Origin of the sequence: Streptomyces sp. NPDC058579 (genome assembly GCF_042718575.1) — a bacterium.
Lineage (GTDB): Bacteria > Actinomycetota > Actinomycetes > Streptomycetales > Streptomycetaceae > Streptomyces.
Window position 1 is genome coordinate 168,759 of the sequence record NZ_JBHXPI010000001.1, and the last position, 55,588, is coordinate 224,346.

53 protein-coding genes, 1 tRNA gene and 1 pseudogene (2 of these 55 only partly in view) are annotated in these 55,588 nt (G+C 71.1%); 16 read left to right on the forward strand and 39 right to left on the reverse strand.

Features of this window, described 5'->3' with window-relative positions; translation table 11 throughout:
- The 3 genes from ACFWRO_RS00800 to ACFWRO_RS00810 all read right to left on the reverse strand — a co-directional run.
- On the reverse strand, positions 1–67 hold the 5' portion of the coding sequence (locus tag ACFWRO_RS00800) for a DUF4157 domain-containing protein (protein WP_384503025.1). 1,631 nt of this gene lie to the left of the window's left edge; only the first 67 of its 1,698 coding nucleotides appear in the window; its start codon is at positions 65–67; the stop codon falls past the left edge of the window.
- 217 nt (positions 68–284) lie between these two features.
- Positions 285–1,193 carry a glycoside hydrolase family 19 protein gene (locus ACFWRO_RS00805; RefSeq protein ID WP_384503027.1) on the reverse strand — a complete coding sequence of 303 codons (909 nt, stop codon included), beginning with the start codon at positions 1,191–1,193 and terminating at the stop codon, positions 285–287.
- Positions 1,194–1,365: 172 nt separating this feature from the next.
- A complete protein-coding gene (locus tag ACFWRO_RS00810; RefSeq protein WP_384503029.1) occupies positions 1,366–2,307 on the reverse strand; it encodes an NADP-dependent oxidoreductase in 942 nt (313 codons plus the stop codon).
- A gap of 181 nt (positions 2,308–2,488) precedes the next feature.
- Here ACFWRO_RS00810 and ACFWRO_RS00815 point away from each other — a divergent pair, with 181 nt between their 5' ends.
- Together ACFWRO_RS00815 and ACFWRO_RS00820 are read left to right on the forward strand one after the other, a co-directional pair.
- Positions 2,489–4,012 carry a substrate-binding domain-containing protein gene (locus ACFWRO_RS00815; protein WP_384503030.1) on the forward strand — a complete coding sequence of 508 codons (1,524 nt, stop codon included), beginning with the start codon at positions 2,489–2,491 and terminating at the stop codon, positions 4,010–4,012.
- A gap of 38 nt (positions 4,013–4,050) precedes the next feature.
- Positions 4,051–5,907 (forward strand): serine/threonine-protein kinase, encoded by a 1,857-nt coding sequence (locus tag ACFWRO_RS00820; RefSeq protein ID WP_384503032.1) that lies wholly within the window; start codon positions 4,051–4,053, stop codon positions 5,905–5,907.
- A 16-nt stretch (positions 5,908–5,923) separates the two neighbouring features.
- Here ACFWRO_RS00820 and ACFWRO_RS00825 read toward each other — a convergent pair whose 3' ends face one another.
- The 3 genes from ACFWRO_RS00825 to ACFWRO_RS00835 all read right to left on the reverse strand — a co-directional run bounded on the left by ACFWRO_RS00825 (position 5,924) and on the right by ACFWRO_RS00835 (position 7,887).
- Positions 5,924–6,256: a hypothetical protein gene (locus tag ACFWRO_RS00825; protein ID WP_384503033.1), complete on the reverse strand. Its 333-nt coding sequence runs from the start codon at positions 6,254–6,256 to the stop codon at positions 5,924–5,926.
- A complete protein-coding gene (locus ACFWRO_RS00830; RefSeq protein ID WP_384503035.1) occupies positions 6,253–6,918 on the reverse strand; it encodes a DUF6232 family protein in 666 nt (221 codons plus the stop codon). Before ACFWRO_RS00830 ends, ACFWRO_RS00825 begins: the two co-directional genes overlap by 4 nt.
- A gap of 69 nt (positions 6,919–6,987) precedes the next feature.
- Positions 6,988–7,887 (reverse strand): LysR substrate-binding domain-containing protein, encoded by a 900-nt coding sequence (locus tag ACFWRO_RS00835; RefSeq protein ID WP_384503037.1) that lies wholly within the window; start codon positions 7,885–7,887, stop codon positions 6,988–6,990.
- 95 nt (positions 7,888–7,982) lie between these two features.
- Here ACFWRO_RS00835 and ACFWRO_RS00840 point away from each other — a divergent pair, with 95 nt between their 5' ends.
- Positions 7,983–8,822: an oxidoreductase gene (locus ACFWRO_RS00840; protein WP_384503039.1), complete on the forward strand. Its 840-nt coding sequence runs from the start codon at positions 7,983–7,985 to the stop codon at positions 8,820–8,822.
- Between the two features lie 59 nt (positions 8,823–8,881).
- Here the strand turns inward: ACFWRO_RS00840 and ACFWRO_RS00845 are convergent, their stop codons facing one another.
- Complete coding sequence (locus tag ACFWRO_RS00845; RefSeq protein ID WP_384503040.1) at positions 8,882–10,165, reverse strand: adenylosuccinate synthase; 1,284 nt, start codon at positions 10,163–10,165, stop codon at positions 8,882–8,884.
- Between the two features lie 142 nt (positions 10,166–10,307).
- Here ACFWRO_RS00845 and ACFWRO_RS00850 point away from each other — a divergent pair, with 142 nt between their 5' ends.
- Positions 10,308–11,120, forward strand: coding sequence for a diacylglycerol kinase (locus ACFWRO_RS00850; RefSeq protein WP_384503042.1), 813 nt, complete (start codon positions 10,308–10,310; stop codon positions 11,118–11,120).
- A 69-nt stretch (positions 11,121–11,189) separates the two neighbouring features.
- On the opposite strand, the gene ACFWRO_RS00855 is transcribed toward ACFWRO_RS00850, so the two are convergent.
- A complete protein-coding gene (locus ACFWRO_RS00855) occupies positions 11,190–11,693 on the reverse strand; it encodes a GbsR/MarR family transcriptional regulator (protein ID WP_384503043.1) in 504 nt (167 codons plus the stop codon).
- Between the two features lie 62 nt (positions 11,694–11,755).
- On the opposite strand from ACFWRO_RS00855, the gene ACFWRO_RS00860 reads away from it, so the two are divergent.
- Both ACFWRO_RS00860 and ACFWRO_RS00865 read left to right on the forward strand, forming a co-directional pair.
- The gene (locus ACFWRO_RS00860; RefSeq protein ID WP_384503044.1) at positions 11,756–12,655 is read left to right on the forward strand and encodes an ATP-binding cassette domain-containing protein; all 900 of its coding nucleotides are present in this window, start codon (positions 11,756–11,758) and stop codon (positions 12,653–12,655) included.
- Positions 12,652–14,229, forward strand: coding sequence for an ABC transporter permease (locus tag ACFWRO_RS00865; protein ID WP_384503045.1), 1,578 nt, complete (start codon positions 12,652–12,654; stop codon positions 14,227–14,229). Before ACFWRO_RS00860 ends, ACFWRO_RS00865 begins: the two co-directional genes overlap by 4 nt.
- A gap of 39 nt (positions 14,230–14,268) precedes the next feature.
- On the opposite strand, the gene ACFWRO_RS00870 is transcribed toward ACFWRO_RS00865, so the two are convergent.
- The 18 genes from ACFWRO_RS00870 to ACFWRO_RS00955 all read right to left on the reverse strand — a co-directional run bounded on the left by ACFWRO_RS00870 (position 14,269) and on the right by ACFWRO_RS00955 (position 33,940).
- Positions 14,269–15,471, reverse strand: coding sequence for a cytochrome P450 (locus ACFWRO_RS00870; protein ID WP_384503047.1), 1,203 nt, complete (start codon positions 15,469–15,471; stop codon positions 14,269–14,271).
- 77 nt (positions 15,472–15,548) lie between these two features.
- The gene (locus ACFWRO_RS00875) at positions 15,549–16,208 is read right to left on the reverse strand and encodes a response regulator (protein WP_384503049.1); all 660 of its coding nucleotides are present in this window, start codon (positions 16,206–16,208) and stop codon (positions 15,549–15,551) included.
- Positions 16,205–17,551, reverse strand: coding sequence for a sensor histidine kinase (locus ACFWRO_RS00880; protein WP_384503050.1), 1,347 nt, complete (start codon positions 17,549–17,551; stop codon positions 16,205–16,207). The genes ACFWRO_RS00875 and ACFWRO_RS00880 overlap by 4 nt, the downstream gene beginning before the upstream one ends.
- 134 nt (positions 17,552–17,685) lie before the next feature.
- Entirely contained in the window at positions 17,686–18,555 is an 870-nt protein-coding gene (locus tag ACFWRO_RS00885) for an alpha/beta hydrolase (protein ID WP_384503052.1), read from the reverse strand.
- 103 nt (positions 18,556–18,658) lie between these two features.
- On the reverse strand, positions 18,659–19,921 hold the full coding sequence (kynU, locus tag ACFWRO_RS00890; RefSeq protein WP_384503054.1) for a kynureninase: 1,263 nt from the start codon (positions 19,919–19,921) through the stop codon (positions 18,659–18,661).
- A complete protein-coding gene (locus ACFWRO_RS00895; protein WP_384503055.1) occupies positions 19,914–20,762 on the reverse strand; it encodes a tryptophan 2,3-dioxygenase family protein in 849 nt (282 codons plus the stop codon). The genes kynU and ACFWRO_RS00895 overlap by 8 nt, the downstream gene beginning before the upstream one ends.
- Positions 20,763–20,873: 111 nt before the next feature.
- Positions 20,874–21,755, reverse strand: coding sequence for a DUF3152 domain-containing protein (locus ACFWRO_RS00900; protein ID WP_384503057.1), 882 nt, complete (start codon positions 21,753–21,755; stop codon positions 20,874–20,876).
- Between the two features lie 205 nt (positions 21,756–21,960).
- A complete protein-coding gene (locus tag ACFWRO_RS00905) occupies positions 21,961–22,374 on the reverse strand; it encodes a DUF3151 domain-containing protein (protein ID WP_384503059.1) in 414 nt (137 codons plus the stop codon).
- 25 nt (positions 22,375–22,399) lie between these two features.
- Positions 22,400–23,851, reverse strand: a complete 1,452-nt coding sequence (locus tag ACFWRO_RS00910) for an MFS transporter (RefSeq protein ID WP_384503060.1) — start codon at positions 23,849–23,851, stop codon at positions 22,400–22,402.
- A 75-nt stretch (positions 23,852–23,926) separates the two neighbouring features.
- On the reverse strand, positions 23,927–25,933 hold the full coding sequence (locus ACFWRO_RS00915; RefSeq protein WP_384503062.1) for an Ig-like domain repeat protein: 2,007 nt from the start codon (positions 25,931–25,933) through the stop codon (positions 23,927–23,929).
- 123 nt (positions 25,934–26,056) lie between these two features.
- A complete protein-coding gene (locus ACFWRO_RS00920) occupies positions 26,057–27,229 on the reverse strand; it encodes a MalY/PatB family protein (protein ID WP_384503064.1) in 1,173 nt (390 codons plus the stop codon).
- A gap of 92 nt (positions 27,230–27,321) precedes the next feature.
- A complete protein-coding gene (gene fbaA / locus ACFWRO_RS00925; RefSeq protein ID WP_384503066.1) occupies positions 27,322–28,344 on the reverse strand; it encodes a class II fructose-bisphosphate aldolase in 1,023 nt (340 codons plus the stop codon).
- A gap of 259 nt (positions 28,345–28,603) precedes the next feature.
- The gene (gene pyrE / locus ACFWRO_RS00930; protein ID WP_384503068.1) at positions 28,604–29,152 is read right to left on the reverse strand and encodes an orotate phosphoribosyltransferase; all 549 of its coding nucleotides are present in this window, start codon (positions 29,150–29,152) and stop codon (positions 28,604–28,606) included.
- Positions 29,153–29,190: 38 nt separating this feature from the next.
- On the reverse strand, positions 29,191–29,991 hold the full coding sequence (locus tag ACFWRO_RS00935; RefSeq protein ID WP_384503070.1) for an aldose 1-epimerase: 801 nt from the start codon (positions 29,989–29,991) through the stop codon (positions 29,191–29,193).
- A 20-nt stretch (positions 29,992–30,011) separates the two neighbouring features.
- A complete protein-coding gene (locus ACFWRO_RS00940) occupies positions 30,012–30,959 on the reverse strand; it encodes an SRPBCC family protein (protein WP_384503072.1) in 948 nt (315 codons plus the stop codon).
- Positions 30,960–31,010: 51 nt separating this feature from the next.
- Positions 31,011–32,810 carry a spermidine synthase gene (locus ACFWRO_RS00945; RefSeq protein ID WP_384503074.1) on the reverse strand — a complete coding sequence of 600 codons (1,800 nt, stop codon included), beginning with the start codon at positions 32,808–32,810 and terminating at the stop codon, positions 31,011–31,013.
- 75 nt (positions 32,811–32,885) lie between these two features.
- Positions 32,886–33,404: a DUF2617 family protein gene (locus tag ACFWRO_RS00950; protein WP_384503076.1), complete on the reverse strand. Its 519-nt coding sequence runs from the start codon at positions 33,402–33,404 to the stop codon at positions 32,886–32,888.
- A gap of 338 nt (positions 33,405–33,742) precedes the next feature.
- Positions 33,743–33,940, reverse strand: a complete 198-nt coding sequence (locus tag ACFWRO_RS00955; RefSeq protein ID WP_384503078.1) for a hypothetical protein — start codon at positions 33,938–33,940, stop codon at positions 33,743–33,745.
- Between the two features lie 93 nt (positions 33,941–34,033).
- On the opposite strand from ACFWRO_RS00955, the gene ACFWRO_RS00960 reads away from it, so the two are divergent.
- Together ACFWRO_RS00960 and ACFWRO_RS00965 are read left to right on the forward strand one after the other, a co-directional pair.
- The gene (locus ACFWRO_RS00960; protein ID WP_384503079.1) at positions 34,034–35,215 is read left to right on the forward strand and encodes a pyridoxal phosphate-dependent aminotransferase; all 1,182 of its coding nucleotides are present in this window, start codon (positions 34,034–34,036) and stop codon (positions 35,213–35,215) included.
- Positions 35,216–35,489: 274 nt separating this feature from the next.
- Complete coding sequence (locus tag ACFWRO_RS00965; protein WP_384503701.1) at positions 35,490–36,665, forward strand: glycosyltransferase family 39 protein; 1,176 nt, start codon at positions 35,490–35,492, stop codon at positions 36,663–36,665.
- Between the two features lie 24 nt (positions 36,666–36,689).
- Here ACFWRO_RS00965 and ACFWRO_RS00970 read toward each other — a convergent pair whose 3' ends face one another.
- Positions 36,690–37,226, reverse strand: coding sequence for a YbjN domain-containing protein (locus tag ACFWRO_RS00970; RefSeq protein WP_384503080.1), 537 nt, complete (start codon positions 37,224–37,226; stop codon positions 36,690–36,692).
- A complete protein-coding gene (locus tag ACFWRO_RS00975; protein ID WP_384503082.1) occupies positions 37,223–37,420 on the reverse strand; it encodes a hypothetical protein in 198 nt (65 codons plus the stop codon). Before ACFWRO_RS00975 ends, ACFWRO_RS00970 begins: the two co-directional genes overlap by 4 nt.
- Here ACFWRO_RS00975 and ACFWRO_RS00980 point away from each other — a divergent pair.
- A complete protein-coding gene (locus ACFWRO_RS00980; protein WP_384503084.1) occupies positions 37,419–37,802 on the forward strand; it encodes a hypothetical protein in 384 nt (127 codons plus the stop codon). The two genes, ACFWRO_RS00975 and ACFWRO_RS00980, sit on opposite strands and share 2 nt — an antisense overlap.
- Before the next feature lie 10 nt (positions 37,803–37,812).
- Here the strand turns inward: ACFWRO_RS00980 and clpB are convergent, their stop codons facing one another.
- Entirely contained in the window at positions 37,813–40,398 is a 2,586-nt protein-coding gene (gene clpB / locus ACFWRO_RS00985) for an ATP-dependent chaperone ClpB (protein WP_384503085.1), read from the reverse strand.
- A 140-nt stretch (positions 40,399–40,538) separates the two neighbouring features.
- On the opposite strand from clpB, the gene ACFWRO_RS00990 reads away from it, so the two are divergent.
- A complete protein-coding gene (locus ACFWRO_RS00990) occupies positions 40,539–40,952 on the forward strand; it encodes a pyridoxamine 5'-phosphate oxidase family protein (RefSeq protein ID WP_362005807.1) in 414 nt (137 codons plus the stop codon).
- A 138-nt stretch (positions 40,953–41,090) separates the two neighbouring features.
- On the opposite strand, the gene ACFWRO_RS00995 is transcribed toward ACFWRO_RS00990, so the two are convergent.
- Together ACFWRO_RS00995 and ACFWRO_RS01000 are read right to left on the reverse strand one after the other, a co-directional pair.
- Complete coding sequence (locus ACFWRO_RS00995) at positions 41,091–41,408, reverse strand: (2Fe-2S)-binding protein (protein ID WP_362005805.1); 318 nt, start codon at positions 41,406–41,408, stop codon at positions 41,091–41,093.
- Positions 41,405–41,602 (reverse strand): hypothetical protein, encoded by a 198-nt coding sequence (locus ACFWRO_RS01000; protein ID WP_362005803.1) that lies wholly within the window; start codon positions 41,600–41,602, stop codon positions 41,405–41,407. Before ACFWRO_RS01000 ends, ACFWRO_RS00995 begins: the two co-directional genes overlap by 4 nt.
- A gap of 131 nt (positions 41,603–41,733) precedes the next feature.
- On the opposite strand from ACFWRO_RS01000, the gene ACFWRO_RS01005 reads away from it, so the two are divergent.
- Positions 41,734–42,714 carry a helix-turn-helix transcriptional regulator gene (locus tag ACFWRO_RS01005; RefSeq protein WP_384503086.1) on the forward strand — a complete coding sequence of 327 codons (981 nt, stop codon included), beginning with the start codon at positions 41,734–41,736 and terminating at the stop codon, positions 42,712–42,714.
- 77 nt (positions 42,715–42,791) lie between these two features.
- Here ACFWRO_RS01005 and ACFWRO_RS01010 read toward each other — a convergent pair whose 3' ends face one another.
- From ACFWRO_RS01010 to dnaK, 4 genes are read right to left on the reverse strand one after another with little or no spacing between them, the layout of a single operon-like run.
- Positions 42,792–43,244, reverse strand: coding sequence for a heat shock protein transcriptional repressor HspR (locus tag ACFWRO_RS01010; protein WP_384503087.1), 453 nt, complete (start codon positions 43,242–43,244; stop codon positions 42,792–42,794).
- Between the two features lie 4 nt (positions 43,245–43,248).
- Positions 43,249–44,448, reverse strand: coding sequence for a molecular chaperone DnaJ (dnaJ, locus tag ACFWRO_RS01015; RefSeq protein WP_384503088.1), 1,200 nt, complete (start codon positions 44,446–44,448; stop codon positions 43,249–43,251).
- A 39-nt stretch (positions 44,449–44,487) separates the two neighbouring features.
- Positions 44,488–45,132 carry a nucleotide exchange factor GrpE gene (gene grpE, locus ACFWRO_RS01020; RefSeq protein WP_384503089.1) on the reverse strand — a complete coding sequence of 215 codons (645 nt, stop codon included), beginning with the start codon at positions 45,130–45,132 and terminating at the stop codon, positions 44,488–44,490.
- Complete coding sequence (gene dnaK, locus ACFWRO_RS01025; protein ID WP_384503090.1) at positions 45,132–46,985, reverse strand: molecular chaperone DnaK; 1,854 nt, start codon at positions 46,983–46,985, stop codon at positions 45,132–45,134. The genes grpE and dnaK overlap by 1 nt, the downstream gene beginning before the upstream one ends.
- A gap of 262 nt (positions 46,986–47,247) precedes the next feature.
- Here dnaK and ACFWRO_RS01030 point away from each other — a divergent pair, with 262 nt between their 5' ends.
- Both ACFWRO_RS01030 and ACFWRO_RS01035 read left to right on the forward strand, forming a co-directional pair.
- On the forward strand, positions 47,248–47,766 hold the full coding sequence (locus ACFWRO_RS01030; protein ID WP_384503091.1) for a sugar transferase: 519 nt from the start codon (positions 47,248–47,250) through the stop codon (positions 47,764–47,766).
- A 166-nt stretch (positions 47,767–47,932) separates the two neighbouring features.
- Entirely contained in the window at positions 47,933–50,197 is a 2,265-nt protein-coding gene (locus ACFWRO_RS01035) for a heterodisulfide reductase-related iron-sulfur binding cluster (protein ID WP_384503092.1), read from the forward strand.
- Between the two features lie 94 nt (positions 50,198–50,291).
- Here the strand turns inward: ACFWRO_RS01035 and ACFWRO_RS01040 are convergent, their stop codons facing one another.
- Positions 50,292–51,206: a hypothetical protein gene (locus ACFWRO_RS01040; protein WP_384503094.1), complete on the reverse strand. Its 915-nt coding sequence runs from the start codon at positions 51,204–51,206 to the stop codon at positions 50,292–50,294.
- Between the two features lie 206 nt (positions 51,207–51,412).
- On the opposite strand from ACFWRO_RS01040, the gene ACFWRO_RS01045 reads away from it, so the two are divergent.
- Positions 51,413–52,273, forward strand: coding sequence for a Yip1 family protein (locus ACFWRO_RS01045; RefSeq protein WP_384503096.1), 861 nt, complete (start codon positions 51,413–51,415; stop codon positions 52,271–52,273).
- An 85-nt stretch (positions 52,274–52,358) separates the two neighbouring features.
- Here ACFWRO_RS01045 and ACFWRO_RS01050 read toward each other — a convergent pair whose 3' ends face one another.
- Positions 52,359–52,856, reverse strand: a complete 498-nt coding sequence (locus tag ACFWRO_RS01050) for a phosphoribosyltransferase (protein ID WP_384503098.1) — start codon at positions 52,854–52,856, stop codon at positions 52,359–52,361.
- A gap of 6 nt (positions 52,857–52,862) precedes the next feature.
- The gene (gene dcd, locus ACFWRO_RS01055) at positions 52,863–53,438 is read right to left on the reverse strand and encodes a dCTP deaminase (protein ID WP_384503099.1); all 576 of its coding nucleotides are present in this window, start codon (positions 53,436–53,438) and stop codon (positions 52,863–52,865) included.
- 411 nt (positions 53,439–53,849) lie between these two features.
- Between dcd and ACFWRO_RS01060 the strand changes: the two genes are divergently transcribed.
- Together ACFWRO_RS01060 and ACFWRO_RS01065 are read left to right on the forward strand one after the other, a co-directional pair.
- Positions 53,850–53,920, forward strand: a tRNA-Gly gene (locus ACFWRO_RS01060).
- Positions 53,921–54,156: 236 nt separating this feature from the next.
- Positions 54,157–54,573 (forward strand): annotated as a pseudogene (locus ACFWRO_RS01065) (DUF3631 domain-containing protein); the annotation flags it as partial.
- Positions 54,574–55,404: 831 nt separating this feature from the next.
- Here ACFWRO_RS01065 and ACFWRO_RS01070 read toward each other — a convergent pair.
- Positions 55,405–55,588: the end of an NUDIX domain-containing protein gene (locus tag ACFWRO_RS01070; RefSeq protein WP_384503100.1), read on the reverse strand. The gene runs 254 nt beyond the window's last position; 184 of the gene's 438 nt are visible here — the last part of the coding sequence; its start codon lies off the right edge, out of view; it ends in the stop codon at positions 55,405–55,407.

The following is a 55,588-nucleotide window of genomic DNA, read 5'->3' on the forward strand; positions in this document are numbered from 1 at the left end:
CGGGCGCCTGCCTCGCCCCCCGGCCGTGCTTGGCCCCGGTGGCTTCCTCGTTCTCCCGCTCGCGCATCGGGCTCCGCCCCTCCTGGGATCGTCGGCAACCTCCCACTCAACCCGACGGCCACACCGTCGCGAAAGGTACTTGAGGGCAGACGTCGGGGGCCCGACGACGGTGCCCCGCAGCACTTCCGTGCAGGCACTCCGTCCACAGGTACGGACGGATGACAACGATTCCCGGGGCCCTCCGCCGAGGGTCCCGGGAATCGTCATGGCTGTGGAGCGGTGGGTCAGCAGTACAGGTTCGCGCCCGTCGGTACGCCCAGGATCTGGGCGAACTGCTGGTACTTGGTGACCCGGCTCTGGACCTGCGCCGGGTTCTTGCCGTCGCACTCCAGGGCGCCGTTGATCGAGCGGATCGTCTGGCCGAAGCCCGCTCCGTTGACCATGGCGTTGTGGCCGGTCATCGTGCCGGGGCCGTTCTGGGTGTTCCAGTACCAGAGGCCGGTCTTCCAGGCGACGGCCGCGTCGCGCTCGACGCGGTACGGGTCGTTGAGGAGGTTGATGCCGAGGGCGTCACCCGCGGCCTTGTAGTTGAAGTTCCACGAGAGCTGGATCGGGCCGCGGCCGTAGTACGCGGCCTGGCCTGCGGGGCAGCCGTAGGGCTGGCCGCTGTCGCAGTAGTGCGGGTAGTTGGCCGTGTTCTGCTCCACGATGTGGACCAGGCCGCCGGTCTCGTGGTGGACGTTGGCGAGGAAGGCGGCCGCCTCCTGCCTCTTGGTCGTGTCGCCGCCCGTGTTGGCGAACGCGGGGTAGGCGCTCAGGGCGGCGGTGAGGCCGCTGTACGTGTAGAAGGAGTTCCGGCTCGGGAACATCTGGTTGAACTGGGCCTCGGTGACGACGAATCCGGACGACGGCGGCGGGGTCGTGGGCGGGGTGGTGGGCCCGCCTGCGCAAGTGCCCTGGTCGGCCCAGACGCCCCACTCGCCGGTCGTGCCGGGAGTCTCGTTCTGGGTCCACCACTTGGCCTGCCAGTTGCGGCCGTTGTGCGAGGCGGCCATCCCGCCCGTATAGACGCTGGATGAGTTCCACGCGGCCGCGCAGGCGGCGGACGCGCCGGCCGAGGCGGCCGTGGGGATGAGGATGGCAAGCCCAACTGCCGTACAGAAGCCGACGATCAGAGATATGAGACGGCGCATGCTCGTCCTTCCGGGTGGGGGAAGGCCAGCGAAGCGGCTTTGGTCTGGACCTGTCAAGGTCTAGACCAACACTCATCACAGTGACAGTTCGGGGTGTCAGCTCCCGTGCGCCGCACACGTCGAAGGCGCCGGACACCACTCGGTGCCCGGCGCCTCGCGCGTACCGCCTCTGTCAGATCATGAGGATGATGCGGCCCGGGCGGTGGCCCGCCTCCGCCCTGCGGTGGGCCTCCGCGACCTCCTCCAGCGGCATCACGTCCGAGACCCGGGTGATCATCTCCCGGGCCGCCACCTTCTCCAGGGTCTCCTTGAGCCGGGCGGGGTCCGGCCTGCCGAGGACGGTCTCCACCTTGATGTTCCGCTCGGACCTGGGCATGCGGTCGGGGACGAGGGCGATGAAGGCGCCGCCGTCCTTCACGGCCGGGAGCAGCGGGGCGCCGAGGAAGGCGCCGTCGAAGACCGCGTCCACCCGCTCAGGGACCGCGTCGACGACCCGCTCGACGATCTCGTCCGGGGTGCCCCGCACGACGCTGTGCTCGGCGCCGAGGACCTTCAGCTCGTGCTGGTCGCCCTCGTGCGCGATGGCCACCACGCGCAGCCCGGCGGCCGCGGCGTACTGCACCGCCAATCGGCCCACCACCCCGCTCGCCCCTGAGACGAGCAGCGTGGCGCCCTGCGGAAGGTTCAGCTCGTCCAGGCCGCGCTGGGCGGTGGCCGCGGCCAGCGGGACGGAGGCCGCCACGGTGTAGTCCACGTCGTCCGGGATCGGGGCCAGCCACTCCGGGGCCGCCCAGATGACCTCGGCGTACGTGCCCTCGCCGGTCAGCTCCTCGAACCAGGGGACGAAACCGGCCACGCGGGTGTTCTTCGGCATGCCGGGCACGGGGTCGATCAGCTTGCCCGCGAAGTCCGTCCCGAGGACGAACGGGGGCCGCAGGGGACCGACGACGTCGGCGTACCGGCCCGCGCGGATCCGCAGGTCGGCCTGGTTGACCCCGGCCGACTTCAGCCGCACCCGGACCATTCCGGGCCGCTCACCGGCCTCGGGCTCCGGCCGGCGGGCCATTCTCAGGACCTCAGGGCCGCCGTAGGCGGTCACTTCGACGACACGCATGGGGTTCCTCTCCGCCTGGCCCCCTGGTGGCCATTACACCCACGGTCACCACCCCCGGCAACCGTTGTTCGGCCAACCACCCCGCAGCCGGTCGACCCGGCGGCTGAACGAAGGGAGAACTCCTGGTGGCGAAAAGCGACCTCTCGCACGGGACCGCACACGCGTCCGTACCGTCACGTCCGTGGACTGGGTTACCGCCGAGAACGTCATCGCCGTGGTCACCGCGCTCCTCGGTGTCCTCGTCTCCGCCGGTGTGGTCGCGTACGAGCGCTTACAGCAGCGGGGCAAGCGGCTCGGGTACCGCGTACAGCTGAACACGCCCCTGCGCGAGGGCGTCGCCGAGACCGCCGGCACCCTGACCCTGCGGGACGGCGACATCACGGAGAACGGCTCCACCCTGGTCCTGCTCCGGATCGAGAACGACGGGCAGCGCGACATCGACCACGGGGACTACCTGCCCTCCACCGACTCCGAGGGGCTGAAGATCACCTTCAGCGACAAGGACGTCAAGGCCGTGGTCGCCACCATCCCGCAGGAAGCCGAGGACGTACGGGACGAGATGCGGGCGGGTGACGGGCTGCGCAAGCGGGGCACGTCCGTCCTGCTGCCCAAGGTGTCGCTGGAGCGCAAGCAGTACTTCAAGCTGCTCGTGATGCTCTCCGGCAGCGTGACCGAGCGCGCGATCCAGATCACCGGGATCCGCGACGGGGTGGACGTGCACCGCAACGAATCCATGAGCGTCGACGACAGGACGCCGACCTTCAGCCCCGCCGCCCGGAACATCACGCTCGTCCTCGCCGCCTGCGTGGTCACTCTCGCCGCCATCATCGTCGCCCGCGACGCCCCGCCGCCCATCGGCTGCGCCCGGGGCACCCTCAAGGTCACCGGCTCCACCGCGTTCGCCCCGGCGGTGCGGGAGCTGGCGGACAAGTACCAGAAGGACTGCGAGGGCTCCACGATCGTCGTGGACGCGCACGGCTCGACCGCGGGGATACGGGCGCTCGACGCGGCGGGCAAGGCGAACGGCAAGGGCGCCCCCGCGGTCGTCGCGCTCTCCGACGGCCGCAAGCCCGGCGGCTACCCGGAGCTGCGCGAGAACATGGTCGCGGTCTCCCTCTTCACCCTCGTCCTCAACGACAGGATCCCGGTCGAGAACCTCACCCTCGACCAGGTCCGCGCCATCTACCGGGGCGAGATCGACAACTGGAAGCAGATCCCCGGCGGCCCGGACCGCCGCATCCTCCTCGTCAGCCGGGACGCCAACTCCGGTACCCGGGAGGTCTTCCAGCGCCGGGTCCTGGACCGCAACGAGCCCGCGAACTCCTCCCGGGACTGCGAGAACCGCGACGACCGCGAGGCCCTGGTGACCCGCTGCGAACTGGACTCCACCGCCCAGGTGCTGTCGACGGTCGCCAAGCTGCCGGGCGCGATCGGGTACACCGAACTGCGCGCCGTGAGCGGGCAGAAGGGCCTGCACAAGGTGGCCATCGACGGCCGCGTCCCGAACGTGGACGAGATCGGCGCGTCGACGTACCCGTACCGGGAGATCGAGTACGCCTACACCTGGGGCGAGCCGCCGGCCGACTCGCTGACCTCCAGTTTCCTCACCTATCTGCGGCAGGGGCGCGGCCAGGACGTCATCCGTACGCATGGTCATCTGCCCTGCGCGACGCCCAAGGGTCTGCGGATCTGCGGCGAAGGATGACAGCGCCCTCGTCGGAGGGTCTGGCATTCTCTTCGATCGTGGACCCTTTGAACGCGGAAGACCCGGTCAGCATCGGTCCGTTCCGTCTGCTCGGGCGGCTTGGCGCCGGCGGGATGGGCCGGGTGTTCCTGGCGCGCTCGTCGGGCGGCCGGACGGTCGCGGTGAAGGTGGTGCACGCGGAGCTGGCGGCGCAGGACGAGTTCCGGCGCCGGTTCGCCCGTGAGGTCGCCGCCCTCGAGCGGGTCGGCGGCACGGGTACGACCCCGGTCCTCGGCTCGGACACGGGGGCGGAGGCGCCCTGGGTGGCCGTCGGCTACGTCCCGGGGCCTTCGCTGCGGACCGTGGTGGGCGACGAGTTCGGGCCGCTGCCGCCCGCGACGGTACGCACGCTGGCGGCCGGGGTCGCCCGCGCGCTCACCCATGTGCACACCGCCGGGCTCGTCCACCGCGACCTCAAGCCCGGGAACGTGCTGCTGACCGTCGACGGGCCGCGCCTCATCGACTTCGGCATCGCGCGGGCCGTGGAGACCGTCACGGACGGCGGGCTCACCAGCACCGGCGCGCTGGTCGGCTCGCCCGGCTTCATGTCGCCCGAGCAGGTACGGGGCGAGAAGCTGACGCCCGCGTCCGACATCTTCTGCCTGGGCTCGGTCCTCGTCTACGCGGCGACCGGCCACTCCCCGTTCGGTACGGCGGACAGCGGCGTCCACGCCACGATGTTCCGCATCGCGCACGACGAGCCGGACCTGACGGACCTGCCGGCCGAGCTGAGCGGCCTGGTCCGGGCCTGCCTCGCCAAGGACCCGGCGCGCCGCCCCTCGGCCGCCGAGCTGGTCGAGACGATCACGGTCGCCGACCCCTGGCTCCCGGCGGACGTCCTGACCCGGCTCGGCCGGCACGCGGCGCGGATCCTGGAGGCGGAGGCGACACCGACGGCCTCGGGGGCGGGCCCGGGCGACGACACTCCCGTACCGGCGCCGGCTCCGAAGAAGCCGTCTCGCCGCCGCCGTACCGGCCTGGTCGCCGCCGCCACCGCCCTCGTCGTGGCGGCGGCGGCCGGTCTCACGTACACCCTCTGGCCCGACGCGGGCGCCGGGGAGGACGGCGGGAAGAACGGGGCCGGGGGCCAGACCGTGAGCGGGACGCCTCGCCCGGCGGGGATCGTGCCCGCCGCGTTCCTGGGCGCCTGGGAGGGCGTGCTGCGCGGCTCGGTGGACAGCCCGAGGGACGCGGCGCGGATCGAGATCAGCCAGGGCGCGGCGGGCGCGAAGGCCGCCGTCTACACGCGGGCGTCGGAGGAGCAGATGTGCATGGGCCGCTCGCGGCTCGTCTCCGCGGACGAGGACAAGGTGGTCCTCGGCGAGTCCGACGTCACCACCAGCGTCCCGTCCCAGCGGTGCACCCCGCTCGCCCACCAGACCCTGACCCTGCGCTCCCCCGACGTCCTGGAGTGGTCCTCGGGCGCGGCGAAGGCCACCTTCCGCAAGGCGCGCACGGGCACGGCGATCGTCCCGGCGTCGTACGTCGGCTCCTGGAAGATGGAGAACGACCCGCTGATCTACGGCGAGAACGTCGACCGCTACTCCGACGAGGTCACGATCACCCAGGGCCCCATCGGCGCGCCCGTCCTGCGCATGCAGCGCGGCTTCCCCCGCCTGGACGACGAGGGCGGCCTGACCGCGGACACGGTGACCTGCACCTTCACCTCCCTCCTCGCCGCCGCGGGCCCGCCGCTGGTCATCGCCCCGGGCACCGCGGACGTGGACGCGTCGGACCGCGACTGCGAACGCGTCGGCACGGGCGGCTATGTGACGGTCGACCGCTTCAAGGGGCGGGAGCGGCTGCTGGTCTATCCGATGCTGGACGGGGAGCCGGGAGAGTACTACCGGCGGTAGAGGGAGCCCCTATCCGCTATCCGCCCAGGAGTTGGAGGGCGGCGCGGGTGGCGTCGAGCAGCGGCTGACCGACGTTTCCGGCCATCCCGGCGACGGCCTCCAGGATCTGGAGGGCGCTGCGCCGGGCCTGCGGCTCGGCGTCGGAGCCCGGCGCGAGGGCCGGGAGCGCGCCGTCGAGGGAGCGCTGCGCCTCCGCCGGGATGCCGGCCCGCACCTCGGCGACGCGGTCGAGCACCCGCAGCAGCGCCTGCTCCAGCGCCGGGGAGGCGTGATGGTGGTGGACGATGCCCTGGTTGTGGTCGCCGTACTGGTTCACGGCGTCGCCGAAGTAGTAGCTGTCGCCGCTCATTCGTGGAACACCCCCACATTGCCGCTGCCGTACATGTTCACGGCGTCGCCAAAGTAGTAGTTGCTCGGCTTGCTGATCATCACGCGCTCCACCTGCACGCGGAACTCGTTGTCCGGGTTCTCCAGGGCGTCCGTGATGGTGTGGACGAGCTGGGTCAGGTAGGCGCGGTCCCGGCTGGTGACGACCGCCTGCGACGGGCCGGAGGTCTCGACGGCCAGCACGAAGTGGGACTTGGCCAGCACCACGCTGAGCATGTCGCCGATGAAGTAGACGACGGCGCACACGACGACGAACCAGAGGAGCGGGGCGATGCCGTCCGAGTCGCTGCTGTACGAGTCGTACGAGTCGTAGGACGGCTGGTCCGTGACCATGGCGAGCAGCAGCGCCAACAGGAGCGTGACGGAGATCCGCTTCATGAAGCGCCAGAACGCCTGGCCTCGGCGCGGGACGAGCGTGAAGGTGTGCACGCGGGCGACGTTCTGCAGCGGATACGCCGCCCGCCCCACCCACAGCAGCCGCTTGCTGACCTTGAGCTCGACGGCGTCCGAGGGCATCGGCGGCCTGGCGGGTTGCGGTGGCGCGGGCGCGGGCTTCGCCGACTTCGGCGGTACGGACGGCGGCGGTGGTGCCTCTGGTGTCCCTGATGCCTCTGACGCGTCCATGGGTCCCCCTGTCCCCGGCATGACAATGCGTCAAGTGTGGCGTGAGACATGGGAGTTGGCGAGAGGGAATCACGACAGGGTGCGGGGCGCCGCCGCCCGGGCGTAGTCCTGGACCACGCGGCGGTCGTCGTCCGCGCGCCAGGCGAGGGCGAAGCTCGTCGGGGCGAGCCCTTCGACCGGGCGGACCACGACCCCGCCCCGGGTCAGCAGCGGCGCGTTCCCGGCGGCCACCAGGCAGATGCCGATGCCGCCGACGAGTGACTCGTACGTCTCGTCCGCGCTGGCGATCTCGCCGCCGATCACCGGGGGCCGGCTGCCCCGGGCGTCCAGGGCCAGCCAGTGGTCGCGGAGTTCGGGGGTGGCGGCGGGCAGGGCGAGGAACGGTTCGTCGAGGAGGTCGGCGAAGTCGAGGCGCTCGCGGGCGGCCAGCGGGTGGGTCTCGGGCAGGGCGGCCAGGCGGGGCTCGGTGGCCACGACGACCCAGCGGTAGCGCTCGGCGTCCGCCAGGGGGAGCCAGACGAAGGCGACGTCGCTCGTCCCGTCCGCGAGGCCCGCCGAGGGGTCCTCCCAACCCACTTGGCGCAGCTTCAGCCGGACCTCCGGGTGGGCGGAAGTGAACCGGGAGCGGATCGCGGGCAGCAGGCCGCCCCGGCCGGGGCTCGTGGACATGCCGACGACGAGCGTGGCGTTCCCGGCCTCCCGTGCGCCCCGCACCGCCGCCTCGGCCCGCTCCCACGCGGCGAGGACCTCCCGGGCGTGCGGCAGCAGCGCCGTACCGACGGGGGTGAGGCGGACGCCCTGCCGGTCGCGGTCGAAGAGCGGGGCGCCGAGCTGCCGCTCCAGGGCCCGGATCTGCTTGCTGAGCGCGGGCTGGGAGACGTACAGGGTCTCGGCGGCGCGGGTGAAGTGGAGCTGATCGGCGACGGCGACGAAGTAGCGGAGATCCCGACCATGAACGTCCATAACCATGGGTTATCACGATAGGTCTTGGACCGGCAACGGGCGCCCGGCGCAGGCTGGTCCTGTCGACGGACGAGGGCAAGCGGGAACGAGGGAGTACGGACATGAGCAAGGTCTGGCTGATCACGGGCGCCAACAGCGGCTTCGGGCGCGCCTTCACCGAGGCGGCCGTCGCCGCCGGCGATGTCGTCGTCGCCGCCGCACGCCGCGTCGCGACCCTGGACGACCTGGTCGCCGCCCACCCCGACCAGATCGACGCCGTCGCCCTGGACGTCACGGACCCGGCCGCGATCGAGGCCGTCGTGGGGGACGTCGTCGAGCGCCACGGCCGCGTCGACGTGCTCGTCAACAACGCGGGCCGCACCCACGTCGGCTCGGTCGAGGAGACCGGCGACGCGGAGCTGCGCTCGCTCTTCGACGTCCACGTCTTCGGCCCCGCCGCGCTGACGCGCGCGGTCCTGCCGCACATGCGGGCCCGCCGCTCGGGGGCGATCGTGCAGCTCAGCAGCGTGGGCGGGCAGATGTCGATGGCCGGCTTCGGTGCGTACAGCGCGACGAAGTTCGCCCTGGAGGGCCTGTCGGAGGCGCTCGCCGCCGAGGTGCGCCCGCTGGGCATCGACGTCCTGATCGTGGAGCCGGGGGCGTTCCGCACGGAGCTCTTCGGCAACCACAGCCTGAGCGCGGACGGGATCGCGGACTACGCGGACACGGTCGGTGGGACGCGTGCGTACGTGGAGACGGGCGGCGGCACGCAGCCGGGCGACCCGGCGAAGGCCGCGGCGGCCGTCCTTGCGGCGCTCGACGCGGAGGAGACCCCGATGCGGCTCGCGCTCGGCGACGACTCGATCGACACGATCGACACGATCCTGGGGCACGTGGAGCAGGTCCGGGGGGACCTGGTGGCGTGGGAGAAGGTGGGCAGGGACACGAAGCTGGACGCGTAGCGCATACGTGTGGGCCCGCTCCCCGTACCCCGGAGAGCGGGCCCACACGTGCGTCGTGCCTACAGGAACGAGTTGATCTCGATCGTCTCGGTCCGGCCCGGGCCCACGCCGATCGCGGAGATCGGAGCGCCGGACATCTCCTCCAGGGCCTTCACGTAGGCCTGCGCGTTCTTCGGCAGGTCGGCGAAGGTCTTGGCCTTGGTGATGTCCTCGGACCAGCCCGGCAGCATCTCGTAGATCGGCTTCGCGTGGTGGAAGTCGGTCTGCGAGTACGGCAGCTCCTCGACGCGCTTGCCGTCGATCTCGTACGCGACGCAGACCGGGATCTGCTCCCAGCCCGTCAGCACGTCGAGCTTGGTGAGGAAGAAGTCCGTCAGGCCGTTGACCCGGGTCGCGTACCGCGCGATGACCGCGTCGAACCAGCCGCAGCGACGGTCACGGCCGGTGGTGACTCCGCGCTCGCCGCCGATGCGGCGCAGCGCCTCGCCGTCCGCGTCGAACAGCTCCGTCGGGAACGGGCCGGCGCCGACACGGGTCGTGTACGCCTTGAGGATGCCGATGACCCGGCTGATCTTCGTCGGGCCCACGCCGGCGCCGGTGCAGGCGCCGCCCGCGGTCGGGTTCGAGGAGGTGACGAAGGGGTACGTGCCGTGGTCGACGTCCAGGAGCGTGCCCTGGCCGCCCTCGAAGAGCACGACCTTGTCCTCGTCCAGCGCGTTGTTGAGGATCAGGGTGGTGTCCGCGACGAACGGCTTGATCTGCTCCGCGTACTGGAGCATCTCCTCGACGATCTGGGCGGCGTCGATCGAGCGGCGGTTGTAGAGCTTGGCGAGCAGCTGGTTCTTGCCCTCCAGCGCCGCCTCCACCTTCTGGGTGAGGATCGACTCGTCGTACAGGTCCTGGACCCGGATGCCGACGCGGTTGATCTTGTCGGCGTAGGTCGGGCCGATGCCACGGCCCGTCGTGCCGATCTTGCGCTTGCCGAGGAACCGTTCCGTCACCTTGTCGAGGGTGACGTTGTACGGGGTGATCAGATGCGCGTTGCCGCTGATCAGGAGCTTCGACGTGTCGACGCCTCGCTCGTTCAGTCCGCTCAGCTCGGAGAGCAGGACAGCCGGGTCGACGACGACTCCGTTACCGATCACCGGGGTGCACCCCGGGGAGAGGATTCCGGAAGGGAGAAGATGCAGCGCGTACTTCTGGTCGCCGACGACGACGGTGTGGCCGGCGTTGTTGCCGCCCTGGTAGCGCACTACATAGTCAACGGATCCACCGAGGAGGTCGGTGGCCTTTCCCTTGCCCTCGTCACCCCACTGAGCACCGAGCAGCACAAGTGCGGGCACAGGCGTACACCCCTTCCGGGTGGGGCATGTCCAAGGTCAGGGGCCGAGGCCGCCTCACCGGTGTGCCCCGGAATAGACGAAGCCCCTGGCGCAATAGCGCAAGGGGCTCTTGCACAAAGATGCTACCCGAGGAAGGACCGAGGTGTCGGCTCACGACCAGCTGCTGGTGGTCATCGACCCGGTCGCCCGCCGGAATGACGGCGAGTCCGTACGGATCGCGAAAGATGTGTTGTGTGCGGGGGCAGAGGCGAAAATCTGCCTTCCGGACAGCCCGGAGGAGTTCTCCCGGGCCCTTGCCCGGCGCGGCTCACGGCGCCCGGTGGTGGTCGGCGACGACCGCACGCTGCTACGCACGGTGACGCTGCTGCACCGCGAGCGTGAGCTCGCGGGCGCGGCGCTGTCGCTCGTGCCGATCGGCGCGCCGGGCTCGCTGGAAGTGGCGTACGCCCTCGGCGTGCCGCCCGGCACGGTCGCGGCGGCGCGGGCGGTGCTCGACGGGGTGCCGCGCCGGCTCGACCTGCTCGTCGACGACAGCGACGGCGTCGTGCTCGGCGACCTGAGCATCCCGGCCGGGCGTGGCCCGACCGTGCCGGCGCCCGCCCCGCCGACCGTCTGGGACACCTGCCGTTCCCTGGTCCGCACGCTGGTCCGCCCGGACCCGACGCACATCGCGCCGCGCGTCCACCGGCTGCGGGTGGAGGCGGACGGGGTGCTGCTCAGCGATGTGGGCGCGCCGGTGGAGGGCGTGAGCGTACGGTCCCTCGCGGGCCTGGCCTCGATCACGATCCAGCCGCCGTCCGCGCCGCCCGTCCACGCCGACGCCCACACCCTGACGGTCTCGGGCCCGGACTTCCGCTACCGCGCGGACACCGTGATCTCGGGCCCGGTCCGCAGGCGGACATGGACGGTACGGGAGGGGGCGTGGGGGCTGACGCTGCCGAACGCAAAGGCCTGAGTCGTCAGCGCCCGAAGGCCTGAGTCGTCAGGCGCCAGGCGTCGGGCGTCGGGCGTCGGGCGTCAGCCGTCAGGCCTCCTGGCCGCCCTTCGCCGCCTTCCGCACCCGCCAGCGGTCCAGCATGCTCAGCATCTCGCTCTGGAGGAACTCGAAGAACTCCGCCGTCTCCGCCGTCCTGCGGCCCGCCGCCGTGTCCGTGCCGAGGATCTCCGAGCCGTCCCTGAGGACCTTCTCCCAGCGGGTCAGGATGGCGTCGCGGCGGGTCATGGTCTCGTACCAGACCTCGTTGTGGAGGACGTAGCGGTCGCGGCGCGAGCCGGGTTCGCGTTCGCGGCTGACCATGCCGACCTGGCTGAGGTAGCGGATCGCGCCGGAGACGGCCGCCGGGCTGATCTGGAGCTGGTCGGCGAGTTCCGCGGAGGTCATCGACGCGGTGTCGGAGGCGAGCAGGGCCGCGAAGACCCTGGCCGCCATGCGCTGCATGCCCGCTTCGGTGAGTTCGGCGGCGAAGCGCTCCACGAATCGGGACACGGCCGCATCGTCGCCCGCGCTGGTCGTCGTCATCTCGCTCATCCCCCAACTTTATACGCTTCGTTAACTTCACAAGTTTGTGAAAGTAACGTACGTTCTGAAGCATGACGAAGGCAATCACGGTGGCCGGACTGCACAAGTCCTTCGGCCGTACCCACGCGCTGGACGGCCTCGACCTCACGGTCGAGACCGGTGAGGTCCACGGCTTCCTCGGCCCGAACGGCTCCGGGAAGTCCACGACCATCCGGGTCCTCCTCGGGCTGCTGCGCGCCGACTCCGGCGCCGCCCAGCTCCTCGGCAAGGACCCGTGGCGCGACGCCGTCGAGCTGCACCGCAGGATCGCGTACGTCCCCGGTGACGTGACGCTCTGGCGCAACCTCTCCGGCGGCGAGGTCATCGACCTCTACGGACGGCTGCGCGGAGGACTCGACAAGGCTCGGCGGGCCGATCTGACCGAGCGGTTCGAGCTCGACCCGACGAAGAAGGGCCGGACCTACTCCAAGGGCAACCGCCAGAAGGTCGCCCTCGTCGCCGCCTTCGCCTCCGACGTCGACCTGCTCATCCTCGACGAGCCCACCAGCGGCCTCGACCCCCTGATGGAGGAGGTCTTCCAGCGCTGCGTGGCCGAGGAGCGGGAGCGCGGCCGCACGATCCTGCTCTCCTCGCACATCCTCAGCGAGGTCGAGACCCTCTGCGACCGGGTCAGCATCATCCGCAAGGGGCAGACGGTGGAGAGCGGTTCGCTCGCCGAGCTGCGCCACCTCACCCGTACGAGCGTCACCGCCGAGCTCGCCGGCGCGCCCAACGGGCTCGCCCACCTCCCCGGCGTCCACGACCTCGACGTCCAAGGCCTCCGCGTCCGGCTCCAGGTCGACACCGACAAGCTCGACGCGGTGCTGCGCTCGCTGACCCAGTCCGGTGTGCGCTCGCTGACCAGCACCCCGCCCACCCTGGAGGAGCTCTTCCTCCGGCACTACGCCACCGATGAGGCGACCGCGCGATGAGCACCCTGACTCTCGCGGGCACCCGCCCGCTCACCCGGCTCGCGCTGCGCCGCGACCGGCTGATGATGCCGATCTGGGTCCTCGTCACGGGCGGCATGGTCGCCAGCGGCGTCGGCTCCCTGAAGGGCCTCTACGGGACCCAGGAGGCCCGCTCCGAGCTGGCCGCGTCGATGACCGCCAACAGCTCGATGCGCTCGCTGTACGGGCCGGTCTTCGACGACTCCCTCGGCGGGCTCGTGGCCTGGCGCTTCGGCACCTTCGCGGCCGTGCTCGCCGCCGTGATGAGCCTGATCATCGTCGTACGGCACACCAGGGAAGAGGAGGAGACGGGGCGTCAGGAGATGCTCTCCTCCGCCGTGGTGGGCCGCCGCGCCCCGCTGACCGCCGCGCTGCTCGCGGCGCTGCTCGCCAACGCGGGCGTCGCGCTCGTGATCACGGCCGGGCTCGCGGGGCAGGGGGCGGGCGGGGCGCTCGCGCTCGGTCTCGCGGTGGGCGGCACGGGCATGCTCTTCGCCACGATGGCCGCGATCGTCGCCCAGCTGACGGAGAGCGCGCGGCTCGCGAAGGGCCTGACCTCCGCCGTCCTCGGTCTCGCCTTCGTGCTGCGCGCGGCGGGCGACTCGGGTACGGCCGACGGTTCGTCGGTCCTGACGTGGCTCTCCCCGATCGGCTGGGCGGAGAACGTCCGCGCCTTCGCCGGCGAGCGCTGGTGGGTGCTGCTCCTGATCGCCGTGGCCGTGCTCGTCCAGACGGCGGTGGCGTACGAGCTGGCGAGCAGGCGCGATGTGGGCATGAGCTTCCTGCCGACCCGGCCGGGCCCGGCGGAGGGGCGCCTCGCCACGGCCGGGGCGCTGGCCTGGCGGCTTCAGCGCGGCACCGTGCTCGGCTGGTCGCTCGGCTTCCTGCTCGGCGGCCTGATCTTCGGCGGGATGGTCTCGGGGGCGGCCGACATCGTCGGCGACAACGAGCAGGCGCGGGAGATCTTCGAGCGGATGGGCGGTCAGAGCGGTCTGACCGACGCCTTCCTCGCGACGATGATCGGCATGTTCGGGATGATCGCCGCGCTGTACGCGGTCGGTTCGGTGCTGCGGCCGCACGGCGAGGAGACCTCGGGGCGGGCGGAGCCGATCCTGGCCAACGCCGTGGGCCGGGTCGCCTGGGCGGCCGGCCACCTGGTGATCGCCTTCGCGGGGGCGGCCCTGATCATGCTCCTGAGCGGCCTCGGCCTGTACCTCTCGTACGGCCGGGACCTCGGCCCGATCCTGGGCGCCTCGCTGGCCCAGCTCCCCGCGATCTGGACCCTGGCGGGTCTCGCGGTCCTGCTGTGGGGCGCCTTCCCGAAGGCGGCCGTGGCGGGGTGGGGCGTGGCGGGCCTGTCCCTGGCGCTCGGCTGGATCGGCCCGGCGCTGGACCTGCCCCAGGCGGTGCTGAACCTGTCGCCCTTCGGCCACCTGCCGAAGCTGCCGGGCCAGGAGATGGCCTGGGGGCCCGTCCTGACCCTGACGGTCGTGGCGGCGGCCCTGACGGCGACGGGCCTGTGGCGCCTGCGGCAGCGGGACCTGATCACCGCGTGAAACCAAGGAGGGCCCCGGAAACGGGGCCCTCCCTGCTTCCTACAGCTCCACCAGAAGCTCCGGTACGCCCCTGATGACGTACCCCGGGTTCCACTCGGGTTCCGCCGCCAGGCGGAGGGTCGGGGCCTGCTCGAGGAGCTCCGCGAAGAGGGTCGTCAGCTCCAGGCGGGCCAGCGGGGCGCCCAGGCAGTAGTGGATCCCCGCCCCGAACGTGATGTGCGGGTTGTCCGTACGGGAGAGGTCGAGGACGTCCGGGTCGGCGAAGCGGGCCGGGTCGCGGTTGGCGGAGCCGAAGAGGAGCGCGACCTCCGAGCCGCGCGGGATCCTGACGTCACCGACCTCGATGTCGTCGAGGACCCAGCGCTCGAACATCTGCAGAGGCGTGTCGTAGCGGAGGATCTCCTCCACAGCTGTGGACAACAGTCCGGCCGGGTCCGCGCGCAGCGCGGCCAGCTGCTCCGGGTGGCGCAGGAGCGTCCACCAGCCGTTCACGGTCGTGTTGACCGTCGCCTCGTGCCCCGCGTTCAGGAGCAGCACGCACGTGGAGACCATCTCCTGCTCGGTGAGCTCCTCGACCCCCACGAGGGCCGAGATCAGGTCCTCGCCCGGGTCCTTCCGGCGCCGCGCGATCAGCTCCCGCAGGTACGCCGAGAAGTCGAGCGAGGCCCGCACCGCCCGCCGGGCCGTCTCCTCCGAGGGGTTCAGCTCGAACATCCCGCAGATGTCGGCCGACCACGGCCGCAGCATCCGCCGCTCCTCGTCCTCCTCCGGAATCCCGAGCATCTCCGCGATCACGGCGACGGGCAGGGGTTCGGCGACATCGGCGAGGAGGTCGCCGCCGCCCCGCGCCACCAGGCCGCCGACCTGCTCCGCCGCGAGCCTCCGTACCGTCGGCGCCAGGTTCTCCACGGTGCGCGGGGTGAACGCCTTCGACACGAGACGGCGGATCCGCGTGTGGTCCGCCGCCTCCAGGTCGAGCAGCCCGTGGTCGTTGAGCGTGTGGAACGGCTCGTGCGCGGCCGACGGGGCCGTACGCCCGAACTCCTCGTGCGTGAAGCGGTGCGTGTACGTGCGGCCGAGGCGCCGGTCGCGCAGCAGCGCCGAGACGTCCTCGTAGTGCGGGATCAGCCACTGCCGGGTCGGGCCGTACCAGTGCGCCCGGCCGGCCGCCCGCAGCTCGGCGTAGGCGGGGTACGGGTCCGCGATGAACCCCGGCGACCAGGGGTCGAAGGAAGCGTCCATGGCCGGAACCTACCCGCCCACCTGCACCGTTCCTACCCCTCGACCCGCACAGGTCCTGGCCTGCGAGCTGCCCGGGCCTAGCCGCCGACCTGCACCAGTCTCGCCTCGTACGCGAAGACCGCCGCCTGCGTCCGGTCGCGCAGCCCCAGCTTCACCAGGATCCGGCTCACATGCGTCTTGATCGTCGACTCGGCGACCACCAGATGGTCGGCGATCTCCGCGTTCGACAGGCCCTGCGCGATCAGCACCAGGACCTCCGTCTCCCGCTCGGTCAGCTCGCCGATCTGCGCCATCGCCGGCACCTTCGGTGCCTCCGCCGCCCGCGCGAACTCGGTGATCAGCCGCTTCGTCACGGTCGGCGCGAGCAGCGCCTCGCCGGCCGCCACGACCCGTACGCCGTCGGCCAGTTGCCGGGCCGAGGCGTCCTTCAGGAGGAAGCCGGAGGCCCCGGCGCGCAGCGCCTGGTACACGTACTCGTCGAGGTCGAAGGTCGTCAGGACGAGCACCTTCGCGTCGGCGTCCGCCGCGACGATCTCGCGGGTCGCCTCGATGCCGTTCAGCTCCGGCATACGGATGTCCATCAGGACGACGTCCGGGCGCAGCGCCGCGACCTGGGCGATCGCCTCGCGTCCGTTGACGGCCTCGCCGACGACCTCGATGTCCGGCATCGCGCCGAGCAGCACCGAGAAGCCCTCGCGGACCATCATCTGGTCGTCGACGATCAGTACCCGGATCACTGGTCCGTCTCCTCACGCGTCACGGGGACGAACGCCGTGACCTCGAAACCGCCGTCCTCGGTCGGTTCGGCCGTCATCTCACCGTTCAGCATCGTCACCCGCTCGCGCATCCCGGTGAGGCCGTGACCGGCCCCCGGGGAGGGCTTCACCAGGCCGCGCGCGGGACCGTTGACGATCCGCAGGCCGAGGCCGCCGAGGACGTACGAGACCTCCACCTTGGCCGCCGCGCCCGGCGCGTGCCGCAGCACGTTGGAGAGCGCCTCCTGGATGATCCGGTACGCCGAGAGCTCCACGCCCTGGGGCAGCTCCCGGACCGAGCCGGTCACGGTCTTCTCGACGTCGAGCCCGGCCTCGCGGACGTTGCCGACGAGCCCGTCGAGGTCGCCGAGGGTGGGCTGCGGGGCGTCGGGGGCCTCGTAGTCCTCGGCCCGTACGACTCCGAGGACGCGGCGCAGCTCGGTCAGGGCGGCCACCGCGTTCTCGCGGATGGTGACGAAGGCCTGCTCCAGCTCCGGCGGCGGGTTCTCGACCCGGTAGGGCGCGGCCTCGGCCTGGATGGCGACCACCGACATGTGGTGGGCGACGACGTCGTGGAGCTCGCGGGCGATGGTGGTGCGCTCTTCGAGGAGGGTCCGCTTGGAGCGCTCCACGGCCGTGACCGACTGCTGGGCGGTGACCTCCTGCGTGGCCTGGCGGCGGACCTGGAAGACGGTCACGACGAGCAGCGCGAGCGCGGAGGGGAAGAGGACCGCGAAGGCGTCGGGTCCTGTGCCCCGGGCGAAGAGGCCGGTGGCGAAGAAGGCGTAGGCGGCGGAGACCGCCCACATCCAGGCGGCGGTACGGGGCCGGGTGCGGGCGGCCACCACGATCATGACCACCACGTGGGCCGTGCCCGAGGTCGGGCCCCACGGCCAGCCGTCGCCGTACGAGCCGAGGACGGTGACGAAGGGCGTGACGGCGAGGGACGCCCAGAACGCGAGGACCGGGCGGACCAGGGTCAGCAGCACGACCAGGGCGGGCAGCCCCGCGAAGGCGAGGACGAAGAGGTCGTTGCCGGAGGTGACGGTGGTCCCCACCGCGAAGAGGATGAACGCGAAGCCGACGACGATCGCGTGCGGGGTCCAGCGGGCCTTGTTGCGTATCCGCTCCGGCAGGCGCCGCATCACCGGTCCGTCGACGCCCATCGGGGGCAGCAGCCGGTACTCGAAGGCGTTCTGGAAGAGGTCTTGGCGCAGCCCGCCGAGCGCGCCCTGGGCCAGGCGGAACTCGGGGGCACGGCTCGTTTCACGGGTTTCTGTCACGTCGGCAACGGTACGGGGGGCGCCGGACGCGGTCGTCACCATGACGGCGGATCCTCCCGCGTCCGTCCCAGGTACTACACGGCCCCGCACGGCCCTGCGTGGCGCCTGTACGGGCCCCGCGCCGGCCCTGCGCCCGGCCCCGCGCCGCCCCGCGCGACCGTGCGCGCCCCGCGTGCTCAGTACGCGAGCTGGGCGATCTCCTCCGCCACCACCGCGCAGGCGTCGGCCGCCGGGTCGATCAGGGGGAAGTGGCCGACGTCCGGGAGGAGCGTCAGGCCGACCGTCTCGCCCGCCTTCGCCGCCGCCTCCACGTAGGCGTCGGCCACGGCCTGCGGGACGACGACGTCGTCGCGGCCCTGGACGACCACGGTCGCGATCCCGGTCGGCAGCAGCAGGGCCGGGTCGGCGTGCCGGGCCCGTACGTCGAACTCGCCCTCGCCGCCCAGGAGTTCGGTCACCGCCCCGCCGCACACGCCGAGCTCCACGGCCCGGTCGAAGTGCGCGATGGGGGCGAGCGCCACCACCCCGCGCAGCGCGGGCGCCGCGGGCAGCCGCCAGGGCGCGTCGGGGGCGAGGACGTGCCGGGCGGCCGCCCAGAGGGCGAGGTGGCCGCCGGCGGAGTGGCCGGTGAGCACGATCCGCCGCGGGTCGGCCTGCGGCAGGTGCTCGGCCGCCAGCTTCGGTACGGCGTCCAGGGCGGCGGCCACGTCGTCGAAGGTGTCCGGCCAGCGCCCTGCGACCGGGCCCGTACCGCCCTGCCGGGGGATGGTGCCGCCGCGCCGGTACTCGACGTTGGCGACGGCGAACCCCCGGCGGGCCAGAAAGTCCACGAACGGGGTGAGGTGCTGCCGGTCGTACGGCGCCCGCCAGGCACCACCGTGCAGCGCGACGACGAGCGGCGCCTGCTGTCGGCCGTCGCGCGGCGCGTAGAAGTCGACGACCTGGTCGGGGTGATCGCCGTACGCTGCGGACGCGTCCGGGGCGACGGCCGGGTGCGAGAACGCCGACGCTTCTTCGGCGGCGTCGCGCGCGGCGGGGTCCGGCATGCTGTTCCAACCTCTCGGGGACGGGGCCGAATTGGCCTGACCTGCGGGGACCGTATCAGCACTGACGCCCCCACAGATCAAGCGATCATCCGACCGTCCGACCTCAGCTGTCGAGGTCTGGAGCGGCTTCCCTCCGTACCTCTGACGCCTGCGGAGCCGGCGCTTCCGCCGGGATCTCGGCCAGGACCTCCGCCAGGATCCGCGCCGCCCGCTCCGCGTCCGCGAAGCCGACGTACAGCGGAGTGAAGCCGAACCGGAGCACGTCCGGGCGGCGCAGGTCGCCCACCACCCCGCGCCGGATCAACTCCGCCATGACGGCGGGGGCCTCGGCGCACCGCAGCGCGACCTGGCTGCCGCGCTCGCTGTGCGCCCGGGGCGTCAGGGACGCGACCCGGCCGGCCGGCACGTACGCCGCCACGCACTCCTCGAAGAAGTCCGTCAGGGCGAGGGACTTGGCCCGGACGTCCTCGACGGCGACGCCGTCCCAGACATCGAGGGCCGACTCCAGGGCCAGCATGGACAGGATGTCGGGCGTACCGACCCGGCCCCGCGCCGCGCCCTCGGCCGCCGCGTAGCCCGGGGTCATCCCGAACGGGTCGGCGTGCGAGTTCCAGCCGGGCAGCGGGGAGTCGAAGGCCGCCTGGTGCCGCTCGGCGACGTACAGATACGCGGGCGAACCGGGGCCGCCGTTGAGGTACTTGTACGTGCAGCCGACCGCCAGGTCGACCCCGTGCTCGTCCAGGCCGACGGGGAGCGCGCCCGCGCTGTGGCACAGGTCCCAGATCGCGAGGGCGCCCGCCGCGTGCAGCGCGGCCGTGGTCCCGGGCAGGTCGTGGAGGCGACCCGTCCGGAAGTCCACGTGGTTGACGAGCGCGGCGGCCGTGCGCGGGCCCGCCGCGTCCGCGAGGTCCGCGGGCGCGACCGGCACGATCCGGCGGCCGGTCATCCGCGCCGCGGACTCCGCGATGTACCCGTCCGTGGGAAACGTCGTCGCGTCGACGAGGATCTCGTCCCGGTCGTCCGTGCTCAGCCGGGTGGCCGCGACGACCGCCTTGAAGACGTTCACGCTGGTCGAGTCGGAGACCACGATCCGGCCCGGGGCGGCGCCGACGAGCGGGGCGATCCGGTCGCCGATCCGCTCGGGCGCGGTCCACCAGCCGCTCTCGTCCCAGGAGCGGATGCGCAGCCGGCCCCACTCGCGGGTGATGACGTCGGCCATCCGGTCGGGCACGTGCGCGGGCAGGGCGCCCAGCGAGTTGCCGTCGAGGTAGACCGTCTCCTCGTCCAGGACGAACTTGCCGCGGAGCTTGGCCAGCGGGTCGTGGGTGTCCCGGAGCAGCGCGTTCTCGCGCAAGGTCTCAGACATGGCTGCGCGCCGTCCACAGCTCGGGGAACACGTTCTTCTGCGCCCGCTTCTCCAGCCACGCCACGCCCGCCGAGCCGCCGGTGCCCGTCTTGGAGCCCATGGCCCGACGGGTGGCGACGAGGTGGTCGTTGCGCCAGCGCCAGACCAGTTCGGCGACGTCGCTGAGGGCCTCGCCCAGGCGGACGAGTTCGGTGTTCTGGTCGGGGTCCGCGTATATGCCGGCCCAGACCTTCTCGATCTCGGGCGACGGCTCGTACTTCTTCGCCAGGTCCCGGTCGAGCACGGCCTGCGGCACGGGCAGCCCGCGCCGGGCGAGGAGCCTGAGGACCTCGTCGTACAGGCTGGGCTCCTGGAGGGCCTTCTCCAGCTCGGCGTGGACCCGGGGCGCCCCGCGGTGCGGCACCAGCATCGACGCGGACTTCTCGCCGAGCAGGAACTCCATCCGGCGGTACATCGCCGACTGGAAGCCGGAGCCCTCGCCGAGGGCGGCGCGGTAGGAGTTGAACTGCCCGGGGGTGAGCTGGGCCAGCGGCCGCCAGGAGTGGTTCAGGGCCTCCAGCTCGCGCACGGAGCGCTTGAGCGCGTCCATCGCGACGGGGATGCGGTCCTCGCGCACGGCGCGGCTCGCGGTCTCCCACTCGTGCACGATGACGGTGAACCACAGCTCCATGACCTGGGTGGTGACCAGGAAGACCATCTCGCCCGGGTCGTCGGAGCGGAGGTGCTGGAGGTGGGTGAGTACGTCCGCCTGTACGTAGTCCTCGTACGGCGTCGTGCCCGCGAAGTCGAGGTTCGGCGCGTCGACCGATCCGGCTCCGGAGGCATCGGGGAAGGTGGACATTTCTGTCTCCTCGATACGCAACTACCGGGTAGCGGTCCGCTCCTTCCGTGAGAGAAGTGGAGCCCCGGTCCCCTCGGGCCGCCCGCTTCGTCGCGCGCGGTCCCATGCGCATCATGGCACGATCGGACCCTCGATGTAGCTCCCGTCTTCGTCATACGGATATGCGTTCGAACGACAGCCCTTGAGCCCCTTGATCTGCTGCATCATCACCGGCGCGAGCTTCCCCGCACCCGAACAGGTCATGTGCGTCCGGATGCCGATCTCGTGCCCGACCTCGTGGTTGATGATCAGATGCCGGTACTCGGCGGGGGTCCCCGTGAAGGTCGGCGAGCCGAGCAGCCAGCGCTTCAGGTTCACCACGACGCCCTGGGTGGTCTCGCAGTTCAGCTCCCCGTGGGTGTTGAGGCCCACGGCGAGACAGAGCCGGTCGGCGGTCTTCGGGGTGGCGATCCGGATGACGAAGTCGGCGTTCTCGGTGACCAGCTGGAACCGGCCCCGGCCGTGCGCGGCCCAGCCGCGCGGGTGGGCCAGGATCCGCTCGATCTCGGCGGCGGCCTCGGCGGCTGAGACGTCGATGCCGTCCTCGACCTGGACGCGGTAGCGGCGCAGGGTGCCGCCGGTGCCGACGGGCGCGCCGGAGGACCCGGCCGCCTCGAACGTGCCGGGGCCGCTCTCGGGCACCTTCGGCTTGGGCTTCGGTTTGGGCGGCGGCTTCGGCTTGGCGGTGGTCGGCGCCGGGGTCGGGGTCGTGGCCTTGGGGGTCGTGGGGGCCGCCGTGGTCGGCTCCGGCGTCCGGCTCCCGGCGGCCTTGGCGTCGGCGTCGGTGGGGCCGGTGTCCCCCGTGCCGTTGTAGTGGGCGAGGGCGGCGCCGCCGCCGAGGGCGAGCGTGACGAGCGCGAGGGCCGGAAGGGCGAGGCGGCCTAGGGGGCTTCGCCGTCGTCGGCGACTCTGACGTCGTCCCCGGCCGGTGGGTGCGGCGGCGCGCTTGCCCAAGACAGACTTCTCCCCTGCGTCGGCCGGTTGGGGGGAAGAGGGTGGGGCCTCTGCGCCGGCTGCTCTCGGTACAACGGTCCGAAGGATCGTACCGGCCTCTTCGAACACCATCGAACGAAACGCGCCGCGCGACAGGGGCCGCGCGGCGCGTCGTACGTGCGTTGTTCGTGCGTTGCACGTGCGTTGGTCTGTCGTACGTCGTGTGTCAGCCGAGGGTCTCGGCGGCCGTCTCCGAGGAGTCCCGCAGGAAGGTCGAGCAGCGCTCGTACTCGTCCTTCTCGCCGATCTCCCCGGCCGCGCGCGCGAGCGCGTGCAGGGCGCGCAGGAAGCCGCGGTTCGGCTCGTGCTCCCACGGCACCGGGCCGTGGCCCTTCCAGCCGCTGCGCCGCAGCGCGTCCAGGCCGCGGTGGTAGCCGGTGCGGGCGTACGCGTACGACTCGACGACGCGGCCGCCCTCGTACGCCTCGTCGGCGAGCTGGGCCCAGGCCAGCGAGGACGTCGGGTACTTCGCGGCGACGTCCGTCGGCGCCGTGCCGGCCGCGAGCAGCTCGCGCGGCTCCGGGTCGTCGGGCAGGTGGGTGGGGGCGGGTCCCCCCAGGAGGTTCTCGTGGATGGCCATGGGCCAAGTCTGCCTCAGCGGCCGGTCATCGCTCTCGCTCGGTCTTCTGTTCCCCCGGGTCCAGCGGGGGCGAGGTGACCCCGCAGTGGACCTTGCACTCGGGGTGGCAGTCCGCCTCGACGGCCGGTTTCCGCACGGTCGCGAAGGCCAGGACCGCGCCCGCCACCATCAGCCCGGCGCACATGGGCATCGCCCGCCGGAACGTCTCCCCGAACTCCTCCGCCGAGCGGTACGCCTCAGGCCCCATGCCCGCGAGCGCGGGCAGGGCCGCGACCGCGAGGAGACCGGCGGCGCGCGCCGCCGCGTTGTTGATCCCGCTCGCCAGGCCCGCCCGCGCCACGTCGACGGAGGAGAGGACGGTCGCGGTCAGCGGGGCCACCAGGGCGGTCAGGCCGAGGCCGAGCACGGCCATGGCCGGCAGCACGTCCCAGACGTACGAGGCGTCCTCGCCGACCCGCAGCATCAGGAGCATCCCGACCGCGCACAGCAGCGGGCCCACGGTCAGCGGGATCCGGGGCCCGATCTTCTCCCCCAGCTCGCCCGACTTCGCGGACAGGAGCAGCATCAGCACGGTCGTGGGCAGCATGGCGGTGCCCGCCGCGAGCGCGGAGTAGCCGGAGACCACCTGGAGCTGGAGGGCGGCCAGGAAGAAGAAGCCGCCGAGCGCCGCGTACACGCACAGGGTCACCAGGTTGACCACCGTGAACTGCCGTGACGCGAAGATCGACGGCGGCACCATCGGCTCCTCGCGGCGCCGCTCCAGGACGACGAACCACGCCCCGACCGCGATCCCGAGCCCGCCGGCCCACCACGCCTCGGCGATCAGCGCGTACGTGACGAGGGCGAGCGCGGCCGCCCCCAGGAAGGCGCCGAGCACGTCGAAGCGGCCGTGGGCGGACTCGTCGCGCGACTCGGGCACGTGGCGCAGCGCGACGGGCACGCAGAGCACGGCCAGCGGCACGTTCAGCAGGAACACCCACCGCCAGCCCGGCCCGTCGACCAGCCAGCCGCCGACGAACGGCCCGATCGCCGCGCCGACCCCGCCGAAACCGGACCAGAGCCCGACGGCCTTGGCCCGGTCGTCCGGGTGGAAGCTCGCCTGGATCAGCGCGAGCGAGCCCGGGGTGAGCAGCGCGCCGCCGACGCCCTGCAGGGCGCGGGCGGCGATCAGGACCCCGGCGTTCGGCGCGAGCCCGCACAGCAGCGAGGCGATGGCGAACCACACGATCCCGATGACGAACACCCGCCGCCGCCCGTACCGGTCTCCCAGCGCCCCGCCGAGCAGGATCAGCCCGGCGAGGGTGAGCATGTAGGCGTTGACGGTCCACTGGAGCACGGCCATGTCGGCGTCGAGGTCCTCGCCGATGTGCGGCAGGGCGACGTTGACGACGGTGGAGTCGAGCAACGCCATCCCCGAACCGAGCACGGTGGTGAACACGATCCACCGCCCGGTTCGGGAGCTCAGCCGGATGTCCATGCCTGCATGGTCCCGCGTACGACGGAGCCCCGCCCGCCGAACGGCGAACGGGGCCCATGTCGGTGCAGCAGCGACTCAGCGGGTGAAGTTGAAGTACTTCCACTGGCCGTAGGCGGTGCTGTTCACGCTGTCTCCGGAGACGCCGTCGATGTACGACGAGCGGACCCGGAAGCGGTAGCCGGCCGCCCCGTCGCCGTTCAGCGGCACGTACGCCATGCCGTTGGAGTTCAGCTTGAACAGGTCCGAGGGGCCCTGGCGCCAGGCGCCGTTGTACCAGACCTGGAGGTCCAGCCGGGTCTTGCGGCCCGGGTAGGAGTTGTGCCAGGCGGAGATCAGCGGATCGGTCGTCTGGTGGTACGTCTGGTACCAGATGCCGCCGATCTTCGTCGACTTGTAGTGACGCGTCAGCTTGATCGCAAGACCCGCCCGCGTGTACGTGGCCGAGGCGGCCTGCGCGGGCGCGGAGCGGGTGTCGCCGGCGAAGACCGCGGACACCCAGGTGTCACGGGTCATCTTCAGCTGCACCGCCAGCTTGCCCTCCGCGTTGACCGTGCCGCGCCGGAGCAGCCGCTTGGGCTCCGAGCCGTACGGGTCGGCCCAGATCTCCACCACACGGTTCTTGTACGTCGGGCCGAGCTTGGCCGTGTACCAGACGTTGGTGTTGAAGTTGGCGGTGTTGGCGTTGACGTCGAGCCCGTGGCGTTCGAGGGTCAGCGCGGTCTTGTTCCGTACGACCTCGACCTTGGCGGTCGACGAGGCGCCGTTGTGCGTGGCGTCTCCGGCGTACGCGACCTGGTAGGTCACGGCGCCGCCCGCGGTCGGGGTGTCCGCGAACGAGAAGGCCCCGTTCGCCCCGAGCGCCTTCGTCCCGAGCGCCTTGCCCTTCGGGGCGTCGGCGTCGTACCGCGTGACGGCGAGCGGCGTACCGGCGGGCAGGGGCAGCGTCGACGCGACCGTACCGCTGACGGTGAGCGGCTTGAGGACGGGCGCGGTGGCGGGGGCCTTGACCGTGACGGTCGGCGCGGACATGGTCGGCGTGTCCAGGACGTGCAGGCGGGCGTTCGCCCCGTAGGCGGTGGTGACCGCGAAGAGGCGGCTGCCGCCCGGCTCCCAGGCCAGACTGCTGTGCGCGAGCGAGTCCCCGCCGCTGCTGGTCCCGGTGCCGGGGAAGTCGTACGTCCGCACGGCCGTCGTGTCTCCCGGCCGGTACACGAAGACGTCCTCGTCGTACGACGCGTCGGAGCCCGCCGCGACGGTGCCGTCGGGGGCGACGGCCACGGCCCTGCCGTGGTACTCGCTGGCGTAGGCCCCCACCTCGGTGAGGTCGGAGGTCTGCCAGATCCGGTGGCGGTTGCCGGCGGTGGCCGAGATGAGGCGGCTGCCGTCCGGGGTGAAGGCGAGGTCGTTGGCCATGCCCACGGAGCCCACGGAGTCGGAGGTGCGCGCGGTACGGACCGCGGCGCCCGTCGTCACGTCGTACGCGCCGATCACGAACCGGTGGTAGTACGACGACATGGCGGCGATGGCGTTCGGGTTCGTCGGCGAGGAGACGAGCCTCGGGGCACCCGAGTAGCGCGCCTCGCCGTCCTGGGCCAGAGCCACCACGGGCTCGGCACCGGACGCGTCGATCGAGCCGATGTCGCCGTGGTCGCCGTTGCCGTAGCCGAACCAGATCTTGCCGCCCGCGAGAGCGAGGTGCTGCGGGTCGGTGCCCTCACCCGTCGCGTACCGGGCGGTCTCGGTGACCGCCTGCGTCTCCAGGGAGACGACGGCGTCCGCACCCGGCACCGCGGCGAACAGGCTTCCGGCGTCCCCGGAGAGCGCCAGACCGGTGACGCCCGGCAGGCCCGTGGCCGTGGCCAGGACCGTGCCGGCGTAGTCGGTCGCGACGACCGTCCCGAGGTACGGGTCACTGATGAAGATCTTCTGGTGGACGCCGTCCACCACCATGTCGCCCACGGACGACACGGGCAGCACCTTGCTGCTGTCGGCGGCCGCCTGGCCTGCCGTTCCCGCGACCAGGGCCGCGGAGCTGAAGAGGACCGCGAGCGACGTCGCGGCCGAGAGAGTGCGCTGACGCACGATGAGAGAGACCCCCCAAAGAACATGGTCTCCGGCCCACGTTCGGGGCACGGTGAGCGAAGACTAGATCACGCCACCTACACCCCACCTCCCGGTATCCCCCACAACCGACAGGTACCGCCGTCAGGCCGTTCGCAGCCGCGTCGCCGCCCGTACCAGGGCGTCCACCCCGCGCTCCGCCTTCTTCCGGGGGCAGCCGACGTTCAGGCGGACGAAGCCGGGCTTGCCGTAGACGGTGCCCGGCATGATCGCGACCTTCTCGGTCTCCACCAGGTCGCTCTGGAGCACGGTGTCGTCGATGCCGAGCGGGCGCAGGTCGATCCAGGCCAGGTAGCCGGCCTCCGGGGGCGTCCAGGTGACGCCCGGCAGGCCGTCCCGGAGCCGCTCCTCGACCATCCGCATCGTGCCCGCCACGTACGCCCGCAGCTCGTCCAGCCATGGACCGCCCTGCCGGTACGCGGCGATGTGGGCGGTCAGCGAGAGCACCGCCGGGGAGGCCAGGCCCTCGCCCGTCTGCATCCGGCGGATGAACTCCTCCCGCTCGTCCGGGTCGCCGATGACCCCGTACGAGCCGCTCAGCGCCGGGAAGTTGAAGGCCTTGGTGCCCGAGGTGATCAGCGCCCACCGGCGGCCCCGGCCCGGCTCCGCGAAGCGGAGCCACGGGAGGTGGCGGTGGCCTTCGGTCACCAGGTCCGCGTGGATCTCGTCGCTGACGACCGCGACCCCGTGGCGCTCGGCGAGCCGCGCGAACTCCGCGAGCTCCTCCTCCCGCCAGACCCGGCCCGTCGGGTTGTGCGGCGAGCAGAGCAGCAGCATCCGGCTGTCCGGCCGCGCCAGCTCCGCGTCCAGCGCCCCGAGGTCGCCGACCGGTACGCCCCGCAGCTCGCGCCCCAGACCCGTGATCGCCTTGCGGAAGCCGTCGTACGTCGGGGTGTGCACGACCACCCCGTCGCCGGGCTCGGTCCACATCTGGAGGAGCTGCGAGAGCTGGCTGAGGACGGACGGCGCGTAGACCAGCGTCTCGATGTCGAGCGCGGTGTCGTGCCGGGTCGCGTACCAGTCCCGTATCGCCGCCCGGAACTCGCCGAGCCGCCAGTCGGTGTAGCCGAACACCCCGTGCTCGACCCGTTCCTTCAGCGCGCTCAGGACCTCCGGCGGGGAGGCGAAGTCCATGTCGGAGATGGTGAACGGGAGCAGGTCGGGCACCCCGAAGCGGTCCGCGATGCCGTCCCACTGGACCGACCAGGTGCCCTGCCGGGCTATCTCACGGTCGAAGTCGTACCTCGTCGTCGTCACTCGGACCTCCCTGTCCTCACTCGGACTCTCTCAAGACACGGAAGGCCCGGCACCACCTGGTGCCGGGCCCTGCGTCAACTGACTGACCGTGCTTACTTCAGCTTCGTGCCGGTCGAGCGCAGCGCCGCGCACGCCTCGGTCACGCGGGCGGCCATGCCGGCCTCGGCGAGCTTGCCCCAGGTGCGCGGGTCGTAGGTGGACTTCTTGCCGACCTCGCCGTCGACCTTCAGGACGCCGTCGTAGTTGCGGAACATGTGGTCCACGACCGGGCGGGTGAAGGCGTACTGGGTGTCGGTGTCGAGGTTCATCTTCACGACGCCGTTCTCCAGCGCGGTGGCGATCTCCTCGGCGGTGGAGCCGGAGCCGCCGTGGAAGACGAAGTCGAACGGGTTGGCCTTGCCGTAGCGCTCGGCGACGCCCGCCTGGAGGTCCTTGAGCAGCTCGGGGCGGAGGACGACGTTGCCCGGCTTGTAGACGCCGTGCACGTTGCCGAAGGAGGCGGCCAGCAGGTAGCGGCCCTTCTCGCCCAGGCCCAGGGCCTCGGCGGTGCGGAACGCGTCGTCGACGGTCGTGTACAGCTCGTCGTTGATCTCGTGGCTGACGCCGTCCTCCTCGCCACCGGTCGGGGTGATCTCGACCTCGAGGATGATCTTGGCGGCGGCGGCCTTGGCGAGCAGCTCCTGGCCGATGGCCAGGTTGTCGGCGAGGGTCTCGGCGGAGCCGTCCCACATGTGCGACTGGAAGAGCGGGTTGCGACCGGCCTTGACGCGCTCGGCGGAGATGTCGAGCAGCGGGCGGACGTAGCCGTCCAGCTTGTCCTTCGGGCAGTGGTCGGTGTGCAGCGCGACCGTGATGTCGTACTTGGCGGCGACGATGTGCGCGAACTCGGCCAGGGCGACGGCGCCCGTGACCATGTCCTTGCTGTGCTGGCCGCCCAGGAACTCGGCGCCACCGGTCGAGATCTGGATGATGCCGTCGCTCTCGGCCTCCGCGAAGCCGCGCAGCGCGGCATGCAGGGTCTGGGAGGAGGTCACGTTGATGGCCGGGTAGGCGAACTTGCCTGCCTTCGCCCGGTCGAGCATCTCGTTGTAGACCTCGGGGGTTGCGATGGGCATTCGTCCGCTCCTTGTGATGTGCGGGTGGGTGCGTTACTGGACCCTGACCTGGGGCGACGTCATCGTCGGGGCCCATCCTTCCAGACTCTCCCGCAGACACCAGGACGAAGGGGCGGAGCGTTTCACGTGAAACATTCCGCCCCTGGTCAAATCCCCAGGTCAGAACCGCTTCCGGGTGGTCCCGGGACCTAAGTCACGACTTCGCCTCGGTCACTCTGCGTCGATCGCTCGCGGCGACGACGGCGACGACGGCGTCGTTTCAGGCGAGACCCAGCTCGTCCAGCGCGAAGGCGTAGAGGTACGGCACGCCCGCCGTGGTGCTGATCTTCTCGCCCGCGCCCGTCGCCCGGTCCACGATCGTGGCGACCGCGACGACCTCTGCGCCGGCCGCGCGCGCTGCCTCGACGGCGGTCAGCGGGGAGCCGCCGGTGGTGGAGGTGTCCTCGACGATCAGGACCCGACGGCCCTTGATGTCCGGGCCCTCGACCTGGCGCTGCATGCCGTGGGCCTTGGCGGCCTTACGGACGACGAAGGCGTCCAGGCGCTTCCCCTTGCCGGCGGAGGCGTGCAGCATCGCGGTCGCGACCGGGTCGGCGCCGAGCGTCAGGCCGCCCACGGCGTCGAACTCCAGGTCGGCGGTCAGGTCGAGCATGACCTGACCGACGAGCGGGGAGGCGGCACCGTCCAGCGTGATCCGGCGCAGGTCGACGTAGTAGTCGGCCTCCAGACCCGAAGAGAGGGTCACCTTGCCGTGCACCACGGCCTTGTCCTTGATCTGCTGGAGCAGGTCAGCGCGTACGTCAGTCATGCTCATGAGCTTAAAGCCGCCGCAGTCATGCTCATGGGTCAGAGCCGCCGCCAGGCCCACGTGGCCGCGATCTCCAGTGGCTCGATCGGGGTCACGTAGCGCGGGAGCGTGTTCAGGCCGTTCGGGGGGCCCGACTGGGGCTCCACGCAGACCGCCGCCTCCTGCTCGTCGTAGATCACGACCCACTCGGCGCGGCTGGTCACCTTCAGCTCCAGTTGCTCCGGCCAGGTGAGCGTGGCGTCGACGCCGTCCGGCATCCCGAAGCAGTCGTCCCAGGGGCCGGGGGTGGGGCCGATCCGCCGCCCGGTGGGGAGGTGGTCCTCGCCCCGCTCCTCCTGCCACCCGGGCGTGAAGTCGAGCCGTACGGGCGCACCGCCGTCGAGGGTCCGGTTGAACCAGGGGTGCCAGCCGACCTGGGCCGGGAAGGAGTCGTCGTACGTCTCCACGCCGAGCTGGAGCGTGAGCGAGTCCTCGGTGAGCGCGAAGGTCTGGGTGACCCGGCCGGAGTACGGCCACGGGTCCCCGAGCTCATAGGTGAACGCCGCCGTGCGCGCCCCGTCCGCGTCCGCCGTCCTGGCGGCCTTCCAGACGGTGTCGCGGCCGGTGCCGTGGATGGCGTGCGGCGGGGAGTTGAGGGGCATCTGGTGCTTCTCGCCGCCGTTGCGGAACTGGCCCAGCTCGATCCGACCGCACCAGGGCACCATCGGGAAGCAGCCGTACCGCTCGCCCTGGCGCAGCAGCTCCCTGCCGCCGATGCGCAGGCTCTCGATCCGGCAGCCGTTGTCGGGGTTGATGGTCAACTCGGCGTCGCCCGCCGTCAGTCGCGTCTGCTTGCTCACGCCCCGACAGTAGACGGGGTTCAGCGTCGGCGGCGCAGCGCCCGGCCGACGACCACCGCCGAGGCGATCGCGAGGGCGGCGGCGGGGGCGATCCAGCGCAGGGTGGCGCCCGCCGTGCTGGTCTCCGGGGCCGGGACGGGGGCGTAACGGCCGCGCGGCGGCGCATGGTCGACCTCCTCGGCACTCCGCCCGATCATCGTCCGCCGCGCGTGCGCGGCCTCGGCGGCGGGGGGTTCGCCGGGGTACTCGACGGGCTTCTCACCCTCGAAGTCGCCGCCCTGGAAGGGGTCGAGGGAGGGCGGGGGGACGGGCGTCTCGAAGACGGACGGGGAGGAGGGTTCCGGCTGGTGGGGCTCGGGCTCCTCGACCCCGTCGTCGACGCCGTCGCTGTCGCTGTCGGCCTCGTCGTCGAGGTCGGAGTCGGCGTCGGTGTCGAGGTCGGAGTCGGCGTCGGTGTCGGCCTTGGTCTCGGCCTCGATGGAGGAGGCGGGAGAGGGAACCGCGTCCGTGCCGGAGGCCGCCTCCGCGTCCCCGGAACCTTTCTCCGCTGCCGCGGCCAACGACGTCGTGAACCTCTCGATCAGCCGCTGGGCCGCCGACTCCCGCGCCTCCTCAGGAAGGTCGGCGAGCCGGCCCACCGGCTTCACCGTGCCGGTGAAGGTGAGCGTCGTCCCGTCGGCCACCGGGGTGAGCGCGATCGTCAGGGAGAGCCGCACCGAGCCCTTGCCGCGGACCTCGGTGCCCTTGCCCTCGACCGCGACGACCCCGCTCTTCTCCTCCAGCCGCAACACGCCCTGGTAGGTGATCGTGTGCCCGCCGGCCCGGATCCTCAGCCGGCCCGCGAGCGGACCCGCCGCCGCGTCGGCGTCCTGCTGGAGGCCGGGGACGCAGCGCGCGACCCGTGCGGGGTCCGTCAGGGTCTTGCGGAGAACCTCGGCCGGTACCGGAACGAACACCTCATGCTCCATGGAAGCCGAGCCTACTCAGCCCGGGCGCCGCCGTCGCCTGTTCGCGCGTGCTCAGCCGCCGTAGCGCGGATGGACCAGCGTCGACGCCGGTGGTGGGGCGGCCCGGTCGTCGCGGGTGCGTTCGACGGCCCGGGCGCCCGTCAGCAGGGCCCCGGCCGTCAGGGAGCGCAGCGGGGGCGTGTCGGCGGGGAGGGCGAGGTCGGGCGGGTAGGTGCCCGCCGCCGCGAGCAGGTACCCCCAGTCGGCCGCCCCGGCGGCCGCCGCGTCCGTGTCCGTACCGCCCGAGCGGTCCGCGCGGTCGGGGCCCGCGGCGAGGTGCGCCCCGCGGCCGTGCGCGCTGTAGGGGCGGGTCGCGAAGCCGGCCGCGCGGAGGGTGGAGTCGACGGTCCAGTACGTACGGGGGGAGGCGGCGGCCGAACCGGCGTGCACGACGAGCCGCCCGTCGTCGGAGAGGACCCGGGCGGCCAGGCCGTAGAACTCCTCGGAGTACAGCTTGGCCCCGGCCGAGATGCCCGGGTCGGGGAGGTCGGAGATCACCACGTCGTACCGCTCGCGCGGCCCCTCACTCACCCCCGCCCCGACCGGCCCGAACGCCCCGCCCGACCTGCCCAGCGGGCCCGACCTACCCGTCCCGAACGCCCCGCCCGCCCCGTCCGGCCCCGTCGTCGCCGCCTCGCGCAGCCAGCGGAACGCGTCCGCGTAGGCGAGCCGGACCCGCGGGTCGCTCAGCGCGCGGCCGTTGAGCGCGGTGAGCTCCGGGTGGGTGCGGGCGAGCCGGGCGACTCCGGGGTCGGCCTCCACGACGGTGACCGAGCGGACCCCGTCGTGACGCAGCACCTCGCGCGCGGCGAGGCCGTCGCCACCGCCGAGGATCAGCACGCGCGCGTGCGACCCGTTCATCGCCGGGTGGACCAGCGATTCGTGGTACCGGGAGTCGTCCGCGCCGCCCGCCCGCAGCCGGCCGTTCACGAAGAGGTCCGGCGGGCTGCCGCGCTCCCCCGTCACGACCACTTCCTGACGGTCGGTGCGCACGGCGACCCGCACGTCGTCCCCGTACACCGCGCGGCGCGCGGCGTCCTCGAAGTCGTCGACGAGGACGGTGGCGGTGGCGAGGACGGCGAGGACCACCAGGTTCGTGCCGATCAGGAGCGCCCGGGACCGGCTGGTCAGGTCGCGCCGGAACAGCCACAGCACCAGGCCGCCGCCCGCCACCGCGTTCACCGCACCGGTGACGAGCGCGCCGGTGAGCTGGCCGAGCCAGGGCAGCAGCAGGAACGGGAAGGCGAGGCCGCCGACCAGCGCGCCCACGTAGTCGGCGGCGAAGAGGTCGGCGACGGTGCCGGCCGGGTCGGCGGCGCTGTCCTTCCGTTCGGCCTCCCGCGCGCCCGGGTGGCGCGCCGAACGCGCCGACTCCGCCCGCTGGATCAGCGACATGAGGAGCGGGATCTCCGCCCCGATGAGGACGCCGATGGCGAGCGAGAACGCCACCAGGACGTACTGCGCCTCGCCCAGCCAGGCGAACGCGGCGTACAGCACGAGGGCCGAGCAGCCGCCGATCAGCGCGAGGCCGCACTCGACCAGGCCGAAGCCCACGGCGGCACGGCAGCGCAGCCGCTTGGCGAGCAGCGAGCCGACGCCCATCGCGAAGACCATCACGGACAGCACGACCGAGGCCTGCGTGACCGAGTCGCCGATCAAGTACGAGGCGAGTGCGACCAGTTCCAGTTCGTAGACGAGACCGCAGGCGGCGCAGACGAAGACGACGACGAGGACCGGATACCGCACCGTGCTCGGCCGAACGGGCAGCCGTGTCACCCTCTTGGGTGGCATGGTCAGGGGCGGATCGATCATGTTCGTAACGCTACGTCACACATCTGTCGCCGCTTGTCACCCACACGAGTGCACCTGAGGCGTACGGGAGGCGCGTCACAGCGCGGCGGACATACGGACGCCGATCTGCGTCCGGGTGACCACCAACTGTCCTTCCTGCGGGTACGCGTGCCAGGTGCGCCACCGCACCTGGCCCTCGTGGCGCTGCGCCAGCATCGCCGTGAAGGCGTGCGGGGAGCCGGGGAACGTCCCCGCGAGGCCGTTGGGATGGTCGGCGACGAGCGCCAGCAACTCCTGGGCGCGGCCCGCGAAGGAGCCGTGGTTGAGCTTCTCGACGCGGGCGGCGAATTCGTACTCCCACCCGCCGATCCGCTTCGAGACACCCAGCGGCAGCGGCGTACTGCTGCCGGGCATACAGGCGACGGTCTCCGAGCAACGGCGCTCCTCTTCCTCCAGAAGCACCTGGTGGGAGGCGCCGAGCAGGCGCAACTGCAGTTTGGCTCCGGTCAGTTCGAGGTCGAGCACGGCGAGGGCGGGCAGCGGCTCGCGCCCGAGCGCCCAGGCCAGATCGGCCGCACGTGTGTCGGTATAGGAGGTTTTCAGGGTCGTGAGCATGGGTCGGCTCCGCAAACACGGTTTGACGGGTGGGCCGGGGGCGCCCCGGAGAAAGGGTTCAACGGGAGTGGGGGATCGCCGGCTCGGGTCCACACACGGTCCGAGGGCTGGTCTCTATCAACAGCGAGGGAATCACGGACTTCGAGCGACTCGCAGCCTTTTTACCCAACTTGCCGTGCTTTCCATCCCCTTCGGGGACCCAACAGTTCAATTGTTCTGAGAAACCCGATTTCTGGGCTCCAACACAAAGGTGTCCGGCGGATGTTGGAACGCCGGACACCCTGGTGATCGCGGAGGCGACTGCCCCGTGACAGTCGCCTCCGAGTCGTCACCCCCGGTCAGTCGCCGCCGCCACCGCCGCCACCGCAGCCGCCACCGCCACCGCCGCCACAGGACGACCCGCCGTCCGAGCCGCACCCGCCTCCGCCGCCGTCCGACCAGCCGCCACGCCGCCTGCCGCCCCGCCCCCTGCGCGTCGCCGACACCACGCCCAGCGCGATGGCGAAGACGATGAACATCATGGCCAGTACTTCCATCTGTGACACCCCCGTAGGTCTCTGTGCGTGGGGGATGCCCGATGCGGGCGCGCGCCAAAGCGCACTTGAGGAAGTCCAGAGCTTCGGCCCAGGATGACGGGCATGACACGACCGCTGCTCAACCGCAGGCTCGCCGAGTTCGGCACCACGATCTTCGCCGAGATGTCCGCGCTCGCCGCCAGGACCGGGGCGATCAACCTCGGGCAGGGCTTCCCGGACACCGACGGCCCCGAGGAGATCCGCGAGGCGGCGGTCCGGGCGCTGCGCGACGGCCGCGGCAACCAGTACCCGCCCGGCCCCGGCGTCCCCGAGCTGCGCACCGCCGTCGCCGAGCACCAGCTGAAGCGGTACGGCCTGGCCTACGACCCCGGCACCGAGGTCCTGGTCACGGCGGGCGCCACGGAGGCCATCGCCGCCGCGCTGCTCGCCCTCGTCGAGCCCGGCGACGAGGTGATCGCCCTGGAGCCGTACTACGACTCCTACGCCGCCTGCGTCGCGATGGCGGGCGGCACGCGCGTCCCCGTCACCCTCCGCCCGCACGAGGGACGCTTCGTCCTGGACCTGGACGAGCTGCGGGCCGCCGTCACCGACCGGACCCGGCTGATCCTGCTCAACACCCCGCACAACCCCACCGGCACCGTCCTCACCCGCGCCGAACTGACCGCGATCGCCGAGCTCGCCGTCGCCCGCGACTTGCTCGTCGTCACCGACGAGGTGTACGAGCACCTGGTCTTCGACGACGCCGAACACCTGCCGATCGCGAGCCTCCCGGGGATGCGGGAGCGCACGGTCACCATCGGCTCGGCCGGCAAGACGTTCTCGTTCACCGGCTGGAAGGTCGGCTGGATCACCGCGTCCCCCGAGCTGACCACCGCCGTCCGGTCCGCGAAGCAGTACCTCACGTACGTGACCTCCGGACCGTTCCAGTACGCCGTCGCCGAGGCGCTGCGGCTGCCGGACACGTACTTCGACTCCCTGCGCGCCGATCTGTCGGCCAAGCGCGATCTGCTGAGCGACGGGCTCGCCCGGGCGGGCTTCGACGTCTACCCGCCCGCCGGGACCTACTTCGTCACCACCGACATCCGGCCGCTGGGCGAGTCCGACGGCTTCGCCTTCTGCCGGGCCCTGCCCGAGCGCGCGGGCGTGGTCGCCATCCCCAACGCCGTCTTCTACGACCACCGCGCCGAGGGCGAGCCCTTCGTCCGCTTCGCGTTCTGCAAGCGCGTCGATGTGATCGAGGAGGCGGTCTCCCGGCTCAAGGGCCTCGCGGGGTGAGACGCGGGGGCCTCGGAAGGTGAGACGCGGGGGCCTCGCGGACCGAAGGGGCTGACGGGCCTCGCGGGCCGACGGAGCGGAAGGGACGGGTGAGCCTCGCGGGCCGACGGGGCTGAAGGGACGGGTGAGCCTCGTGGGGTGAGCCTCGCCGCGCCCGGGTTTTTTTCACCCGGGTGGGCCCCTCGCTCGCGCGCGCCCCCTCCGTGCCTCGCTAATTGTCGGGTAGACCGATTTGTCGGGCCGATCCCGATTCCCGTGCGCACGGAGGTGCACCCTGTCCGCCGAGACTCTCGACCGCCCGGCGCCGACCACCGCCGCTGCCCGGAGCGTCCCCCGCTGGCGGGCCTCGCTGCACCGGGCCGCGCCCGCGCTCGGTCTCTTCGCGGCCGCGCGGCTGACCGGGATGCTGGTGCTCGCCGCCTGGGCCTGGCACATCGGGCGTTCGCCCCGGGCGCTGCTCGCCACGTCCTGGGACTCCGGCTGGTACACCCGGATCGCCGCGCACGGCTACGGCCACACGCTCCACTGGCCCGACGGGGTCGTCCAGTCCGACCTCGCCTTCTTCCCGCTCTACCCGGCCCTCGTCCGCGCGGTCACCACCGTCCTGCCCGTCGAGGGCGGCACGGCCGGGCTGCTGCTGTCCTGGGCGTCGGCCGGCGCGGCGGCCTGGGCGATCTACCTGATCGGCGAGCGGCTGTACGACCGCCGCACCGCCGTCCTGCTCGTCCTGCTCTGGGGCCTGCTGCCGCACTCGATCGTGCTGTCGATGGCGTACACCGAGCCGCTGATGACGGCCCTGGCCGCCTGGTCGCTGTACGCGCTCCTCACCCACCGCTGGCTCTGGGCCGGCGCCCTGGCCGCCCTGGCCGGGCTCTCCCGCCCCAACGGGATCGCCGTCGCGGCTGCGGTCCTGGTGGCGGCGGCGTACGCGCTGTACCGGCGCGGGGGCATCCCCCGGCTGTGGGCGGGAGCCGCGCTCGCGCCGCTCGGCTGGCTCTCGTACCTGCTCTGGGTGGGCGCGCGGCGCGGCGATCTGCTCGGCGGCTACTTCGCCGTCCAGGACGGCTGGACCTCCCGCTTCGACCTCGGGAAGGGCGCGCTGGTCTTCGTCCGGGACATGCTGAGCGGGCCGACGCAGTTCGGTTTCGCGACGGCGCTGCTGTTCACGGGCGCCGGGGTGCTGCTCTTCGCGCTGCTCGCCCTGGTGGAGCGGCCGCCGCTGCCGGTCCTGGTCTACGCGGGCGTCCTGGTGCTCATCACCGTCGGCGGCTCCGGCTTCTTCGAGTCCAAGCCGCGCTTCCTGCTGCCCGCGTTCCCGCTGCTCTTCCCGCTGGCCCAGGCACTGACGAAAGCCCGGCCGAGGGCCGCGATCGTGGTGATCGCGGCCCTGGCCGGGCTCTCGTTCAGCTTCGGGGCGTACGCCCTGACGCTCGCGCGGATGGCCCTGTGAGGGCGCCCCGCGTGCCCTGAGGGCTCAGGCCTCGTCGCCCTCGGAGGACTTGTCCTCCGGGGACTCCAGGCCGAACTGCTCCACGAGCCACTTGTCGAACTCGATCGAGGCGCGGACCCAGCTGACGGTCGACGACACGAAGTGCTCCAGGGCGACGCCGGTGCCGATCAGCATCTGGGCCTCGCCGATGAGGCGGAGGGTGGCGGAGCCGTCCTCCTCCTCGTGCAGGTGCGTGTAGACCTTCGGCCACAGCGTGCGGCGGTTCCAGTCGTCGATCGCGTCGAGGATCCGGGCGCGGTCGTCCGCCGAGTGCGGGCGGTCGTAGAAGGTCCGCACCGAGAAGACACGCTGGTCCTCCTCGCCGCGGAACATGAAGTACGTGCGGAATTCCTCCCACGGCGCCGCGAGGTCACCCTCGTCGTCGACGACGTACTTCAGCTCCATCTGCTCGAGGAGCTGCTTGACCAGGTCCTGGTCGGGGACGACGGGGCCCGCCGGTCCTGCGGCCTGAGGCTGGGGCTGGCCCCCGAAATTCGGAATCGAGGACGGGTCGATGCTCACCGTGAATATCCCTTCGTACGGTTGCCGCCATCCTCCCCCATGCCGGGCGGTACGGCGCAAGCCCCACCTGCCGCGATCCGCTGCGGGCTGACAAACTCGGGGCCCATGGGGGAGAACGCGATAAAGAACACGGGGAAGAAAGTGCCGCCGGTGCGGCCGCGCGCGTGGACGTGGGTCTGGGTCTCCGCGCTCATGACCGTACTGTGCGGGGCGCCGATCGCCCTGCTGGTGTGGGGCGCGATGGCCTGGGACGAGATGGGCGAGGCGAAGCCCGTCGACTGCGTGGAGGCGATGGAGTTCGCCCGCGGCTCGCTGCCGGCGGGCGCCCAGGAACCGGTGTGCACGGCGGCCCACTGGCAGGACACGAGCGTCACGGTCGAGTTCCGGATGGAGCGCGCCGCGTACGAGCCGTGGATCGCGGCGGTCTATCCGGACCGGACGAAGGCCCTGACCTGCGAGCACGGCTTCGCCGCCTGCTCGCGGGCGTCCTTCGACGACGCCCTGTTCGTGGACGTGGCCGTGGCGTACGAGGACGGTGACACCGCCCTCGTACGCCTCAATGCCTTCGACACCTGACCGCGCCCGCCTACTGCGCCGCGCCCACGATCAGCCCGTCCTCGAAGCGGTCCACGCGGACCGTGTCGCCGTCTCGGACCTCGCCCGCGAGGATCTCCTTGGCGAGCCGGTCGCCGATCGCGGTCTGGATGAGCCGGCGCAGCGGGCGGGCGCCGTACGCCGGGTCCATGCCCTCGTCGGCGAGCCAGGCCACGGCCTCGGGGGTGACCTCCAGGGTGAGGCGGCGGTCCGCGAGGCGCTTGGCGAGCCGGTCGATCTGGAGCTGCGCGATCCGGCCCAGCTCGGTCTTGTCGAGGGCGGAGAAGACCACCAGGTCGTCGAGGCGGTTGAGGAACTCCGGCTTGAAGGAGGACCTGACCACCTCCAGGACCCGCTGCTTCTTCTCGTCCTCGCCGATCAGGGGGTCGACCAGGTACTGGCTGCCCAGGTTGGAGGTCAGGATCAGGATGGTGTTGCGGAAGTCCACCGTCCGGCCCTGCCCGTCGGTGAGCCGGCCGTCGTCGAGGACCTGGAGCAGGATGTCGAAGACCTCCGGGTGCGCCTTCTCCACCTCGTCCAGCAGCACCACGCTGTACGGGCGCCGGCGGACCGCCTCGGTGAGCTGGCCGCCCTCCTCGTAGCCGACGTAGCCGGGGGGCGCGCCGACGAGCCGGGCGACGGAGTGCTTCTCGCTGTACTCCGACATGTCGATGCGGACCATGGCCCGCTCGTCGTCGAAGAGGAAGTCCGCGAGCGCCTTCGCCAGCTCCGTCTTGCCGACACCGGTGGGGCCGAGGAAGAGGAAGGAGCCGGTGGGGCGGTCGGGGTCGGCGATCCCGGCGCGGGTGCGGCGCACGGCGTCGGAGACGGCCCGTACGGCCTCGGACTGGCCGATCAGCCGCCTGCCGAGCTCGTCCTCCATGCGCAGCAGCTTCTGCGTCTCGCCCTCCAGGAGCCGTCCGGCGGGGATGCCGGTCCAGGCCCCGACCACGTCCGCGATGTCGTCGGGGCCGACCTCCTCCTTGACCATCGTGTCCTTGGAGACCTCCTGCTCGGCCTCGGTCGCCTCCTCCAGCTCCCGCTCCAGGGCCGGGATCTCGCCGTAGAGCAGCTGGGAGGCGGTGTCGAAGTCGCCGTCGCGCTGCGCCCGCTCGGCGCGGCCGCGCAGCTCGTCCAGCCGCTCCTTGAGCTCGCCGACCCGGTTGAGGGACTGCTTCTCCTTCTCCCAGCGGGCGGTGAGGCCGCGCAGCTCCTCCTCGCGGTCGGCGAGGTCGCGGCGGAGCTTCTCCAGGCGCTGGAGGCTCGCCGCGTCCGTCTCGTTCTTGAGGGCCAGCTCCTCCATGCGCAGCCGGTCCACGGAGCGCTGGAGCTCGTCGATCTCCAGGGGCGAGGAGTCGATCTCCATGCGGAGCCGGGAGGCGGCCTCGTCGACGAGGTCGATGGCCTTGTCGGGGAGGAAGCGGGAGGTGATGTACCGGTCGGAGAGTGTCGCGGCGGCCACGAGCGCGGAGTCGGCGATCTGGACCTTGTGGTGGGCCTCGTACCGGCCCTTGAGTCCGCGCAGGATCGCGATGGTGTCCTCGACGCTCGGTTCGGCGACCAGGACCTGCTGGAAGCGGCGCTCCAGGGCGGGGTCCTTCTCGATCCGCTCGCGGTACTCGTCCAGGGTCGTCGCGCCGACCATGCGCAGCTCGCCGCGGGCCAGCATCGGCTTCAGCATGTTGCCGGCGTCCATGGCGGAGTCGCCGCCGGCGCCCGCGCCGACGACGGTGTGCAGCTCGTCGATGAAGGTGATGATCTGGCCGTCGCTGGCCTTGATCTCGGAGAGGACGGTCTTGAGCCGCTCCTCGAACTCGCCGCGGTACTTGGCGCCCGCGACCATCGCGCCCAGGTCGAGCGAGACCAGGCGCTTGTTCCGGAGCGACTCGGGGACGTCGCCCTTCACGATCCGCTGGGCGAGGCCCTCGACGACGGCGGTCTTGCCGACGCCGGGCTCACCGATGAGGACCGGGTTGTTCTTGGTGCGGCGGGAGAGGACCTGGACGACCCGCCGGATCTCCTGGTCGCGCCCGATGACCGGGTCGAGCTTGCCCTCGCGCGCGGCCGCCGTGAAGTCCGTACCGAACTTCTCCAGCGCCTTGTACTGACCCTCCGGGTCGGGTGTGGTCACCCGGCGCCCTCCCCTGCTCTTCTCGAACGCGTCGAGCAGCCTTTTCGTACCGGCCCCCTGCTGGGCCAGTACCTCGCCGGCCTGTCCGCCCTTCGCCGCGATCCCGATGAGCAGGTGCTCGGTGGAGATGTAGTCGTCCCCGAGCTCCTTGGCCCGCTTCGCCGCATCGGCGATGACGGCGAGCAGCTCACGGTTGGGCTGCGGCGGCGCGACCGTGGATCCGGTCACGCTGGGCAGGGCGGCCAGCAGCCGCTCCGCTCCGGACCGTACAGCGGCCTGGTCGGCCTCGACGGCGGCGAGCAGATCGGTGATGTTCTCGTTGTCCTGACCCGCGAGGAGCGCGAGCAGAAGATGGGCAGGGGTGAGGTCGGCGTGCCCGCCGGACACGGCGCGGCTGGTGGCCGCGTTGAGCGCCTCCCGGCTCCTGTTGGTCAGTTCGGCGTCCACGTGCGCTGTCTCCTCCTCGGCGTCCGCTGTACAGGTCCCTCAGGACTCCTAAGGCTCCTATGACTGGTCCAGCGTACACAAAGTTGAGTCCATTCCGCTCAAGGTGTCGCACATGGCTCTGCCCCGGGTAGGTTCCGGGCATGGCGACTGACCCGCGGAACCCGGACGACTCGTATCTCAGCTTCTGGCGCGAGTACCACATGTGCACCCTGACGACCCCGCGCGCGGACGGCACCCCGCACGTGGTCGCGGTGGGCGTGACGTACGACCCCGAGGGCGGCGAGAACGGCATCGCCCGGGTCATCACCAACAAGCACAGCCACAAGGTCGCCAACGTCCTGGCGGCGGGCGCGGACGGCGCGCGGGTGGCGGTCTGCCAGGTGGACAAGGGCCGCTGGGCGACGCTGGAGGGCGTGGCCCGCATCCGTACGGAGCCGGACGTCGTCGCGGACGCGGTGGACCGCTACGCGAGCCGCTACGGCCGCGTCCCGGCGCCGAACCCGGACCGGGTGGTCATCGAGATCGCGCTGACGCGGGCCATGGGCCGGGCGTAGCGCGTGACGGCGGACTTACGGGCCCCGCTGCCGGCGCCCGCACGGGCACAGCACAGCGGCGCCATCGCGTTTCAGGTCCGCGATGGCGCCGCTGTGTGGGGGAAGTACCTGAGCGATCTTGAACGACGGGGGAACCGCTCAGGCACTGCGGGGGGTGGCGGTGATGGTCTCGGACTCGACCAACTGGTGGTCACGCTGGTCGAGGTTGACGAAAATCATGCCGTAACGAATGGCACACCGGACGGGCTGTGGGGCGCCACGGGGTTTCCGGAGGCATCGGTAGGCTCGGATGTCCTCGTCGTCCCCGCGCCTGATGATGATCGGCTCTCCGAAGAGGGTGACCATCAACGAATCGCCACCGTGCGGCACGGCGGTGACGAGGTCGATGAAATGCCACCCGGAACGGTAGGCAGCCGCCATCTCACGGCGGAAACGAGAGTCGTCGGGAACGTTCATGCGCCGACGAGGGACCAGCCGGGGTCGTTCACGCCGGCCGGAGCCGACGACCAGCCCGGGTCGGCAACCGCGGCGACCTGCGTGCCCGCCGGTTCCGAGTGCCAACCGGGGTCCTGTACCGCCCCCAGCGCTCCCACTGTGGCGGCCGCGATGAAGGCGACTCCGGCCACCGCGCGTATGAGCTTCTTCATCATCACCGAGCAACCTCACTTGAAGATATGTCTTCTCCAACCCCCCGCGTCTAAGACGATGGCTTACTCTCTGCGCTTCCACCACCAAACCCATGCATCATGTTCCTGAGATGCAGGAGCCTGGGGGTGTACATATGCAGAAACAACCGGACGAATCCGGCCACCCCCATTCGCATGCAGAGTTGTGCAAGGCAGGCGCCGAGCTGTACGCCAGCGCTCTGCGCACGGGGCGAATACCCCGGTCAGAGGCTGTCGAGACGCCCTGCCTGCTCGATCTGTCGCTGCTCCACCCGGACCCGGACGACGCCCAGTGGATGCGCCCTATCCCGCCTTCCTCGGCGCTGGCACAACTTCTCCAGCCCATCGAGCGCGAGATTCTGGAGCGCCGACGCCAGACGGTCGCGCTGTCCGACGCTTTCGAGCCGTTCATGTCGATCACCGCGCAGGACCAGCCCTCCACGCACGCCATCACCGTCCTCGAGGGCATCGGCCGGATCAACGCCACCCTCGACCGGGTCGTCGCCAACTGCCGCATGGAACTCCTGACCGTCCAGCCCGGCGGCGGCCGGCCCGCCCACGCCCTGGCCGAGGCGCTGGAGCGGGTCTCCCCCCTCCTGGGCCGCGGCATCAACATGCGCACGCTCTACCAGCACACCGCCCGCCACACCGAGCTCACGCTCACCTACCTCGAACACGTCGGCCCCGAGGTACAGGTCCGCACGCTCGAGGAGATCATCGACCGGCTGATCATCGTGGACCGCGAGGTCGCCTTCATCCCCGCGCGCAGCGACCGGCAGGTCGCCCTGGAGCTGCGCCACCCGGGCATCGTCGCGTACCTCGTCGGCGTCTTCGACCAGTTCTGGCAGCTGGCCGTCCCGATCCGCGCAGAGATCCCGTACGACATCAAGACGGACGGCATCAGCGGCATCCAGCGCTCCATCGCCAAGCTCCTCGTCGAGGGCCACGTCGACGAGGCCATCGCCCGCCGGCTCGGCATGAACGTGCGGACCTGCCGGGCCCACATCGCCAAGCTCGCCTCCGCCCTCGGCAGCGGCAGCCGCGCCCAACTCGGCTATCTCATCGCCCAGTCCGGCCTTCTGGAGCAGGATCACTGACCAGGTACGCACAGATCGACGAAGCCCCCGCCACGGTCCGTGGCGGGGGCTTCGTACGAAAACGGCTTACGGGACGGCTACTCGCCGCGCTTCGGGCGCCAGACCACGAGCGCGCTCGCCTGCTGGACGTCCTGGTACGGGACGAGGTCGCGGCGGTACGAGGCGTGGACCTGCGCCTCGCGCTGCTGCATCGCCATCGCCGCGCCGTCGACGGCCGCCGACAGCTCGGCGACGCGCTGCTGGAGCGCGGCCACCTGGTGCTCCAGCTCGATGATGCGCTTGATGCCGGCCAGGTTGATGCCCTCGTCCTGCGACAACGCCTGCACCGTGCGGAGCAGTTCGATGTCACGGGCCGAGTAGCGCCGGCCCCGGCCCGCCGTGCGGTCGGGCGAGACCAGGCCGAGGCGGTCGTACTGACGCAGGGTCTGCGGGTGCAGGCCCGAGAGCTGGGCCGCCACCGAGATGACGTACACCGGCGACTCGTCGGTCAGTTCGTACGGGTTACGGCTGCGTCCCGGTCGGCTGTCCATCGGGTCAAGCTCCCTTCGCGGCCTGGAACAACTCTGCCCTGGGGTCCTCGCCCGCCGTCGCCTGACGGTAGGTCTCAAGGGCCTCGCGGGCCTTGTCGTCGAGCTCCTTGGGCACCGCGACCTCCACCGTCACCAGCAGATCGCCGCGCGTCCCGTCCTTGCGGAGCGCGCCCTTGCCGCGGGCGCGCATCGTCCGGCCGTTGGGCGTGCCGGCCGGCAGCTTCAGCGTCACCGCCGGGCCGCCGAGCGTCGGCACCTTGATCTCGCCGCCGAGCGCCGCCTCGTCGAAGGTGACGGGCACGGTGACGGTCAGGTTGTCGTCCCTGCGGCCGAAGACCGGGTGGGCGTCGACATGGACGACCACGTACAGATCGCCGGACGGGCCGCCGCGCTCGCCGGGAGCGCCCTTGCCGCGCAGCCGGATCCGCTGGCCGTCGGAGACCCCGGCGGGAATGCGGACCTGCATCGTGCGGGAGGACTTGGCCCGGCCGCTGCCCTTGCAGACCTCGCAGGGGGTCTCGGCGATCAGGCCGCGGCCCTTGCAGTCCACGCACGGGTCGGTGAGCGAGAAGCCGCCGCCGCTGCCGCGCGAGACCTGGCCGGTGCCGACGCAGGTCGGGCAGACGCGGGGCGTGCCGTTCTTGTCGCCGGTGCCCGAACAGGCCTTGCAGGGCGCCTGGGAGGACATCCGCAGCGGCACCGTGGCGCCGTCCACGGCCTCGGTGAAGCTGAGCGTCACCTCGGACTCGATGTCCTGGCCGCGGCGCGGCTGCGTGCGCGTGCCCGCGCCGCCGCCCGCGCCCCGGCCGAACATGCCGCCGAGGACGTCGCCGATGCCGCCTCCGAAGCCACCGGCCCCGCCCGCCCCGCCGGCTCCGCCGGGGCGCTGGGCGCCGCCGAAGAGGTCGCCCAGGTCGAAGTTGAACGAGCCGCCCTGCCCGCCGGGCCCGGCGCGGAAGCCGCCGTTGCCGAAGAGGGCGCGGGCCTCGTCGTACTCCTTGCGCTTCTTGGGGTCACCGAGGATGTCGTTCGCCTCGGAGATCTCCTTGAAGCGCGCCTCCGCGCTCGTGTCGCCCTTGTTGGCGTCCGGGTGGTTCTCGCGGGCGAGCTTCCGGTACGCCTTCTTGATCTCGGCGTCGGTGGCGTCCTTGGGGACGCCGAGAACCTTGTAGTAGTCCTTCTCGACGAAGTCCTTCGTGCTCATCGACGTCCCTCCTTCCGGACTGCTCCGGTGTTCGTCGCGCTAGCCCTCTTCGGGGCCACCGCTCTCCTCGTCCGCCGGCTTCTCTTCCTTCGCGGCCGGCGTCGCCCCGGGCTGGGGCTCGGCCACCGCGACGCGGGCGGGCCGGATGGTCCGCTCGCCGATCCGGTACCCAGGCTGCAGGATCGCCACGCAGGTCGTCTCCGTGACGTCCGGCGCGTAGCTGTGCATCAGGGCCTCGTGGATCGTCGGGTCGAAGGGCTCGCCCTCCTTGCCGAACTGCTGCAGCCCCAGCTTGGCGGCCACCGTCTCCAGCGACTCGGCCACCGACTTGAAGCCGCCCACGAGTTCGCCGTGGTCCCGGGCCCGGCCGATGTCGTCGAGCACGGGCAGCAGCTCCGTCAGGAGGCCCGCGACCGCGATCTCCTTGACGGTGACCCGGTCACGCTCCACCCGCCGGCGGTAGTTCTGGTACTCGGCCTGGAGCCGCTGGAGGTCCGCGGTGCGCTCACCGAGCGCGCTGCGTACCTGGTCCAGCTGCGCCGTCAGGCCGGCCGTCTGTGCGGCGTCCCCGGCCGGGGCCGCCGAGCCCTCCTCCGCGGAGGGGGTCTCGGCGGTCTCGGCGGCGTCGTCGGCGCCGGAGGGGACGTCGGGCTTCTCCTCGAAGCCCGGGGTCTCCTCCGTCATCAGGCAGCGCCGCCCTTCGCGTCACCGGGCTTCTCGTCGTCGACGATCTCGGCGTCGACGACGTCGTCGTCGGCCTTGGCCTCGCCCTGCGGGGCGTCGCCGCCGGCGGCCTGCGCGGCCTGGGCGTCGGCGTACATGGCCTGGCCGAGCTTCTGGGAGACGGCCGCGACCTTCTCGGTGGCCGTACGGATCTCCGCGGTGTCCTCGCCCTTGAGCTTCTCCTTCAGCTCGGCGACGGCGGTCTCGACCTCGGTCTTGACCTCACCGGGGACCTTGTCCTCGTTGTCCTTGAGGAACTTCTCCGTCTGGTAGACGAGCTGCTCGCCCTGGTTGCGGGACTCGGCGGCCTCGCGACGGGCGTGGTCCTCGTCCGCGTACTTCTCGGCCTCTTCGCGCATCCGGTTGACCTCGTCCTTCGGCAGCGAGGAGCCACCGGTGACGGTCATCTTCTGCTCCTTGCCCGTGCCCAGGTCCTTCGCGGTCACGTGCATGATGCCGTTGGCGTCGATGTCGAAGGCGACCTCGATCTGCGGGACGCCACGCGGGGCCGGCGGCAGACCGGTCAGCTCGAACATGCCGAGCTTCTTGTTGTACGCCGCGATCTCGCGCTCGCCCTGGTAGACCTGGATCTGCACCGACGGCTGGTTGTCCTCGGCCGTCGTGAAGATCTCGGACCGCTTGGTCGGGATCGTGGTGTTGCGCTCGATGAGCTTGGTCATGATGCCGCCCTTGGTCTCGATACCAAGCGACAGCGGGGTCACGTCGAGGAGCAGGACGTCCTTGACCTCACCCTTGAGGACACCGGCCTGCAGGGCGGCGCCGATGGCGACGACCTCGTCCGGGTTCACACCCTTGTTGGCCTCCTGGCCACCGGTCAGCTCCTTGACGAGCTCGGCGACGGCCGGCATACGGGTGGAGCCACCGACGAGAACGACGTGGTCGATCTCGGACAGGTTGATGCCCGCGTCCTTGATGACGTTGTGGAACGGCGTCTTGCAGCGGTCCAGAAGGTCGGCCGTGAGCTGCTGGAACTGAGCCCGGGTGAGCTTCTCCTCCAGGTGCAGCGGGCCCTCGGCGGAGGCCGTGATGTACGGCAGGTTGATCGACGTCTCGGTGGAGGACGACAGCTCGATCTTCGCCTTCTCCGCGGCCTCGCGGAGACGCTGGAGAGCCATCTTGTCCTTGGCCAGGTCGACGCCGTGACCGTTGGCGAACTGCTTCACCAGGTAGTCGACGACGCGCTGGTCCCAGTCGTCACCACCGAGGTGGTTGTCACCGTTGGTGGCCTTCACCTCGACGACGCCGTCGCCGATCTCCAGGAGGGACACGTCGAAGGTGCCGCCACCGAGGTCGAAGACGAGGATCGTCTGGTCGTCCTTGTCCAGGCCGTAGGCCAGGGCGGCCGCGGTCGGCTCGTTGACGATGCGCAGGACGTTGAGGCCCGCGATCTCACCGGCCTCCTTGGTGGCCTGACGCTCGGAGTCGTTGAAGTACGCCGGGACGGTGATGACCGCGTCGACGACCTTCTCGCCCAGGTACGCCTCGGCGTCGCGCTTCAGCTTCTGCAGGATGAAGGCGCTCATCTGCTGCGGGTTGAAGTTCTTCCCGTCGATCTCGATCTTCCAGTCGGTGCCCATGTGGCGCTTGACCGACCGGATGGTCCTGTCGACGTTGGTGACCGCCTGGCGCTTGGCGACCTCGCCGACGAGCACCTCACCGTTCTTCGCGAAGGCGACGACGGACGGCGTGGTCCTGGCACCCTCGGCGTTGGTGATGACGGTGGGCTCGCCGCCTTCCAGAACGCTGACGACGGAGTTAGTCGTGCCCAGGTCGATGCCGACCGCACGTGCCATTTCAATTCCTCCAGCTGACCGACTTGAGTGGATCTGGCTCAAGGATGCACGACGAGGTCGAGTGCGTCAACAGACCTGAGTGGAGCCGACTCAACTCTTCACCCTGAGAGTCACTCAAAGAGGCGCGGATGGCGCGTCGATCCCGACCTCGGCCCTCCGCGGCGCGAGAGAGTCCGGATACCCCTGTCGGGCAAAGCGGGCTTAGCGCTCATACACCCCGAATATCCCACGAATATCACTCGAAAGGGTGTGGGAAAGCTTCATGACGGCCAAGCGCGCACTGGACCTCTTCGGCGGACTGACCCTGCTGACCGTCCTCTCCCCCCTGTTCGCCGCCGTCGCCCTCTCCGTCGCCCTCGCGACCGCGGGACCGGGCGGGGTGATGCGCCGCCGCACCGTCGCGGGCCGGCACGGACACCCCTTCGAGATGCTCACCTTCCGCACGAAGACCCCACTGGCCGGACTGCCCCTGCTGCTGCACGTCGTACGGGGCGAGATGTCCCTTGTCGGCCCGTGCCCGCTCACGCCCGGGCACCGCGAGTGCGTGGGCGAGTCCCGCCGCCGGCTGTCGGTGCGCCCCGGCGTCACCGGGCTCTGGCAGATCAGCGGGCGCTCGGAGCTGCCCTGGGAGGAGCGCGAGCTGCTCGACCTCCACTATGTGGACCATCACTGGCTCGGAATGGACCTCGCCATCCTGGCGCGTACGCTTCCAGCAGTCCGCAGGCGTCGCGCGGCGAGCGGTTCCACGGCCGGACGGACCCGGCCGGCAAGGCTTGCCTGAGCGACACAGATCACCGCGGGTGCCGCTACAGGGCGGCGCCGTCAGGCGGTAATCTCAGCTCGGACTGAATAAGTTACCGCTTAGTAGTGCCACACTCGACAGTGCCGGGGACGTCACTGACGAGGGTCGGCACTCCCGCCTCGCAGGCCCGCCCGAGGAGCCCCTCATGCAACTCGCCGCGATCATCGTGTCGATCGCCATCACGGTGGTGGCCGTCGCGCTGTTCGGCCGCGCCACCGCGCAGATCTACCGCTACGTGATGCTCGGCCAGCCCGTACCCGCAGGCACGCGCACCGGCGACCCGAAGCAGCGCACCATCACGCTGGTCAAGGAGTTCCTCGGCCACACGCGCATGAACCGCTGGGGCGTCGTCGGCGTGGCGCACTGGTTCGTGGCGGTGGGCTTCTTCTCGCTGCTGCTGACGATCGTCAACGCCTTCGGCCAGCTCTTCCAGGCCGACTGGCTGATCCCGATCATCGGCGACTGGCTGCCGTACGAGATCTTCACCGAGTTCCTCGGCCTGATGACGGTCCTCGGCATCGTGACCCTCATCGTGATCCGGCAGCTCTCCAAGCCGACCAGGGCGGGCCGCAAGTCGCGCTTCACGGGCTCCAAGACCGGCCAGGCGTACTTCGTCGAGGCCGTCATCCTCATCGTCGGCCTCTGCATCATGACGCTGCGCGCCCTCGAAGGCGTCCAGCACCACGTGACCAGCTGGGAGCCCGGCTTCTTCGCCTCGTACCCGCTGATCGCGCTCCTCGACGGCCTGGACCTCTCCACGATCCAGCACCTCACATACTTCGTCGCGGCGCTGAAGATCGTCACGTCCTTCACGTGGATGATCACGGTCTCGCTGAACACCAACATGGGTGTCGCCTGGCACCGCTTCCTCGGCTTCCCGAACATCTGGTTCAAGCGGAACGCGGACGGCTCCACCGCCCTCGGCGCGCTCCAGCCGATGACGACGGCCGGCAAGGAGATCGACTGGGAGGACCCGGCCGAGGACGCCGTCTTCGGTGTCTCCCAGGTCGAGCAGTTCTCCTGGAAGGGCATCCTCGACTTCTCCACCTGTACCGAGTGCGGCCGCTGCCAGTCGCAGTGCCCCGCCTGGAACACGGGCAAGCCGCTCTCCCCCAAGCTCCTGATCATGTCGCTGCGCGACCACGCGCACGCCAAGGCGCCGTACCTGCTCGCGGGCGGCGGCAAGGACATGGAGGGCAACGAGAAGGCCACGGCGGAGCAGCTCGCCGGTGTCCCGGCCGCCGCTCTGGCGGAGGCCGAGCGCCCGCTGATCGGCACCGCCGAGGAGAACGGCGTCATCGACCCGGACGTGCTGTGGTCCTGCACCACCTGCGGTGCGTGCGTGGAGCAGTGCCCGGTCGACATCGAGCACATCGACCACATCGTCGACATGCGCCGCTACCAGGTGATGATCGAGTCCGCCTTCCCCTCGGAGGCCGGCACGATGCTCAAGAACCTGGAGAAGAAGGGCAACCCCTGGGGCCTGGCGAAGAAGAAGCGCGTCGAGTGGACCAAGGAGGTCGACTTCGAGGTCCCGATCGTCGGCGAGGACGTCGAGGACCTCACCGAGGTCGACTACCTGTACTGGGTCGGCTGCGCGGGCGCCCTGGAGGACCGGGCCAAGAAGACGACGAAGGCCTTCGCGGAGCTGCTGCACATGGCGGGCGTCTCGTTCGCGATCATGGGCGGCGACGAGAAGTGCACGGGTGACTCCCCGCGCCGCCTGGGCAACGAGCCGCTGTTCCAGCAGCTGGGCCAGGAGAACGTCGCGATGCTGAACATGGCGTTCGGCGAGGACGACGAGTCCCCCGAGACCAAGAAGCCGAAGTCGGCGAAGAAGATCGTCGCGACCTGCCCGCACTGCTTCAACACGATCGCGAACGAGTACCCGCAGCTGGGCGGCGAGTTCGAGGTCATCCACCACACGCAGCTGCTCCAGCACCTCATCGACGAGGGCAAGCTGGTCCCGGTGACGCCGGTCGACGGTCTGATCACGTACCACGACCCGTGCTACCTGGGCCGCCACAACAAGGTCTACACGCCCCCGCGCGAGATCATGTCGGCCGTCCCGGGCCTGCGCCAGCAGGAGATGCACCGCCACAAGGAGCGCGGCTTCTGCTGCGGCGCCGGTGGCGCGCGGATGTGGATGGAGGAGCGGATCGGCAAGCGCATCAACAACGAGCGAGTCGACGAGGCCCTGTCCCTGAACCCGGACATCGTCTCGACGGCCTGCCCGTTCTGCCTGGTCATGCTGACCGACTCGGTCAACGGCAAGAAGAACGAGGGCAAGGCGAAGGAGTCCGTCCAGGTGGTGGACGTGGCGCAGCTGCTGCTCGACTCGGTGAAGAAGAAGCCGGAGGCCGCCGAGGGGGCGGACGAGCCGGATCCTGAGCCGGTGTCGGCGGAGTAGTAAGCACGTGTAGAGATGTAGAGACGGAAGGGCCGCCCGGCGCGAGAAGCGCAGGGCGGCCTTTTCCATGGGCCTATGGGCTCTTCGGCTTTCGTCAGCCCTGCTGCTGCCCACGCCGGTGGTAGAGGGCGAACCCGAGCCCGGCGGCCCCGAGGGCGGCGAGCCCGCCGCCGGCGCCGATGAGGGCGGCTTGGCCGGAGAACCCGGAGACGTTCTCGACCCCGGCCTTCACGGCGCCCTTGGGGACGGTGCCCTTGGGGACGAGGTGGGTGGAGGTGGGCGTGGAGGTGGGGGCGGCCTTCTTCTGGACCTGGTACTTCTCGACGAGCCTGCCCTGGAAGTCGTACACCCAGCTGTTGCCGCCCTGCTTGGGGCTGTCGATGACGACGAACCGGTACGCGCCCTTGCCGACGACGACGACCTTGTAGGTCCAGCCGTCGTGGGTGGCGGTGGGGTTCTTCAGGTCGAGGGTGCCGAGGTGGTTGCCGTTCGGCAGGGAGATCACGGCGCGGGGCCCGTGGTGCCCCTTGACGAGCGAGGCGATGCGCCCGTCGGGCAGGGTGACGCGAACGGAGACGTCCTTCTTCTTGTTCTCGGGCTCGGGCTTGGGCTTGGGCTGGGGCTTGGGGGCGCCCTGGACCCAGGAGGTGACGGTGCCGTCGGGCTGAAGGACGACATGGAGGCCGTTGTTCTGCCCGTAGGCGGGACTTCCGGTGGAGGTGGTGAGGGTGTCGATGAGGGCGCCGTCGGCCCAGATCTCGGCGGCGTACTGGTCGGTGCCGGTCTGGTAGACCTTGGCGACGGAGCCGTCGGCGAGCTTGAAGGACTTGACGAAGGCGCGCTCGACGGGCGTTTCCACCTGAGGCTGCTGCTGGTCGCTCTGCTCGTTCTGATCACCCTGGTCCGCAGGATTGTCGACGGCGAAGGCGCCGGCGGTGGGAAGGGCCAGGGCGGCGATGGTGCCGGTGGCGATCGCTGCGGTACGGATGGTGCGACGGGTGAAGCGCATGAGGACCCCTTGAATACCTGTTTAATACGTTTCGTCCTACAACACCCGAAACGCTAAACCGCCCATGCATAGACCACCCATAGCCCGTGTAACAGCCGGCCGAGCCCTAGCCGCCAACCCTGTAACCCCCTAGGGGATGTCACAGCTCAGTGGCAGCTCCGGGGTGAAGGAGCGGAGCCCCGGCGGGACCGGGTACGTTCAATGACGTGGCTGGATTCAGGAACGGACGCGGCCGGGACAACAACCGCCCCCCGCAACAACAACCGCAGCAGGCGCCGTACGGGTACAACGCGGCCCCGCCGCCCCACCCGCAGCAGCAGTGGCCCCAGCAGGCCCCGCAGCAGGGCGGCGGCGGGTACGGGGAGCCGGAGTACTTCGGGGACCCGTACGGGGCGCAGCAGCAGCACCATCAGCAGCAGAACTACGCGGCGAACACGCCGGGGCACACGCAGATGTTCAGCGTGAACGAGGACCCGTACGGCAACGCGGCGACGTACGACGCGGGCGCGCCCCCGGCCCCGACGGGCCCGAGACTGCCCTGGAAGGCGCTGCTCAGCGGCATCGTGCTGCGCCCGGGCCCGACGTTCCTGCAGATGCGCGACCACGCGGTGTGGGGCCCGGCGCTGACGGTCACGTTCCTCTACGGCCTGCTGGCGATCTTCGGCTTCGACAAGGCGCGCGAAGAGGCGATCAACGCGACGCTGTCGACGGCGATCCCGTACGTCCTGATGACGGGCGTGGGCTTCGTCGTGGCCGGCCTGATCATGGGCGCGGTGACGAACACGCTGGCGCGCCAGCTGGGCGGCGACGGTTCGTGGCAGCCGACGGTGGGCCTGTCGATGCTGATCATGTCGATCACGGACGCTCCCCGCCTGGTCTTCGCGCTCTTCCTGGGCGGCGAGAACGGCCTGGTACAGGTCCTGGGCTGGCTGACGTGGCTGGCGGCGGGCGCGCTGTTCACGATGATGGTGAGCCGCTCGCACGACCTGCCGTGGCCGAAGGCACTGGGAGCGTCGGCGATCCAGCTGGTGGCGCTGCTGTCACTGATCAAGCTGGGCATGCTGTAGGACGTACGCACACACGAACGACGGAAGGCCCCCGCCGAAATGGACGGGGGCCTTCCACGTACGTACTGAGGAATCACCGACTGCCTCAGGCGTCGAGAACCTGTCCCTCGCGACGTACGACGGGCGGTTCGACACTCCACGGGAAGTTGATCCACTCATCGGTCTTCTTCCACACGTACTCGCACTTCACGAGGGAGTGGGACTTCTCGTAGATGACGGCGGAGCGGACCTCGGCGACGTGGTCGACGCAGAAGTCGTGGACGAGCTTGAGGGTCTTGCCGGTGTCGGCGACGTCGTCGGCGATCAGGACCTTCTTGTCGGAGAAGTCGATCGCGTTGGGCACGGGCGCAAGCATGACCGGCATTTCCAGCGTCGTCCCGACCCCGGTGTAGAACTCCACATTGACGAGGTGGATGTTCTTGCAGTCGAGGGCGTAGGCCAGACCGCCGGCGACGAAGACGCCGCCGCGGGCGATGGAGAGCACGACGTCGGGCTCGTAGCCGTCGTCGGCGATGGTCTGCGCGAGCTCGCGGACGGCGTGCCCGAATCCCTCGTAGGTGAGGTTCTCCCGTACGTCACTCATAGCTGCTCACACCTGGGTTCGATGGAAGTTCATGAACGAGCGGGAGGCCGTCGGCCCCCGCTGCCCCTGGTAGCGCGAGCCGTAGCGCTCGCTGCCGTACGGGAACTCGGCGGGCGAGCTCAGCCGGAACAGGCACAGCTGGCCGATCTTCATGCCCGGCCAGAGCTTGATCGGCAGGGTGGCGAGGTTCGACAGTTCCAGGGTCACGTGCCCGGAGAAGCCGGGGTCGATGAACCCGGCGGTGGAGTGGGTGACGAGCCCGAGCCGCCCGAGGGAGCTCTTGCCCTCCAGCCGCGACGCGATGTCGTCGGGGAGGCTGATGACCTCGTAGGTCGAGGCGAGCACGAACTCGCCGGGGTGGAGGATGAACGCCTCGTCGCCCTCGGGCTCGACCTCGCGGGTCAGGTCGAGCTGCTCGACGGCGGGGTCGATGTGGGGGTAGCGGTGGTTCTCGAACACCCGGAAGAAGCGGTCAAGCCTCACGTCGATGCTCGAGGGCTGCACCATGGATTCGTCGTACGGGTCGATGCGCACCCGTCCGGCGTCGATCTCGGCCCGGATGTCCTTGTCTGAGAGAAGCACGCCCCCACGATACGCAGAGGGCGCGGACCTGCCCCAATCGGGAAGACCGGGAAGACTCCGCGCCCGTCCGTTCATCAGCGCTGCTCAAGCTCCACGGGCACCGCGTGCCGCAGCCGCGCACACCGTGGACACCGCACGAGCCGCCCTGGCCCGATCCGCCCGGCCCCGAGCTGCTGCAACGGGAACGAGGCGGTACTGAACACATGCCCTTCGGCACAGCGGACGACGGTGCGCTCCATCGAACCCATCGAACCCATCAAGTCCCTTCCCCGACAAGTGGTGGACGAGACAGCCACATTAGGGGATGAACAGGACACCACTCCAGACGGCACTCCGTCACGGCCCGTACGCGGCTACTTCGCGATGGGGTACAGTGATCCGAGTCTGCGGTACCGATCAACGGGCCGCGAGGCGGATGTAGTTTAATGGTAGAACATGAGCTTCCCAAGCTTATAGCGCGGGTTCGATTCCCGTCATCCGCTCTTCTGCGAAGCCCCAGGTCAGTGACCTGGGGCTTCGTCGTTGTCTAGACCTCTCAGAGCCCGCGTGCCATTCGCGTGCCATAAGTCCCCTCACGGGGCGTCAGATTGATCGCTGACCCGCCACGACCCGCGACAGGGTGCCTACGTCGCATGCTGGGGCGTCACCTCCTCCGAGCAGCCCCACCGGGAGCCGGAAGGCGTGGCACGAGCTTGTGGACGGTGGCTGCAGTGGTTCCGCGGCGAAGGTCGCCGAGAAGAACGAGGAGTTGCGTGGGCTCCTCAACGCAGGCCACATGCGCAACCGGCTCACGCTGCGGGTGTCCGGCCCCAACCACGAGGTACAGCAGTTCTCCACCTGCGCCATGGCCGCCCTAGCCGGCATCGGAGACTTGCCTGACACGATCATGGACCGGTCCATGGTCATCCGTATGCGCCGCCGTACCGCAAACGAGGAGGCGACCCCTTGGCGATACGGCCGGGACGACTTGCTGGTCCAGGAACTTCGCGAGCGGCTGGTGGACTGGCTCGGCAGCCTGCATGACGAGGCCAGGGCCCCTGTACCCAACCTTCCTGTCGAAGACCGCGCGGCGGACACCTGTGAGCCGCTGATCAGCGTCGCCGACCTCGCGGGCGGCGAATGGCCCAGGATGGCCGTGCCGCGTGCAAGCAGGCCCTTGCGCCCTCGGCCCGGGCATGGCTCCGTACCCAGATCCGCGCCACACCCCATCGCCGACGTGGCTCCGTCCGCCCCCGAGCAAGTGGCTGAGCCCGATACGGCGCCCGTCGGACATCCCGGCCGCCCGTCCAGCGCCACCTTCGAGCAGGCAATCGAGATCGGGCGGACAGCCCCGCTGGGTCGTGGCGGCAAGGTCTCACGCCGCCACATCGAAAAGGCCATCCGCGACAAGGGGCTGCGCGTAGGACGCGAACGTCTGGACCAGGCCAAGAACTTCATCCAGGCCGAACTCGAAGCCGCCCATCCCGACCCCACCCAGGACTGATCCGGAAGGACCCCGCTCCGCCCATCACAGCGAAGTCTCACGGCAGGCCCGCCTCTTGCTCCGCTACCTGGCACCCCCACCTCCGAAGAGAGGCCCGGCATGCCCGACCTGCACACCTACGGACCTCACCATCCGCAGCGGCAGGAACCCCGGGCCCCAGCCTCAGACCAGGCAGCAAGTTGGGACGGAAGCGTAGCTTCCGTCGAACCCGCCCCCGAGGGGCAGGAGAGGACCTGCACCAGGGGGCGCAGGTCTTTCCAGCCTCGACCGGGGGCGGATCGAGGCCAGAGCAGGAGGAGAAGTCGTCTGAACACAGCTGCCGCTGCGGACACACCGCCCTTGCTCGCACTGCTCGCCACACAGCAGAACGGGCTGCGATCGAGCCCATCCCCCCTCCCACCACCTCACTCGTCGTCTGAGCAACGCCACCAGGGCCAACGCAATTCAGCGTTGGCCCCGGTGGCATGTTCGGGTGTCGTACGACTAGACCACGACCCCGGCCCCGAGCGTGCCCGCGCCGATGGCACCCCGCAGGACATGAGCGATCTCCTCGGGCTTGAGGTCGATACTGTCGACCCCCTCCGTGGTCAGCGGGATCTCCTCCAGCGCGTATTCGCCGCGTCCCTCGGCACTGAACTCCGGGCCGGTGCGGTCCTCGAAGGACCAC

Excerpts from the sequence above, each read along its gene's own strand:
- ACFWRO_RS00805 (WP_384503027.1), bottom strand. The coding sequence starts at position 1,193 with ATGCGCCGTCTCATATCTCTGATCGTCGGCTTCTGTACGGCAGTTGGG.
- ACFWRO_RS00810 (WP_384503029.1), bottom strand. The coding sequence starts at position 2,307 with ATGCGTGTCGTCGAAGTGACCGCCTACGGCGGCCCTGAGGTCCTGAGA.
- ACFWRO_RS00825 (WP_384503033.1), bottom strand. The coding sequence starts at position 6,256 with ATGAGCGGCGACAGCTACTACTTCGGCGACGCCGTGAACCAGTACGGC.
- ACFWRO_RS00830 (WP_384503035.1), bottom strand. The coding sequence starts at position 6,918 with ATGGACGCGTCAGAGGCATCAGGGACACCAGAGGCACCACCGCCGCCG.
- ACFWRO_RS00835 (WP_384503037.1), bottom strand. The coding sequence starts at position 7,887 with ATGGTTATGGACGTTCATGGTCGGGATCTCCGCTACTTCGTCGCCGTC.
- ACFWRO_RS00840 (WP_384503039.1), top strand. The coding sequence starts at position 7,983 with ATGAGCAAGGTCTGGCTGATCACGGGCGCCAACAGCGGCTTCGGGCGC.
- ACFWRO_RS00855 (WP_384503043.1), bottom strand. The coding sequence starts at position 11,693 with ATGAGCGAGATGACGACGACCAGCGCGGGCGACGATGCGGCCGTGTCC.
- ACFWRO_RS00860 (WP_384503044.1), top strand. The coding sequence starts at position 11,756 with ATGACGAAGGCAATCACGGTGGCCGGACTGCACAAGTCCTTCGGCCGT.
- ACFWRO_RS00865 (WP_384503045.1), top strand. The coding sequence starts at position 12,652 with ATGAGCACCCTGACTCTCGCGGGCACCCGCCCGCTCACCCGGCTCGCG.
- ACFWRO_RS00870 (WP_384503047.1), bottom strand. The coding sequence starts at position 15,471 with ATGGACGCTTCCTTCGACCCCTGGTCGCCGGGGTTCATCGCGGACCCG.
- ACFWRO_RS00880 (WP_384503050.1), bottom strand. The coding sequence starts at position 17,551 with ATGGTGACGACCGCGTCCGGCGCCCCCCGTACCGTTGCCGACGTGACA.
- ACFWRO_RS00885 (WP_384503052.1), bottom strand. The coding sequence starts at position 18,555 with ATGCCGGACCCCGCCGCGCGCGACGCCGCCGAAGAAGCGTCGGCGTTC.
- kynU (WP_384503054.1), bottom strand. The coding sequence starts at position 19,921 with ATGTCTGAGACCTTGCGCGAGAACGCGCTGCTCCGGGACACCCACGAC.
- ACFWRO_RS00895 (WP_384503055.1), bottom strand. The coding sequence starts at position 20,762 with ATGTCCACCTTCCCCGATGCCTCCGGAGCCGGATCGGTCGACGCGCCG.
- ACFWRO_RS00905 (WP_384503059.1), bottom strand. The coding sequence starts at position 22,374 with ATGGCCATCCACGAGAACCTCCTGGGGGGACCCGCCCCCACCCACCTG.
- ACFWRO_RS00910 (WP_384503060.1), bottom strand. The coding sequence starts at position 23,851 with ATGGACATCCGGCTGAGCTCCCGAACCGGGCGGTGGATCGTGTTCACC.
- fbaA (WP_384503066.1), bottom strand. The coding sequence starts at position 28,344 with ATGCCCATCGCAACCCCCGAGGTCTACAACGAGATGCTCGACCGGGCG.
- pyrE (WP_384503068.1), bottom strand. The coding sequence starts at position 29,152 with ATGACTGACGTACGCGCTGACCTGCTCCAGCAGATCAAGGACAAGGCC.
- ACFWRO_RS00940 (WP_384503072.1), bottom strand. The coding sequence starts at position 30,959 with ATGGAGCATGAGGTGTTCGTTCCGGTACCGGCCGAGGTTCTCCGCAAG.
- ACFWRO_RS00945 (WP_384503074.1), bottom strand. The coding sequence starts at position 32,810 with ATGATCGATCCGCCCCTGACCATGCCACCCAAGAGGGTGACACGGCTG.
- ACFWRO_RS00950 (WP_384503076.1), bottom strand. The coding sequence starts at position 33,404 with ATGCTCACGACCCTGAAAACCTCCTATACCGACACACGTGCGGCCGAT.
- ACFWRO_RS00955 (WP_384503078.1), bottom strand. The coding sequence starts at position 33,940 with ATGGAAGTACTGGCCATGATGTTCATCGTCTTCGCCATCGCGCTGGGC.
- ACFWRO_RS00960 (WP_384503079.1), top strand. The coding sequence starts at position 34,034 with ATGACGGGCATGACACGACCGCTGCTCAACCGCAGGCTCGCCGAGTTC.
- ACFWRO_RS00980 (WP_384503084.1), top strand. The coding sequence starts at position 37,419 with ATGACCGTACTGTGCGGGGCGCCGATCGCCCTGCTGGTGTGGGGCGCG.
- ACFWRO_RS00975 (WP_384503082.1), bottom strand. The coding sequence starts at position 37,420 with ATGAGCGCGGAGACCCAGACCCACGTCCACGCGCGCGGCCGCACCGGC.
- ACFWRO_RS00990 (WP_362005807.1), top strand. The coding sequence starts at position 40,539 with ATGGCGACTGACCCGCGGAACCCGGACGACTCGTATCTCAGCTTCTGG.
- ACFWRO_RS00995 (WP_362005805.1), bottom strand. The coding sequence starts at position 41,408 with ATGAACGTTCCCGACGACTCTCGTTTCCGCCGTGAGATGGCGGCTGCC.
- ACFWRO_RS01000 (WP_362005803.1), bottom strand. The coding sequence starts at position 41,602 with ATGATGAAGAAGCTCATACGCGCGGTGGCCGGAGTCGCCTTCATCGCG.
- ACFWRO_RS01005 (WP_384503086.1), top strand. The coding sequence starts at position 41,734 with ATGCAGAAACAACCGGACGAATCCGGCCACCCCCATTCGCATGCAGAG.
- ACFWRO_RS01010 (WP_384503087.1), bottom strand. The coding sequence starts at position 43,244 with ATGGACAGCCGACCGGGACGCAGCCGTAACCCGTACGAACTGACCGAC.
- dnaJ (WP_384503088.1), bottom strand. The coding sequence starts at position 44,448 with ATGAGCACGAAGGACTTCGTCGAGAAGGACTACTACAAGGTTCTCGGC.
- grpE (WP_384503089.1), bottom strand. The coding sequence starts at position 45,132 with ATGACGGAGGAGACCCCGGGCTTCGAGGAGAAGCCCGACGTCCCCTCC.
- dnaK (WP_384503090.1), bottom strand. The coding sequence starts at position 46,985 with ATGGCACGTGCGGTCGGCATCGACCTGGGCACGACTAACTCCGTCGTC.
- ACFWRO_RS01030 (WP_384503091.1), top strand. The coding sequence starts at position 47,248 with ATGACGGCCAAGCGCGCACTGGACCTCTTCGGCGGACTGACCCTGCTG.
- ACFWRO_RS01035 (WP_384503092.1), top strand. The coding sequence starts at position 47,933 with ATGCAACTCGCCGCGATCATCGTGTCGATCGCCATCACGGTGGTGGCC.
- ACFWRO_RS01040 (WP_384503094.1), bottom strand. The coding sequence starts at position 51,206 with ATGCGCTTCACCCGTCGCACCATCCGTACCGCAGCGATCGCCACCGGC.
- ACFWRO_RS01050 (WP_384503098.1), bottom strand. The coding sequence starts at position 52,856 with ATGAGTGACGTACGGGAGAACCTCACCTACGAGGGATTCGGGCACGCC.